This is a genomic window from Acidobacteriota bacterium (genome assembly GCA_028875575.1).
Taxonomy (GTDB): domain Bacteria; phylum Acidobacteriota; class Terriglobia; order Versatilivoradales; family Versatilivoraceae; genus Versatilivorator.
The window spans coordinates 57,672-99,442 of the sequence record JAPPDF010000037.1 but is presented as its reverse complement, the minus strand read 5'-3'; the positions used below and the strand labels follow the sequence as shown (position 1 = coordinate 99,442).

Below are 41,771 nucleotides of genomic sequence, written 5' to 3'. Positions count from 1 at the left end.
GCGCCCGCCGCATCAGCGGCTCCGCCTCCCCCATCCGGTTGGTGGCCTGCAGCAGCTCCGCCAGGTTGTTCAAACGAATCGCCACGGTCGGGTGGTGCTCGCCGTAGGAGGCCTTGCTGATCTCCAGCGCTCGCCGCATCAGCGGTTCCGCCTCACCCATCCGGTTGGTGGCCTGCAGCAGTTGCGCCAGGTTGTTCAAACCTATCGCCACCGTCGGGTGGTGCTCACCGAAGGAGGCCTTGCTGATCTCCAGCGCCCGCCGCATCAGCGGCTCCGCCTCCCCCATCCGGTTGGTGGCCTGCAGCAGTTGTGCCAGGTTGTTCGAAGCCATTGCGACAAGATTCGGATTGGCCTGTACCTCTGCCTCACCGAGCGCTTTGCGTTGTTGGGTTTCACAATCATCCCATCGTGCGAGAGCGATCAGTTCGGTCGCAATTTTCAGGCGCTGCAAGATCCGTTTTTCCGGATCGTCAATGCTCTCCAGCGTATCCCGCAGAAAGTCCAGCCTGGTCTCGGAAAACATGCGCAGCGTCAATCCTTCTCCCATCTCCATGAGCCGATTGGCGAAATTCTCAAACTGGCCGCTTCGGTGCATTTCCCAACATGCAATCATTTCCTCGACCTCGGCAAGGTAGTCAGGGGCGGATCGATTACTCGAAATGATGCGGGCAATCGATTGACTCACTCCATCGCCAGCCAGCGGCGCAGCTTCGCGCACGTAGCTCGCCATTTGCTCGGCATCTCCACGACGGGCAAAGATCCTCGCCATGTCGAACTTCGCGGTCGCTTTCTCGTTTTCGTCGCCGACCTCACTGAGGTAATCGAGGGTCTTCTCCGCATCGACACTGCCTTTTTCGATAAGTTTCTCGCGCAATAGGCGGCGCTTCTCTTCGCGGGCATCGATGCTTGGGTAAAATAGGTTGAAGAATTCAAGCAAGAACGGCAGGCGTCTGCGGGCGCCGCGGGAAAGATTCATCGCGAGCCAGATATCAAAGAACCCTTCACGAATCGTGTAAAGGCGCGAGCGTTTGTCCAGCGGGTGCCGGCTGGCGCGCAGGTAGTGGGCATCGGAGAGACGCTTGAGCAGCGACGAAGTCTCCTGCTGGCTCATGCGCATTCGCGCGGCAATGGCGGCCGGTGTTTTTTCCTGGTCGCGCATGCTCGCCAGGCATTCCAGCAGCGCGCGTTGGCCGGGAGGCAGATCGTTCAGCCGATCCTGATAGAACGGCGAGATCCGGTCGAGCAGCAGGTGGAACTGATCCTGAACCTTGGTGACCGACTCGTGAGCGATCAACTCGTAGAGCATCATTATCAACCGAGGGTTTCCGCCCGTCATCCGGTAAAGCGCCTGCAAGCGGGAACGCATGTCCGCAAAGGTTGCGAGGATATCGTCGCGGCTTTCCCATTCGAGGTTGCGCCGGATCAATTCAACGGTTTCCTCAAATCTCAGGTTTTCGAGAATCTGTATGTCGAAGAAATCGTAAAACGGCTGTCCAACATCGGTGATGGCGTCGAAGTGTAGCGGCGAGGTAGCCAACAACAGGCAGCCGTTGCCGGCCATGAAGAACTTTCGCAACGAGGCGAGTTCGTTATTATCGCGAATTTGCCATGTAAATATCTCGCCTAGGTTCTCGAGCATAATGAGCAACGTGCGATTGCGCCGGCGATTCTGCTCGCGGATGGCGGGCACCAGCGTGTCGACCACCCGGGCGTCGTCTTCCTCGGTCTGTACCTTGGAGAACAACTCCGCCCATAGCGGCTCGTCATCGATTGCATCTTTCAGGATCTCGCAAAGACCGATAAGAAAGTCGGCGAAGGACAGTGTCCGGTTCGATTCCTCTGGAAATCGGACAACTACGTAACTCGCCCTGAGCGTGTCATCCGATTGAACTGTGTCTTCGATGCAGTCAAGCAGATGGGTCTTTCCGATTCCGCGCGGCCCGATAAACAGAAGATGGTGTTTCGATTTCCTTCCAACGGAACCACGCAAGGATTCAACGGAATTGTCGAGGACGTGTTCCCGCGCAACGCTGGTGTGGCGCAGGCGCTCAGGACTGGTTACTCCTGAGCGATACAGGCCGATCTTTGCGTTGAGGGTTGGCTCAGGCATAGTATTTCCCCCACCACGATTTCAGCACACCGCTGGCGAAGTCATAGATTCCCTCTTCGACTTCGACGATGTAGAAATCGTTCTCCAGGTCGAGCATTATTTGGTTGAAGAGTTGCCTGCGCTCATGCCACGGAAGTTCGATGCCGCTGCCCACCAACAAGCGGTCCGTTTCCTGCAACAGAGCTGCACGGCCCAGCCCGGATTCGCACACGCTGATTTGCCCCAACAAGGCATAGGCAATCGAGCGTTTGGGGTCCGCATAGTATTGCCTGATTCGCGAATAGTAGTGTTGCAACCGGGTGCGCGCACCGGGACTAACAATCAACGCTTCGAAGATGGCATCGACATCCGACGCGACGATTCTACGTTGCTCCTTTTTCCATAATCTGTAGAGATCCTGGGTCGCCATCTGCATGAAAAGCGGAATAGGACGACCCAGGCAAGAGACCAGCCGCTGTGGAACATCCTCTTGGTACTGGACGCCTCGCCCGCCCAACATTTCCGTCACAAAAGCCCTGATGTCACCGTCGGTGAGTGGAGGCAGGGGGATGTCTTCAAGGTCGTTGATGAGATCCACCTGTCCGAGCACGTCAAGCGTGCCTGCCAGATTGACCGAGCCGCCAACCAGCCAACGGATCGAATCTCTTGCGGGTGCCGGATTTAATCGCTGGGTTCGAAACCAGGCGAGAAACTCCCGCAGCAACGCTGCATCCTTCTGGGACAAGTTGAGCAGCATGTCAGGCAGCTCGTCGATGATGAATAGAATCGGTGCGCCGGTTTTGCGGGCCTGTTTGAGAAACCTGTCGCCATGCTGCCTCCAGTTCTCGCGCCAACCGGGATCACTTTGGCGCAGTGCGAGCTTGAAGGCACCGACACCGATCTCCCCGACCCTTTCCAATGCGCCACTCACAAGTTTCCAGCCTGCGGCAAGTTGGTCCCGTACGAAAACCGGATGCGCATCATGGAATGCGTCGAGTAGCCCCTGAAAGAAATCGGCTGGATGGGTCAAGTCCTGGACATTGATCAAAACCGTCGAGAAACCGTTCCTGGGATTGTCCCGCAAGTGATCCATGACGCTGGTTTTCCCCGTTCGTCGGGCCGCCGTAAGCACCAGATGCCTTGTGCGCAGTGTTTCCCAAAGCTCCGCAACAAACTCCTCGCGAAATCGCAAGTCCATCGGGTCGACGGGAGCCCCGGTGTAGAATTCAGGAGTTTCGCTCATTTATATGTCGAATCTGTTGTATAACATAATTGTCGCCCACTTGAAGTATACAACAATATTGCTTTAATTCAATATTTTTGGGGTTCACGCTACCGGTTTCGCGATGAAGGGTAGCGCTAAATTGCTGCAAAAATACCCTTTACGCTCCGACTCAGCAGGAACACCGCAAGCGGTTGTTTTTGCCTCTCTCTCAAGGGGTTGAAAGAAACGCCAGACAAAATGATTCCACGAACTCGAAAGCGTCCCCTATTGAAACACTAGGGACTTGGCTCGAATGGGAGCAGAATTAGGGCCGAGGAGAGGATATGGGAACTGGGCTACTGCCGCTGGAGTGTTGTAGAAGCCCTTGGCGTATGAACAGAAAACATGACTTGATCCTACTGGATCTGGACGGAACGATCAGCGATCCGATCCGTGGCATTGCCAAGTCGATTAACTATGCCTTGGCGGCGCTGAGCTTTGAGGAAGTCTCCCAGAGTAGGGTAGCGAAATTCATCGGCCAACCAATCGACGTGACGCTGGCAGCATTGTCTGAAAGTGAATCAAGCAATCTCGTCAATCAGCTTGTTGCGAAGTACAGAGAGCGGTTCGGCGCCATCGGATATTCAGAGAACTCTCTTTATCCCGGAGTACTCGAAGCTTTGATGGACCTGCACGACAAGAAAGTTCCCTTGGCCATATGTACGTCCAAGCGTTCTGAATATGCCTGGAAAATACTGCGGATGTTTGGACTCGACGGTCTGTTTCGATTTGTCAACGGAGGAGACGTTGGAACCACAAAACAGGAACAGATTGCACAGATGCTGGTCAATCAACAGATCACCGAGAACACAATGATGATCGGTGATAGATCTATTGATCTCGCAGCCGCCCACGCCGGCGGGCTCACATCTGCAGGAGTGCTCTGGGGCTACGGCTCTCGCGAGGAGCTGGAAAGGGAAAACCCATCCCGACTTTTTGAATCTCCTGAAGAATGGCACATCCTCGCGGAGCTAACAAGACAAGGAACCGGAATTAGGGGACGTTGTTGAATTACCGGGACTGGCGATTCTGTAAACGCTTGGCGATGACGGAACTGGAGACACATACCTGGTGGAGGACCTACGCCTGAGCCCGGTTCGAACTCCTGAAAGCAAAGGCATTCCGGTATTTCAACAACGTCCCCTACTTTTCACTTTTCACTGTCAGGCAATGATGTCGTGCACGACGTTGCCGTAGACATCGGTCAGGCGGAAGTCACGGCTATTGTGGCGGTAGGTGAGCTGCTTGTGATCCAGGCCCAACAGGTGGAGGATGGTGGCGTGAAGATCGTGATGCGAGACGCGACCCTTGACAGCGTGCATGCCGAGCTCGTCGGTCGCGCCGTGCGTGATCCCCGGCTTGACGCCGCCGCCCGCCATCCACATGGAGAAGCCGTAGTGGTGATGGCCGCGGCCGAGGGATTCCTCCTTATTAGCCTCCTCCATCGGCGTGCGACCGAACTCAGTGGCCCAGACGACCAGAGTCTCGTCCAGCAGACCGCGCGACTTCAGGTCCATGATGAGGGCGGTGATCCCGCGATCGGTGCGCGCCGCGTTGGTTCGGTGGTTGTTGATGAGCCCGCCTCGGTTGCCGTGCGCGTCCCATCGCCGCCCCTGGGCGCCGTCGAGAATCTCCACGAAACGGACGCCGCTCTCCACCATCCGTCTCGCCGTCAGGCACTTCCTCCCGAAGTCGGTGTCGCCATATAGCGCCTTCACCGAGTCCGGCTCGCTCCCGATATCGAAGATCTCCGGCGCTTCCATCTGCATGCGAAAGGCCGTCTCGAATGCGGCGATGCGCGCGTCCAGCTCGGGCTGGGTGCGATAAATACCGCGATGGAGGCGATTCAACTTCCGCACTAGGTCCAACTGCGCGCGCTGCCGGCCTCGGCTGAGAAACGCCGGCGCCTCCATGTGCGGCACCGGTGGATGTCCGGGCTTGAAGTCCGCCAGCGTGGCCTGGTGGATACCAGGGAGGTATCCGGCATCGTGAAGCGCGCGCCCGCCGGACGGCCGGCCGTCTGTCATCACCACGAACCCCGGCATGTTCCGGTTCTCCGTCCCCAGACCGTAGGTCACCCACGAGCCAAGACTGGGGTGGCCCTGTCTGGCATAACCCGTGTGCATGAGAATCTGGCCGGAGAAGTGAAGTGCTGAATCGGTGTGCATCGAATTGATGAATGCGATGTCGTCGACCACCTTGGTCAGGTTCGGGAAGATCTCGCTGACCCATGCGCCGCTCTGCCCATAGCGCTTGAAGGAGAACACCGGTGGAACGATGCGCGTGTGGGTGTAGTCCTTCTCCGGGCTAAGGCCTTCCAGGTCTTTTTTGGAGAATATGTCTCGCGCCAGTCTTCCGGCGTACTTTTTCAGAAGCGGCTTGTGATCGAACGTCTCCAGTTGACTTGCGCCGCCGACCATGAACAGGAAGATGACGCTCTTCGCCCTGGGAGCGAAGTGGGGCTGCCTGGGAGCCAGTGGCTCGCTGAGGTCAGCCGCCGCACCGCTCGCCGCCTGGTCCGCGAGCAGGCTGGCCAGAGCGATGCCACCCAGGCCCAGTTCCTTGAGGAACCCACGGCGGTCCCTGCCAATCGGTCGAGTTCCATAAGCTGCGTCAGTGAACATAGATGAACTCGTTCAGGCTCATGACGGCATGGCAATATTCGACCAGCGGACTCTGCGCATCCAAAGACCCCGGCTCCTTGCCTGCCTCCAAGGAGTCGGCGCGCCGTCGACCGAGAAACGACAGGCCGATCTCGCGTTCTTCCACGGTCGGCGGCCGGGAAAGAGCCATCCGGTATGCCGACTCGATCTGTCGGCCGGGGTCGCCTCCGACTCTGTCCCGCACCCGTTGTGCGAAGCGCTTGGCTTGCTCCCACACGAATGGCGCATTCAGCATGAAAGCCGTGCTGATCGGTGTCGTGCCGACATCACGAAGGCCGACGCTTTGCGTGTTATCCGGAAGGTCGAAGATCTTGAGGACCGGATGGAGGATGAAGCGCGGCGACATGAGGTAGACCGACCGGCGCCAGGTGTCCGGCGTGTCCTTGAAGGGTTCCTCGCGGCTGCCAATGGAAGTGCTGGGCCCGTACATGTTCGTGCGCAGGGCGCCGGAGACGCTCAACAGGTGATCGCGGATGACTTCAGCCTCCATGCGCAAGGGCCTGCGGTGCCACAGGTACTCGTTGTAAGCATCGTGCCGGGCCTGAGCCAACTCCGTGCCGGCCGCCTGTCTGTATACGGCGCTGTTCATCATCAGCCGGTGGATCGGTTTGAATCGCCAGCCCTCCTGGATCAGCTTGGAAGCGAGCCAATCCAGCAGAGCGGGGTGCGTGGGTTCGGTACCGAGTCTGCCGAAGTCATTGGGAGTGCTGACGATGCCGCGCCCGAAATGATGTTGCCAGAGACGATTGACGATCACCCGAGCCAGCAACGCACCGGCGCCTTGCTCGACGTCGGTCAGCCAGTTCGCAAGCATCCGAAGCTTCGACCCCTCAAGCTGCGGCTCGGGGCCATCGGCAGCCTCGGGACGGGGCCGCCAATCCTTCGCGCTGCGACCGTCCCGCATCAAGACGCGCAGGAACCCCGGCTTGACCGGCTTGATGGGGCTCGCCCAGCTACCGCCGGCCAGAAGATGGGGTGTGGGTAACTCCAGGGCAACATGCTTGCCGCCTGCATTTGGCTTGACCTCGACTTCGTCGAAGAATACAGCCGTCAACTGATAATACTCTTCGGCCGTGATCGGGTCGACCTTGTGGTCGTGGCAACGCGCACACCCGACCGTCAGGGCAAGGAACGCTTGACCGGTCGTCGACACCATGTCGTCGAGGCGGTGAAACTTCCGATCGTTCGGGTTGTCGTTCCTGCTCAGATTCGTTCCAATCTGGACGAACCTGCCCAGGTCCCGCCGGCCGGCAGGGGAACCGCTCGGAGCGCCGGCAACCTGGTAGCGGACGAAGTCGTTGTAAGGCAGGTCGTCATTGAAAGCGCGAATCACGGCGTCGCGGTATCGATAGGCGTCCTCTCGAACTGCGTTGTCCCCCTCGTGTGCTCCAAGGCTCTCGCCGAACCGAGCCACATCCAACCAGTGCCGTCCCCACCGTTCGCCATAGTGCGGGCTGGCGAGCAGCCGGTCGACGAGCTGGCGAAAGGGTTCTGCGGAGGAATCCCGAACGAACGCCTCGACTTCGTCGGGTGCCGGCGGCAAACCGATCAGGTCGAAGTAGGCGCGGCGAATCAGCCTCGCCCGATCGGCCTCCCGTGCAGGGCGAAACTGCTTCTCGTGCAGCTTGGCGAGGACGAACCGATCGATCGGCGAGTCCGTCCAGGCGGACTCCTCCGGGGTTGCCGCCGACACCTGAGGTGGATCGACAGGACGCAGGGGACGGAAGGCCCAGTGGAGATGTCCTGATTCGAGATCCATCTTGGCCCTATCAACCGCCTGCCCGTCTCTCGGATCGGGCGCACCGAGGGCCACCCATTGCACGAAATCAGCGATGACCTCGTCGGGCAACTTGCCGGCGGGCGGCATCTGCAGGTCGGGGTTGGTGTACTCGAGGGCCTCGATCAGCATCGACTGATCGGGTCGCCCCGCCACCACGACGGAGCCCCGCGACCCGCCCCGCTGGACACCCTCCCGGGTGTCGAGCTGCAGCTTCCCCATCAGCGTTCCCCTGCGGGCGGCCTCCGCCGAGTGACACTGATAGCAGCGCTCCGCCAACACGGGACGAATCTTCTTCTCGAAGAAGTCGATATGGTGTTGACCGGCTTCCTCGGGGGATCCGAGCAGGCTGAGGGCGATTACGAATATGATCACGCGACTACCTTGCCTTGTGTACTTGAGATCCTATTCGGATTGTAGAAAGAAATCCACCAGGCGAGTCGCCTCAAAAAAAATGCCCGAAAGAAAATTGTAGCGTCACGAAAAAAGGTGCCCCAAAGGAAAGAGTGCACCGCCCCCGATTCCCCGGACAGATAACACGCACCTATTGATCCTTGGATTGACGTTCTACGTAGCTAAGCGCGGCGCGGGCGAGCAGGGCTGACCGTGTTTCCCCTTCTCGGGCCGCCGCCTTGTCCACGATCGCCAGAACGCGGGCGGGCACCGTGATGTTGATGCGCTTGGTCTTGCTCAACAGCTTGGAGAGATCAACGTTGACGAGTGCCCAAATCCCAGACTTGTAATCGTCACTCGCCTGGTGTGTTTCCAGCGATTCCTTGGCAGGTATGGGTTCCCCATCCATGAGGAGCCCCTCCAGATGGCAGGCAATAGCCTCCTGGGCCGCCTCGACGGCTTCCTCAAGCGTATCTCCCGCCGAAAAGCAGCCAGGCAGATCTGGTACGCTAACCCCGTAAGCACTCTCTACATCCTTGTGGATCACAACTGGGTATCGCATCTCAGCGGTCCTCCCATTTCCAATTGGCTTGTCGGTAGATGTTGCGCAGAGTGCCGATGGGTATCTCCTTACTGGGGTGCTTCACAGTGACCCGACCGGACTCTTCAGGGTGGACGAACTGGTGATGGCTTCCGCGCACGTTCCGGGACACCCACCCATCCCGCTTCAGTCTCCGAATAACCTCTGCGCTTCTCATTGTATGTATTATACACACTATCTCACCCTTAGAACCTCACAGAGTATGCTGACGCCCGCTTGGCGCCCTCAGGGACAGGTTCAAGAGCTAAGTCGCAGTGTTCCAGGCGTTTGCAAGTTGCTTGTTTTCAGGACATTCCCCAAAAAGACCTTGTGAAACAACCCGGGAAATTGAAAGCAGAGGAGTAAGAAGAATGCACAAGTGGAACGGGTGGAATTCTGGGGAAAATGGGGAGTGTCCTGAAAACGTCCCCTATTGATAGGCGGCTTTGGGTTGGATGTTTGGTGGAGGCGGCGGGAATCGAACCCGCGTCCGAAATTACTTGGCGAGAAGAATCTACGTGCGTATCCGGTTCCTGTTTGGTTTCGCCACCCGACATCGAGAACCGGCAAGAGTGCCTGGCGACTAGACCGGTGAGTTTCGCCGGCGGCTCCCGGACGGCTGCCATCGGCTAGCCTGTTAGTCGACGCTCCACATCCGCCGCACAGGCATCAGCGGAGGGAACGGCTACTTAAGTTTGTTTAAGCAGCAAGTGCCAATTGATCATCAGCAGTTACGTTTAGGTCCATCTTTTTAACGAGGGGATGGTCCTCGGCACGCATCTTCAGCCTCGATAATCCCGTCGAAACCATTTCGCCCCCAAGGGGAGTCTGCCCCGCTGAAGACTCGACAGCGGATGAGGTGAATTCATTATAGGCAGGCTTCCAAGAGGCTGTCAAGCTGACCGGAGCAACCGCAGTTCTTTTAGAATGAGTGGGATAGGCGGTCTTAGCGAACGGGCTAGCGGACGGTGCTACCCGCGATCGGCCGGCGCGCTTCCCTTCCCTGCTTCGATCCCAGCGAACAGGTCGGTCTCGGGCCTCGACACCAGCGTCGGCCCCCAGGCCTGGCGGAAGGGTTCGCTCGAGAGCGCGGCTTCCGGATCGGGACGATCGAACCAGATGCGATTGATGGAGAGGTGCTGGGTGCTGTGGGTTCTCAAGGCCTCGGCCTTGCGCGCCGACCAGGCGCGGATGTCTACCAGGAAATCGACGCCAGGCCGATCGCCCAGGGGTGGACCGGCCCCGATCTCCTCCGGCCGCAGCGGCGGCGTCCAAAGCAGGCGGGTCACTCGATGTGGTTTGCCGTCCTGCGGCAGCCAGCGGGGGTCGGCGGCGGCCGCGATGGCATCGGAGGTGAACCGGCTGATGGCGACATGGTCCGGGTGTTGGTTGAACCCGTTGGGGTCGAAGGTGATAACCACGGCCGGCCGGTACCGGCGGAGCAGCCGGACGAGCTGCTCCCGGATCTGTGCCGGGTCGGCGTTGCACAGCTCCTTGTCCCGGTATCCCAGCAGGTGGAGCGCATCGATGCCCAGTATATCCACCGCCCGGCGCAGCTCGTTTTCCCTCACTCGGGGCAGTTCTTCTCTCGAACAGACAGGGGGGTCTCCTACCTTTCCGGCATCGCCCAGGGTGGCGGTGGCCAGCACGAGCCGGACTCCCCTGGCGCCATACTTGCAGGACACGCCTGCCACCATGAAGCTCTCGTCGTCGGGATGGGCCAGGCTGAAGAGGATGGTAGGGCGATTTCCCATGGGACGCCTCGTAGTCTAGCAAAGACGGAGGACAACCCGGCATGCAGGGCTCTCCCTAGATACTTCGCTATTGCTGGAGCCGGTACCCTCGGATAGAGTAGCCCTTCTTGACGGTGCGGCTCCGATCGGGCGATCGGGATCTTGCCGCAAGCCACGGCACGCTTGGCCTGGTATCCCGCTGCCGGTGCGCCCTCTCATTTCGTTGCCAGGCACAGGAGGCAAAATTCTCATGCTTAGACCGGTTTCTCTCATTTTGAACACCCTGATAGTGGCGCTCTGGGCCGCGAGCCTGTCGGGCGTGGCGACACGGGCCGAAGCCGCCCCGTCGAAGGATGCCAAAGCTCAAGAGGTCGCGGCCAAGCTGTTGGAAGCCCTGGGAGGACAGGAAGCCTGGGACCGGGCCCGCTATCTCCGTTTCGACTTTGTGGTGAAGCGCGAGGGTAAGATCGTCTCAACCGTCAAACACCTCTGGGATCGTTACAGCGGGCGGTATCGCGTGGAAGGCAAGACCGGGGACAAGGGAGATTACGTGGTCTTGTTCGAGGACATCAATGCGAAAAAGGGCCGGGCCTTTCGCAATGGCAAGGCCGTCCAGGGGGAGGACCACCAGAAGCTGATCGATCTGGGCTATGGCCGCTTCATCAACGACACTTACTGGCTGCTGATGCCCTACAAGTGGAACGATCCGGGAGTTCACCTGAAGTACGAAGGAACTGCCAAGGGGGATGGGGGCACTGTGTGGGATAAGGTCCTTCTGACCTTTGACGACAACGTGGGTCTCACGCCCAAGGACCGCTACTGGGCTTACATCAACCAGGCGACGGGGCTGATGGATCGCTGGGAATACATTCTGAAAGGCGGAGAGGGTCCGGCGACCGGGTCCGACTGGGTCCGGTGGGAGAGCTTCGGAGGCATCCTGCTGTCTCAGGAAAAAATCCTCCGGGGACGCCCCGTGAGCATTCTTTTTCACAACCTGCAGGTATCGGCGACCACCGATGAGAAGCCCTTCACGTCGCCGGAAGCAAATCTGTAGAGGCCACCGGGAGCAGCACCATGTCCGACAAACCCCACCGGCGGGAAACCGACCTGATCCATGCGGGGGAACCCAGGCCCCGCATCGAGGGGGCGGTGACCCTGCCGATCTTCCAGTCATCCACCTTCGAGTTCGGGGGAGAATCCGACTACGACCGCATCCGCTATCTCCGGCTCAGCAACACCCCCAACCACCAGGCCTTGCACCAGAAGCTGGCTGCGCTGGAAGGGGGCCAGGCGGCCCTGGTGTCGGCCAGCGGCATGGCCGCCATCGCCAGCACGCTGCTGGCCTGCCTGGACGCCGGCGATCACCTGCTGGCCCAGGACTGCCTCTACGGCGGTACCCACGGGCTGATCACGGGGGAAATGGTGCGCCTGGGGCTGAGCTACGACTTCATCCGGGGCGACGACCCCGACTCCTGGCAGCGGTGCCTGAAGCCCAACACCCGGGTCCTCTACGTGGAGTCCATCACCAATCCCCTGATGCAGGTGGCCGACCTGGAGGCCCTGGCGCGCTTCGCCCGGGAGCACGGCCTGATCTCGGTCATCGACAACACCTTCCCCACCCCGGTCAACTTCCGCCCCCTGGAATGGGGGTTCGACCTGTCCGTTCACAGCGGCACCAAGTATCTGAACGGCCACTCCGACATCGTGGCCGGCGCCGTGATCGGCTCCCACGGGCACATCCGGAAGATCCACCACACCGCCAACCACCTGGGTGGCTCGCTGGACCCACACGCGGCCTTTCTGCTCCATCGAGGCATCAAGACCCTGGCGCTGAGGGTCGAGGCCCAGAACCGCAGCGCCCTCCAGTTGGCCCGGTTCCTGCAGACCCACCCGAGCGTGGCCGGTGTCAACTATCCGGGCTTGAAGGATCACCCCGACCACCAGCGAGCTTCCCGCCTCTTCAGCGGCTTCGGGGGCATGCTGAGCTTCGAGCTGCACGGCGGAACCGAGGCGGCCGAGCGGTTCCTGAAGGCGCTGCGACTGCCCGTCAACGCCCCCAGCCTGGGGGGCGTGGAGTCGCTGGTCACCCGGCCGGCCTCCACCTCGCACGCCGGCCTATCCCGGGAAGAGAGACGCCGCGCCGGGATCTCGGAAAGCCTGATCCGCCTTTCAGTGGGCCTGGAGGCTCCCGAAGACCTGATCCGGGACCTGGAATCGGCTCTGGGAGCCGCCTGAGGCAGGGGCGGCTGTGGTAATATCGGCGGGTTGTCCGACCGCCCGCGGACCGACCCGCCGCGATCTCTCCCGGCAGCGGCCTGGCAGCGCATGGACCAGTCGGTGGAGGATCGTCCGGCCACCGTCGATGGGCCGCTCCCAAAGGAACATGGCAGCCATGAAGTCCAAGCGTCTGGATCTCTCCAGCCGGCGCGCGATCAACCAGGACAGCTTCATCCAGGAATGGCCTGAGACCGGGCTGATCCTGTTCAACAGCCCCTTCGACCCCAAGCCCGGGATTCGGATTTCCCAGGGGCGTCTCTGCGAGCTGGACGGCAAGCCTGAAGCCGAATTCGATCTCATCGACCGGTTTATCGCCCGCTACGCCATCGACCTGACCCGGGCCGAAGAGGCCATGGCGTTGGACTCCACCGAGGTGGCCCGCCGGCTGATCGACATCGACGTGCCCCGCCAGGAACTGGTGGAGCTCTTCGGCGCCCTGACTCCCTCCAAGATCGTGGAGGTGGTCAACCGGCTCAACACGGTGGAAATGATGATGGCCCTGCAGAAGATGCGGGCCCGCCGGACACCTTCCAACCAGGCCCACGTGACCAACCGCAAGGAGAACCCGGCCTTGCTGGCCGCCGACGCGGCCGAGGCGGTGGAACGGGGATTCTCGGAGCTCGAGACCACGGTGGGCGTCTCGCGCTACGCCCCATTCAACGCCCTGGCCCTGCTCATCGGTTCCCAGACGGGACGGGGCACCGCCCTGACCCAGTGCGCCGTGGAGGAGGCCCTCAGCCTGAAGCTGGCCCTGCTGGGGCTGACCACCTACGCCGAGACCCTCTCCGTCTACGGCACCGAGAAGGCCTTCCACGACGGCGACGACACGCCCTGGTCGAAGGCCTTTCTGGCTTCCGCCTACGCCTCCCGCGGCATCAAGGTGCGGTTCACCTCCGGGACCGGCTCGGAGGCGCTCATGGGCCACGCCGAAGCCAAGTCCATGCTCTACCTGGAAGCCCGCTGCCTGGTAGCCATCAAGGGGGCCGGTTCCCAGGGCGTGCAGAACGGCTCCATCAGTTGCATCGCCCTGCCCGAGTCCCTGCCGGGCGGAGTCCGGGGAGTACTGGCCGAAAACCTGATCGCGACCCTGCTCGACCTGGAGCTGGCCTCGGGCAACGATGCCCTGGCCTCCCATTCCCCCATCCGGAAATCGGCCAAGCTGATGCTGCAGTTCCTGCCCGGAACCGACTACATCTTCTCCGGCTACAGCTCCATGCCCAAGGAGGACAACCTCTTCGGCGGCGGCAACTTCGATGCCCACGACCTGGACGACTACAACGTCCTGCAGCGCGACATGCAGGTGGACGGCGGGCTGCGGCCCGTCAGCGACGAAGCCGTGCTGACGGTGCGCCGCAGAGCGGCCCAAGCCGTGCAGGCCGTCTTCCGGCAGCTCGGACTGCCGCCGGTGAGCGAGGCCGAAGTAGAGGCCGCCACCCGGGTCGAAAGCAGCGCCGACATGCCGGAACGGGACGTGGTGGGCGACCTGGAGGCCGCAGGGCGCTTTCTGGAGGAAGGAAGGAGCGGACTGGACGTGATTCGCGCCCTGGCCCGCGAAGGATTCGACGATATCGCGCAAAAGGTTCTGGCGCTCCAGAAGCTGAGACTCTCGGGAGACCACCTGCAGACCTCAGCCATGGTGCTCCCCGGACCCAGAGTGGTCAGCGCCGTCAACGATCCCAACGACTATCGGGGCCCCGGGACCGGCTACAGCCTCAGTCCCGAGCGCCGGCAGGAGATCGCCTCGCTCAACCAGGCCCTGAATCCCCGGGAGATCGGGCGGGAACCCTCCACCCAATCCGACGGCTTTCTCAAGGAAACCGGAGAGGCCCGGCCCGGAAAGGATCCACGGGAGATCGTGATTGCCCTCGGCCCCGCCTTCGGCACCGCCCTTCGAGCCACCCTGTTGGGAATTCCCCACCAGGAGGTGCTGCAGGCATTGATCGACGGCATCCGCACCGAGGGTCTGCAGCCCAGAGTGGTGAAGATCTACGCCACCTCCGACTGCGGCTTTATCGGCCACCGGGGAGCTCAACTGAGCGGCTCGGGGATCGCCATCGGCATCCAGTCCAAGGGGACCACCATCATCCACCAGCGCGACCTGGAGCCCTTGAACAACCTGGAGCTGTTTCCCCAGGCCCCCAACCTCGACCTGAGCTCCTATCGAACCATTGGGCAAAACGCCGCCAAGTATGCCAAGGGAGAGCCGGTGGCGCCCGTCCCGACCCGGATCGACAACACGGCCCGGCTCAAGTACATCGTCAGGACCACGGTCCTCCACCTTCATGAAACCCGGCAGGTGGTGAAGGACCGCAAACCCCGGGAATTGGAGTGGAGCCCGATGCAAGCTGCCGCGGGATCGGGCGCGGTTGAGAAGGTGGTACGGGCCTGACCGGCCTGTCGAGACACCCGACCGGTGGAGTCCGGGCGCCAGCCGGCAAGACGACCATGAGCAAGCTCACCGACAACTACCCGCTGTCCGAAAAGAGTCCCGACCGGTTGACCACTCCCACGGGCGCCTCCTGGAAGGACATCGACCTGCAGTCGGTCCTGGACGGCACCCTCAGCATGAGCGATCTGCGAATCGCCCCCGAGACCCTGGAGCTTCAGGCCCAGATCGCCGAGAGCGCCGGCAGGAGCCAACTGGCGGAAAACCTGAGACGGGCGGCCGAGCTGGTAGGGGTTCCGGAGGCCAGGATCCTGGAGGTCTACCAGGCCCTGAGGCCCGGCCGCAGCACCCCCGCCGAGCTGGAGAGCCTGGCTGACGAGCTGGAATCGCAGTACCGGGCCGGCCGTTGCGCCCGCTTCCTGCGGGAGGCGGCCCAGGCCTACGCTTCCTGAGTCCGGCGCCGGTCGGCCTGTACCGTTGTCCCCACTGAACCTATCGAGAGAGGATCATGACCTATCAGACCCTGCGACGTTCCCCCCTGGCGCCGGCCGGAGGCGCTACCGCCGGCCTCCTGAGCCGCCTGGACTCCGGCGATCCGGTCCATCTGGACGAGCTTCCCACCCCGTCCCTGCTTCTGGACTTGGATCTGTTCGAGGCCAACCTCGACAAGATGAGCCGGAACGCCAGTCGCCACTCCATCGGGCTGCGGCCTCACGCCAAGACCCACAAGTGCCCCGAAATCGCCAGGCGGCAGGTGGAGGCCGGCGCGCTGGGGGCCTGCACCGCCACCATCCACGAAGCCGAGGTGCTGGCGGCCGGAGGCATACCCGGCCTGCTGATCACCTCCGAGATGGTGGGGCGCAACAAGATGGAACGGCTTGTGGCGCTGACCCGCAGCCAGCCCGACACCATGTCGGTGGTGGATGACATTGCGCACGCCCGGCAGCTCAATGACGCGGCCGAGGCGGGTGACGTCCGGCTCAACGTGCTGGTCGACATCGACCCCATGGGGCGCCGCACCGGAACCACGGCCGGAGATGCGGCCATGGCTCTGGCGGAGGGGATCCTGAAGCTGTCGAGGCTGAACCTACTCGGGGTGCACTCCTACTCGGGGGCCAGCTCCCACGTGGTCGGATTCACCGATCGCAAGGCCCACTCCGCGGAGGTGATGGCGCCTCCCATTGAAACCTATCAGAGGATGAAGAAGGCGGGGATGCCGGTCGAGATTCTCACCGGAGCCAGCACCGGAACCTACAACATCGACCCCTTTCTGGAAGAGATCACCGAGATGCAGGTCGGCTCCTACGTCTTCATGGACGTCGACTACCAGATCATTGGGGGGGAGAGCGGAGAGGTCTATGACGATTTCGCCCCTGCCCTGACCGTGCTGACCACCGTCATGAGCAAGCGCCACCGGGACCTGGCCACCCTGGACGCCGGCATGAAGGCCTTCGCCACCGATCGAGAGTCGGTACCCGAAGTCAAGGGCATCAGCGGCACCCGGTACCAGTTCGGCGGCGACGAGCACGGGATGCTGCAACTGCCCAACCCCAGCCGCGAGATTAAGTTGGGCGACCGGCTGGAGTTCGTGGTGCCCCACTGCGATCCCACTGTCAATCTCTACAACTACCTCGTCCTGCGCCGGGGAGAGCAGGTGGAAGGCTACTGGCCGGTGGCCGGCCGCGGGCACTCGTAGGCGGCACAACTCCGGCAGTCTCACGCCTACGTCCACGTGTCGGTGGTGTCGGGGCGGATCAACCTGGTGGACCACAACGACACGCTGACCATCACAGTGCCCGTCGGCATAGATGAATTTGCCAGCGCCGCAAGCCGGACGCGTTGATTTTTACGTCAGGTAATTGGGCAGCTCTTTCATGTGGCGACCTCGTTGTCGGCGAGGAATGCGTCGAACAGAGCGAAGCACTGCTCCGGCTCCTCGAGTTGCAAGAGGTGGCTGGTATCGGGCACAAAGGCGTATTCGATGCCGAATGTCTCGCAGAATAACTTGCAACATGGCGCAGTCTTCGGCGCGTCCTCCGGCACTGGGTCGGAACCGACGATCAAGAGCGGGCGCCCCGCCGGGTTGGGCTGCCGCCATATTTCCAGTTCGGCGACGTCGGTATAGAGATCCGCCTCGACTGCGCCGGGGCAACGGAGCAGCCATTCTCCGCTGGCGCGATCGAAGTGCAGCACCGAGCGTGCATTGAGTTCCGCCACGCCCGGCCGCAGGCGGCGGAACCGGTGCATCCAACGGAAAACGTCGGCAAGTTCCTCGGGGTCCCGGAACCGGTTCTGGCGGCCCAGAGCGGCGGCGCGCAGCGTCTCGCCCTCGGACACCAGCGGGCCGCGCCGCGGGTTCCCATCGGGCGGGACCACCGGCGGGTCGAACAATACCAGCGCGTCCCAGTGCCAGACGCCGTCGATGATGGCCAGCAGGGCTGCAATCGCCGTCATCGAATGGAAGACTCCGATGGTGGTCTTCTCGCCCCATTCTTCCGCAATCGCGCCGTGCACCTGCGCAATGTCGCGCACGAAGCGGGGATAGTCGTGAGCCTCGCCCGCGTGAAAGGGGTTGCGCCCACAGTTGCGGACGTCGTACAGCGCAAGGTCGAACCGCTCAAGCATATGTCGCCAGAACGGGAAGTAGGAATCGCTCGCGAAGCCATTGCCGTGGCTCAGCACGACACGTGGCCCTGACGGGTTGCCGTGGCGCACGACGCGAATTGGCGCGCCATCGTCCATCACGACGTTGAGGGTTGCGGCATGTTCGGGAAGGACGAATTCAGCCGCGTTCCGCCGAGTCGTTATCGGGGGAAATGGTGGGCCTGTCATGTGTACGCGTCTTCCAGCAGCGGCACTGGCGGCGATACGATCACGAATCACCGCGAATATACCATTTCAAAGCCGAGCCGGACGGCAACGGCTGATGCGGTGCGGGGGTGCCCCCGAGGCGCGCCCACGGCGGCAACCACCCTCACTGCCCTTCCCTTCAGAGCGACTTCAGCAGCCCCGCCACGTGGCCCTTCACCTTGACCTTGCCGTGAGCCTCGGCGATGTTGCCTTCCTCGTCGATCACGAAGGTGGAGCGGACGATGCCCATGTATTTTCTCCCGTACATGGACTTCTCTTGCCAGGCTCCGTAGGCCTCGGCGATGGCGTGATCTCCGTCGCTGAGCAACCCAAAAGGCAGAGAGAACTTGGCCTTGAACTTCTGGTGGGACGAGACCGAATCCGGGCTGACCCCCAGCACCACCGTGCCCTTTTGGCTGAGATCGGCCATCGAATCCCGAAAGTCGCAGGCCTCCTGGGTGCACCCCGGCGTGTTGTCCTTGGGATAGAAGTAGAGCACGACCTTCTTGCCTCGAAAATCCTTGAGGGCAACGGTCTGCCCCTTATCGTCGGTTCCCGTGAAATCGGGGGCCTTGTCCCCAGCCTTAAGCATGCCATCCTCCTTGCCTTGCATTGGTTGATACGTTTGAAATTAAGGAAATCCGGGGTGGGAAACGCTCCTTTGCCCGGTGGCGGCGGTCTGCGCCGACGACTCCAGGCCGCCCGGACCCCCTATCCTAATCGGAGGCGGGGCTGTCGCCAAGCCTCAAGGATCTTGCCTTATTCGATTCTTGCGCTTGGTTTTGGGGATGTGCCCGTGTTTGGGGGAATTGGGGAGGGGGCGTTTGGCAATTCTTGGAGGGGTGTCAATGGGCATCGAAGATTGCAGGAAAGTGGGCATTGAAAATTGCAGGGTTTTGGGCACCGAAAGCGTCAGGGGCCGAGCGCTGCCCCGCGGAGGGAGCGGAGCGACCGGAGTGGGGTAGCGGGTAGCCGTGACGTGGGGCGTCGTCGTTCAGGAAATGCTGTGGGTTCGGGGACCCGGCTCTTGATTCGCCGCACTCGCGGCTGAGTCAGCGCAGAACCCATACGACCCCGGGCTGCCGCACGGGGCTACCCTGGGCCGCAGCTACGCAGCTCTATAAGGATGGCTTGTAGCAGGCGTTTGCTTGGCCTACCCACGTCAACCGCAGCTTCGCAGCTCTCCCTTAATCCACAACGCTGCCGGGAGAAAGGGTTTCTTCAATTGAGCCATTTACAAGATTCGGCAGCGGGACGTTTGCCCGGATTGGCCATAATAAGCACAAAAACACAATTTGTGACTTTTGTGCTTTTTGTGGTTAGACAGCATTTTTTACCAAGTCACACCTGATATCGAAAAAGGCAGAACCTCAGGCTTGCCGGCAAGATGACCTGCACCGTTGCGAATTTTGCAAAAAGCTCCGATGTGAATCACAGGTCGGCGTGTTCGCCCCCAGATCTCCGAATCCCGTCAAGGCCCGGCCTCTTGACTACGCCGCGGCGCTTCACTAGTCTAGACCCATCGAGGACGACCCCCACGAGGCCAATCCCATGGCTGCGCCGCTGTCCCGAGCGTCTCTTTATCGCCTAGCGTCGTTCACTGCCTGCCTGGCGGTGGTACTCGGCGCCATCCCCGCGGCCGCTGAAACCGACCCTTCGCCCGGCTTCGAGACCCGGATTCTGCCCCTCCTGCAGGCCAGGTGCGTGGCTTGCCACAGTCCGCAAACCCGGCAGGGTGAGCTCGATCTGGGCTCGCTGGAGAGCATTCTCGAGGGCGGGGCCTCGGGACCTTCGGTCGTTCCGGGATCGGCCGAGCAGAGCCTGCTTTTTCAAAAGGTAGAGACGGGGGAGATGCCGCTGGGTCAGGATCCGCTGAAACCCGCCGAGCTGGAGAGCATTCGGCGCTGGATCGAGCAAGGCGCTCTGGCCGACGGCCAGGACCCCGCGGTGTTCCAGGCCCAAGAGGATCTGAAACCTTCCGTCACCAGCCACGACGTGCTGGTGCCCATCCTGCACGTGCGCTGCCTGATTTGCCACGGCCGCAGAACGCAGGAAGCCGGCCTGGACCTGCGGACCCGCGCGAGCATCCTGAAGGGCGGGAAGTCGGGACCGGCCATGGTTCCCGGGAAGCCCGACGAGAGCCTGCTGCTTCAGCGCATCCAGGCCGAGGAGATGCCGCCTCCCAAGGACTATTCCCAGTTCTGCGTCCGCCCCGTCACCTCGACCGAGCTGGAAAAACTGCGCCGCTGGATTGCCGACGGAGCACCGGAAGCCCCGCCAAACGGGGCCTCGAGAGCCTCCAGGGGGTCCGCCGACAAGCAAGACACCCCGGACCTCTGGTCCTTGCAGCCGCCCCGCAGGCCTGCCGCCCCCCGGGTCGCCCAAAGCGATCGAGTCCGGAACCCGATCGATGCCTTTCTGTTGGAAAAGCTGGAGGCTCGCGGGCTCGGCTTCGCTGCCCCGGCCGACCGCCTGGCCCTGATGCGCCGGGCCTACTTGGACCTGGTCGGCTTGCCCCCCACCCCCGACGAAGTCAGGGCCTACCACCGGGACTCCGACCCTCAAGCCTACGAACGGCTGGTCGACCGGCTTTTGGACTCCGGGCACTACGGGGAACGCTGGGGCCGATACTGGCTGGATGCCGCCGGCTACGCCGACTCCGAGGGGAAGGTCCACGCCGACAATCTGCGGCCCCATGCCTACCGCTACCGGGACTACGTCATCCGATCCTTCAACGACGACAAGCCCTACGACCGCTTCCTGTTGGAGCAGATCGCGGGGGACGAGCTGGTGGACTACCGACAGCTCGATTCCCTGACTCCCGATGAGGTGGAACCTCTGATCGCCACCGGCTTCCTGCGCATGGCGCCCGACGGCACCTGGTCCGGGGCCCAGAACTTCGTCCCCGAGCGGCTGGACGTGGTGGCCGACCAGGTCGAGGTGCTGAGCTCGACGGTGATGGGCCTGACCATGGCCTGCGCCCGCTGCCACGATCACAAGTACGACCCGCTCCCCCAGCGAGACTTCTATCGCTTCAGCGCCATCCTGCGCTCGGCCTACGATCCCTACGACTGGCTGATCCCCCAGGAGCCTCTGATTGCGCCGGCCGGTGGCCCCTTCCCCAAACGGCTGCTGCGTTACGGGTCGGAGGAAGAACTTCGGGAGGTGAAGCGCAACAACGGTCCGGTGGAGCAGGAGATCAAGCGTCTGAAGCGTTCCCTGGAAGAAAAAGCGGCCCCCTTCAAGGAGCGACTGCTGAGCGAAAAGAGGGAAAAGATTCCGGAAGCATTGCGGGCGGACGTGGAGGCTGCCACAAGGGCCTCCGAAGACAATCGCAGCGAGCTGCAGAAATACCTGGTGGAGGCCTTCCGGGAGTTTCTCACGCTGGAAGCCGGCGAGTTGGAGAAGCGCTTCGAGGAGTACCGGGAAGAGGCGGGCAAGGTCAATGAAGCGGTGAAGAAGGCCGAAAAGAAGCTGCGGCGCCATCCATCCATCCGAGCCCTGTTCGACATGCCGGGGAAACCCACGCCGAACTACCTGCTGGTTCGGGGGGAGCACACCCGCCCCGGCGATTTCGTCGATCCCGGGATCCCATCTGCGCTTCAGGCACAAACCCAACCTTACCGCATCGCCAAGCCCGAATGGAGCAGCGGGCGGCGCCTGGCCCTGGCCAGGTGGCTGGGACAACCCGATCACCCCTTGACGGCCCGGGTGATGGTGAACCGCATCTGGCAACACCATTTCGGCAGGGGCCTGGTGGCCACGCCCGGCAACTTCGGCAAGCTGGGGGCCGCCCCATCCCATCCCGAACTGCTGGACTGGCTGGCCACCGAGTTCGTCAAAAAAGGCTGGAGCGTGAAGGCCATGCACCGGCTGATCATGACCTCCAGCGCCTACCGACAGGCCTCGGCCAGCCCGGGCGAGGAGGCGGCCAACGGCCATTCGGATAACGCCCTGCTCTCGCGCTTTCCCCTGCAACGGCTGGATGCCGAGGCCTTGCGCGACTCGATCCTGAAGATCTCAGGCCGGCTGGATTCCACTCCCTTCGGACCGGCGGATGAGGTCGAGGTCCAGGAGGACGGCGAGGTCACCAGCCAGTGCACCTCGGCCGGTTGCCGGCGCAGCGTCTACATGCTTCAGCGGCGCACTACCCCCCTGACCATGCTGGACACCTTCGACGCCCCCCAGCTCAACCCCAACTGCGTCAAGCGCTCCCAGTCGATGGTCACCTCCCAGGCGCTGCAACTCTGGAACAGCCAGTTGGCCCGCAAGAGCGCCCGCCACTTCGCCGGCCGGGTCATCGACGCCGTGGGCAGCGACCTGGAGAGCCAGGTGGAGCAGGTCTACCTGGCCGCCCTGTCCCGCTGGCCCACCGCCTCCGAGAAAGCGGCGGCCCTTGAGGAGATCGGGCACGTGGACCGGCACTGGGCCGAGCACCTGGAGAGCCACACGCCGGCCGAGCCCAAGCGGTCGCGGGCCCGCTGGCTGGCCCTGTCCACTTTTTGCCACGCCATGCTGAACTCGGCGGAGTTTATGTTTTATTGAGCGAGGAAACCATGAGACCTGGGGACCGAACCCGTTTGGAGTCCAACCTTCCGAGCCGGGAGTTCGCGGAAGCGGCGCCTCTGCCTTCCCGCAGGGAGCTGTTTTCCAGCCTGGGCAACGGGTTCATGGGAGGAGCCCTGGCCTACCTGCTGGGAAGGGACCTCTTGTCCGCCCCTCCCCTGCTGGCCGACAGTCGGCAGGTTCCCGACCTGAAGCCCCGGCGACCTCACTTCGAGCCGCGGGCGAAGTCGGTGATCCACCTCTTCATGAACGGCGGCCCCAGCCAGATCGATCTGTTCGACCCCAAACCCCTGCTGAAGAAGTACGAGGGGCAGCCGCCGGGCCGCGACCTGACCAATGACGTGGAACAGATCGCCTCCATCGGCACCCTGATGCCCTCCCCCTTCGAGTTCAAGAAACGGGGCCAGTGCGGCATGGAGTTATCGGAACTCCTTCCCTTCCTGTCCCGCAAGGTGGACGACATCGCCCTGGTTCGTTCCATGTTCACCAAGCACTTCAACCATGAGCCCGCCATTTTTCTCATGCAGTCGGGACGGACCATCGTGGGACGCCCCAGCCTGGGGTCCTGGGTGGTCTACGGTCTGGGCAGCGAGAACCAGAATCTCCCCGCCTACGTGGTGCTGGACGACCCCAAGATGCTCCCGGTGAACGGCACTCAGAACTGGCAGGCGGGATGGCTGCCGCCCATCTACCAGGGAACCCGCTTGAAATCGCAGGGCTCGCCCCTGCTCAATCTTCAGCCCAAGGAGGAATTTCCCAGTCCGGTGTTGAACATGGCCCGGTCGATCCTGACCCGGCTGGACCGGGGTCATCTGCACCGCCATCCGGGCCAGCCGGAACTTCAGGCACGCATCACCAACTACGAGCTGGCCGCCCGCATGCAGATCGCCGCCAGCGACGCCCTGGATCTCTCCCAGGAAAGCCCGGCCACGCACGAGATGTACGGCCTGAACGACGAGGCCACGGCTTCCTACGGGCGGCGCTGCCTGATGGCCCGCCGGCTGGTGGAGCGAGGAGTGCGCATGGTCCAGCTCTACATCGAGGAGCAGATCTGGGACCAGCACCAGAACCTGACGGGGGGCCTGCGCTACGCCTGCGGCAAGACCGACAAGCCCGTTCACGCCCTGCTGACCGACCTGAAGCAGCGAGGCCTTTGGGACAGCACCCTGGTGGTATGGGGCGGTGAGTTCGGCCGGCTGCCGCTCTCCCAGCATCCCGACAAGGCGGCGGGCCGGGATCACGGCCCGCCCGGATTCAGCGTCTGGCTGGCGGGAGCCGGGATCAAGGGGGGAACGGTCTACGGGGGAACCGACGAACTGGGCCACCGCGCCGTCGACAACCCGGTCAGCGTGCACGACCTGCACGCCACCATCCTGCACCTGCTGGGAATGAACCACCGCGACCTGGTCTACCGGCGCGAAGGCCGCAACGAGCGCCTCACCGACGAATTCCCCGCCCGAGTGGTGGAAGGGATACTGACCTGAAACAACCGCAACAAGAGTAATCCACGAAGAAGTGACACGAAGGACACCGAGGGACCACCAAGCGTGACGGCTCTGCCGCATCGGCAGGGCTGCGGCCCGGCAAGCCGGCGCCTGCCCCCTCGAGGAGCAGGAGTGATGGGAGGAGGCGCCCCCCGGGAGCGCGGGCGTCCCGCCCGCATGCTATGCCGTTCGGTGCCGCTCAGTTTCCCTTCGATTCGGCAACCGGCCGGGGCCTCTGAGGACTTGTGCCCAAACCGCCTGAACGCTTTTCCAGTCCGAAACCACGCTCAGAAACCGCTCCGAAAAATGATCTCTGCAGGGCCTCCGCCGTCCTCCACGCGTGCCCAAAGCAGCGAAACTCCCAGACGAAACACGTCCTTGCACTGTGGTCCTTGTATCGTTGTGCGACGACCTGTCCAGATGAACCGACGGGTCCATGGGATCTTGTATCCGGTGCAAACCTGAATCGATCGATCGGGGGATTCCACACGGAGATTGAATTGTCTGGGAGCAGCGACGCTCAAATGAATCAGCTGCCACGAACTGTCTATGATAATCATCCTTAGTGATGCGGGTGCCTCTCAGTCACACGCCGCGACGGCAAGGGCCTTCGAGAGTGGGTTGCCCAGTCCGCGCCGGCAGCCCGTGTGGGCGTCCGGTTCGCATTCGCCAAGGTTCAGATTGATCGACCTGGCGGTGTTGCCATCCGGCCTGGAAAGCGTTTCTTGACACTCCCGAAGAAATCACGGGGCCGTCACCAGGAATACTCCGGGTATGGCGATCCCCTGAAAGAGGACCAGCCTGACGGAGCGTGAACAACTGCTTCGAGGGAACCCCGTTAATTGGTCCATCCAGTCAGTGAATTTCTGACATCCCACTGTTGTCTGTTTCGGACTCGGCGCGCAGTCTAGACAACACAGGTGATTTCGGAGTGATTGTGAAGGCGATTTGGGTGACAAAGTGGTGATTTCTTGCAAGAACTGGCAAGGATTTGCCTGTCACCACTCGCCGGCACTGTGGTTCTGGAGAGGGTCAGGATCAAGGCCCTCGGCTGAAGGGCAGGAAGCAGCGATGGGTGGATCCAGCCAATGAGGTGGAGAAACTGCCCCTGCCGGCCAGCCCCGGGCCGTGAGGATCGATCTGGGCGTCGGGAAACGAGTGGCCATGCTCCGGCGGGTGTGCGGACCAAGGCCAGCCCACGACCGCAACCGGTTTCATCGGCTCATGTCACGGCTGCTTGGTTCGACTGGATGATGGTTGAAACACTCCGGATTCGACCGATGATACGATCGGCACGAAGGACGATGGAGCACCCGGGGAAGACGGTCGAGGCGAAGCAGGGTCTCAAGCGACGCATCGGTGAGCAAGGCTAGGAAAGGATGTTCGTACAGGGTGCCGACTAGGTCACAGACCTGCTCGAACGCACGGCGTGATTAGTGGGTCCACTCAAAGATGGGTGCGCTTTTCTCCGCAACTCGGAAGTCGGGCCCGTAAATGCTGAACTCCTTGCATATTGCCTAGAGCCGGCAACATGCATGGGCGCGGAAGGACAGCCCGTGTAACCGTCTGGCCGCTGCCCGCGCCTTCAGAGTCCTCAGCGCCAGTCGATTCACGATGCATTGCGCCTGGAGCGTCCCGGACGCCTCTCCGGCTCCCGCCGGCATTCCCCTCTCCTCAACCCTGGCGATACGGACCCGGCGGCAACCGGTCTACGCTGCAGAGCCCCCGTTCTGCATCGACCGGGTGGTCGCCGACCGCGTCGCTGTCCCCTGGGTGAAGGGGCTCACTCTCGCCATCCCTTTCGGCACGGTATGCGGTTTGCAGGGAGTCTTGGACTCGCTTGACTTGCAAGACCGAAGACGCCGGCTCCCTGGAGGAGACGAAGTCAGAGTGCGCTGCACTGTCCGAGCGTTAAAAATAACGCCCTCTTGCAGGTCGTCACCAAATTGTCACCACAATCGTGTTCACGATCACCGGGAAATCACTTGTGTTGTCTATCCTATCCTGCGATCCATCGATTACCGGTTCCCTCCTCGGCTGAGCAGTAGAAGGCCACCGTGTGAGGACCCCGATCGGGCGACATCGGAACCGGGCAGGGCTCGGAAATCCGACTGTTGACATTGCAATCCCCCTAAGGCAGATGCGGCTCCATGTCTCGGTCTTCCGACGTCAACAGCAAAGCAGGCACGCCAGTGGCGAGCCGCCCTGGAATGGTTCGGGCAGTGTCCCGGGCTCGATTGGACCGGTAGGGCCGCGCGCCGGCATGCGAGCGGGGAGACCGTATGGGTGCTTCTGACTCCGACATGGGCGTGAGACAACGCCTGCTGGATCTGATCGACGGGTCCGGCGTTCCTGACCGGCGCCTCTCAATGTTGGCCACGGGTACCGCCGATACCGTCCGAAACATGCGCAGGGGGGCCACTCCGCAAGTGAACTCGATTCAAGCGCTCCTGCAGTGCCTCGGCTTCAAACTCCAAATAGTGCCTCTCGAGGAGCCAGAGCAAGTCGATGCCCGGGTCGCTGGCGTTCGCAAAAGACATCTGCGAAGGCGTCGACGACGTCCTCCACCAAGACGACAGGGGAGCCGCATAGCCGACTAGCGCCGGCTGGGACCGTGGGTGAGAGAGACAATCTCCTCCGAATCCGAGGGCACTCGGGAGCCAACGCACAACGCAGCAGAGGTGGAATGCGAAGCCGGCCAGCCCCCGTGGGCATTCGGTTCAGTGATCGTCGCAGAGCTTTCGGACTGATATCTTGGGGGGTCCCCCCTATCTCCAGCTCGTCTGGCCCTGGAGAGCGTTGGATTCCTGCGGGCCGGCGCTGCTCCACCAACGAACGCCTGTTCTCGGTAGTGGCCTGGTCAATGCCGGGCGCGGTAAATGGAAGCGGTGCAAGCAGCCCCGGGGCGAGAAAGCGGTCGGACACCTGGGTGTTCACCTGCAATCTCAGCAGAGGGTTCTCGATCAGTTTCGTTGAATTTCTCCCGCTGGCGGGAGCTGGCGCTGTCTGTGTCCGCCTCCGGGGGATCCACGTCGAAATCCAGGAGATCCGCGATGCGTCGATCGGGAGTGGACACGACAACAGCGAGCTTCCCCCGAGGGCCTGGAGCCGCTATCTCCAGGAAGCTGTGACTACTCGCCCATTGGCAGTCACACCCTCGGTGGACTCTGAAGGAGGTCAACAGTGAACAAAGCAGTAACCATTCAATCCGCGGAATATGAGGAGATTGTGAAGCGGCTGGACAAGATTGCGAATCTCCAGAAACAGCTTCTCTTTGCTCTCAAGTTGCATGATCCGCGAATCTTTCCACTGACGACCAAACCTGAAGACGAGAAAAAATAGGCAAGCTGCGGGGGGCTGCCAACCTTTCCTGCTCTGGTCCCGGAGTCGAATATCGTGTCCCTGCCGGTCCCGGGTTCCCCCAAATGCCATAAGCCCGGGAACCGGTCAATCGTCGGCAGCGCAAGAGTTCAGGCGTAAGGGACACAGGGCAAAACTTACCTGTTTGATCACGTGGGCGGCATGCCTCGGCCTTCAAGCCGGGGAAGGATAGCGCTGTCGGCCTTGGGTTGAGCTGTTCAAGTTAGAAAACCCTCACCCTTGAAATAGACCTATTTCAGGAGGGAAGGCCACCGGAGAGCCATCTGTTTCCCTCCACAGAAAACCAGAACAGGGGTGGCTGAAACAAGGCCGCAGCTGGCCGGGGGCTAACCCTTGTCCGGTTTAGCCATGCGGTAGCCGACCTGGCGCTCGTTAAATATACAGGTGGGCTTGGACGCATCGTCGCCGAGCTTGCGCCGGAACTGCTTGACGATGCCGCGTAGCGCCCGCCGGTCCCCGGCTTCCAACTGATTCCACACCTGGCGCAGCAGGGACGGCCTTCCTGCAATCGCTACCCGGTTGAACTATCCCGGCGGCATAGCGGTGGACCGCACCGACAACCTCCTCATCGCCGATAGCTGGAACAGCCGCACTCTCCGGGTTGCTCGCTTGGGAACCATCACCACGGTCGCCGGTACGGGAGAGCGAGGCTTCAGCGGCGACAACGGCCCGGCGGTGGACGCGCAATTGAACGGTCCCGACGGCCTTGCTTTGGATGCCTCCGGCAACCTCTTCATCGGCGATGCACGCAACCATCGCATTCGCATCTTGACTCAAACGAGGCCTGCCGACACCCTCCCGGCACCCACCGATCTGACGGCAACAACGGTTTCCAGCTCCAGGATCGATCTGACCTGGCGGGACAACAGCCATGACGGCGACACCGGCCAGCTCGTCAGGACGGTCAACCAGCTCACGGTCCCGGCCCGTGGCTGGCGCCAGGTGAACAGGATCCTGGCCCAATACGCCCCGGGGACCCGCCAGGGCTAAGTCCAGGTCAGGCAAACGTCGGGCAACAACCCCTTTATCGCCTACGGTGTGATCAATGACGGCGCCGCTCCCGGCCGGCGCAGCGGCGATGGCGCCTTGCTGCCCAACCAGAAATAAGGCGGACCTGAAACAAGGAATCAGAAGGGAATAGGGGACGTTGTTGAATCCAGCCGCGGGTTCCGGTAGGCTGGACGAAGAGGTAGAGCCCGTTGCCGTCGGCGTGTCTTTCGGGCGGAGCGTAGGAAAGAGGCCGTGAGCGCCTTTTCGGGATGGCGGCCCTTGCGCTTCGTGTTGGTTGGCAGGCGGGTGGAACAAGACCCCGGGCTTGGAGCCGAGGCGCAATGCGGCGGCAGCAATCATCTCCGGTGATCGATCTCAAACACATCAGGGTGCGAACAGTGCAGGCTCTCCTTCACCCGCTTCCGGCTCTGTTCCTGCTCCTTTCAATAGGCTGGCCAGCCGGCACCGCGGCTCAGGATGCAAGCGGGGCTGACTCTCCCGTCGACATTTCCAAGGTCAGCTTCCTGATCCACCCCGTCTGCTGGGACCTGGCCCTGGCGGAAGGGGGTCGCATGCGGCCCGATTTCCTCTACCAGTCCTTCACCTATCGGGGCGGCGCCTGGTACGACAAGCAGGAGTTCTACGAGATCCTGGAGTGGGAGCGGCGGGTCAACCGAAAACAGAAGGAATACATCCGGGCCATGGGGCCCGACGAGGCGCTGATCATCTACCCCATCGGAAACCGGCCAGCCATGCAGGCCCTGGAGATCGAGGGGCGGGAACGGCTGGGGCGCCGCTGCGTGATCATCCGCTCGGAGAGCCCGTCGGCCAACCACAAGGTGGATTACCGCCAACTGCTCCCCGACGCGGTGAAGATCGAGCTGCTGGACGATCTGCTGGAGGCAGTCCGTCACAACAGCGACACCTGGAACGCCCAGGCGCTGGAAGTCATCTTCTACAACCGCATGATCGCCCTGGAAATCGAGCGGGAATTCAATAAGCGGCGGCTACAGGTCGATCCCGAACGGGTCGAGGCGCTGGCTTTCGGCGAGGGATTCGAGCAGTGCGCCACCACCTGGAAGGCCATGGTGGGAACCTACCTCGGCTGGTCCCGGCCCATTGAGATCGACTACAACCTGTCGGTGAGCGGCATGCCGCTGCTGCGCGGGGCGCGGTTCAAGGAAAGAGTGGCGGTGGGGGAAGAGGTCCGCATGTTCCTGTGGGAACTGGAGGACGGACGTCCCATGGCCTGGTTCGTGCGGACCCGGGGCAGCCTGGCCCAGGCTCAACTCTTCGTCAGCCTGCCCTTCGACCTGAAAACCTTCAAGCTATTCGACGAGTTCGGCACCCAACTCTGGCCCGATCCCGTCCGCGAGACCCAGCACCTGGGGGGCGTCCACTGGTGGTGGATGGGGTCGGCCAACGATTCCCCGCTCAGAATGGACTTGAAGGGACCGATGAAGGTGCCGGTCTCGGTGGGCCTTCGCCAGTTGCCCACCGACCGCAACATCTTCATCGTCTCCGGCGGCATCCCCTACGACGAATTTCGCCAGGCCCTGCTGCAAAGCCCCATCGGCCCGGCCCCCTCAAGGTGACCCCTCCGAGGTCAATCTCGCGGACTGGTCGACGAATCGGCTGAGATTCCGAGAATATCCGTTTTTCTGCGTGTCCCTTCGCCCTTTTTGGTGGCCCTTCGTGGATATCTTTTTTTGCTACGTATTGGTCTGAGGCGCGGCTTCGCTAAAACTCATAGCGCAGGCCGAACTGGATCACCCGCGGCGGAACCATCACCCGGGAGTAGTTCCCGAAGCTTCCGGGGAAGACGAACGAGAGGGTTTCCCAGACGTCGGCATTGAAGCGAACGCTGTTGGTCAAATTGAAGGCTTCGGCACGAAACTGCAGGCTGTGATTCTCAAAGGGCAACGGAAAGCGTTTTCCGATGGCCATGTCGATCGAGAAGATCCCGTCGCCCCGCAGGTTGTTGCGCTGTCCGACTTCCCCGGGCAGGACTTGCCTGAACGAGGCCAGGGCTGTCTCCGGATCGCTGAAGACATTTGGCCCGCTCCCCCCTCCGATCAACCTGGCGTTCTTGGCGTTGGATTGCGCCGGCACCGGTCCGTCGGTTTCGGCGAAGTGCTGGTAGCAATAGCAGGTGGGCCAGGCCAGACCGTTCAGCACGCTGAGGGGAAGGCCCGAGGTCAGGCGCATCAGGCCGCTAAGCTGCCAGCCGCCGAGCACCGCCTGGCCCGCCGGCCCCATGTCGGGGAGAATCGGCTTCCCGGTTCCGATCGGCAACTCCGCCACCCAGTTGGCGTTCCACTGGTGGCGCATGTCGAAATCGGAAACGGACCGCTGGGCTTCCCGGTCCCAGGAGTTGATGACGCTGAAGGCGGACCAGTAGGTATCTCCAGGAATCTGGCCGAACCGTTCTCCCTGGCTGCGGCGGGCGGCGACCGACACCAGGTCGGTGGACTTGGACAAGGTGTAGTTCAGGTCGAACTGGTAGCCTTGGGAGAAGGCCTTGCGCAGTGACACCTGCATGGAGTGGTAGGTCGAGGTTCCGAAGGACCGGAGCGCGTCGAAGGCCCAGAACTGGGGATTCATGGAAATACCCGGCCCCATGTCGCTGCAGAAGGGGATGCAGGCGTAGTCGAGATAATAGAGAGCCGTGCCCGTATCGGGACTGGCGGACCGGATGACCTCATAGACACGCTGAGTCGCGGTTGCCTCCGGCGTGGCGACCCCGGAATAGAGGCTCTCCCAAAACCTGATCGGCTGCACGTCCTCGGTCGGGACGCCGCGGTGCACCATGCGTTCTATTTCCTGGAGCGCGTCCAACATGTATTGGCCGGACACCGGATCCTTGAAGTTCGTGTACTGGGCCGAGGCGGTGTCGTTGACCAGCAGCCTGCGACCGAGTCGGCCCACATAGCCGATGTCCACCAGGAATCCCCCGCCGAACTCGCGAGCCAGAGAAAAGGTGGGGTTGATGCTGTAGGGCGGCTTCAGGCTGGAATCGACTCCCTGGCTCCATCCCAGTCCGGTCGGGTTGGGTGTGCCGGGCCCCCCGGGCGGAGGAGGCAAAATCCCTGCCGCGGGCGGGGTCGAGAGCCCGGTGAAGCGAGGGGAATCCGCAACTCTGGGGATCTGGTTGGTCACCTTGCTAGTGAGCCCGAAGGCGTTCCGGTCGAGCATCTGCATCATGCCCATCCCGAAGCTGTTGTAGAAGAGGCCCGCCCCCGCCCGGATCGAGGTTTTTCCCGGGCCGCCGAACAGCTTGCCCAGAAATCCCTCGGTGCTTCCCGGCGAGTAGGCAACGGCAAGCCGGGGCGAGAAATTCTTGGCATGGGTCGACCACAGCGGACCGCCCTCGGGGTCGTCCACTCCAACGAATCCAATCGATCCTGCTTCGCGCGTGGGGCGACCGTTCGCCGCCAGGTCCAGACGGTGTGCGATGTACTGGTCGAGACCCGGCGTGATGCTGACCTGGATTCCATTCACCTCCCTGACCGGCGGCATGAGGGACCAGCGCAGGCCCCCCGTGATAGCCAGTCCCGGCTTGACACGCCAGGTATCCTGAAGGTAAAGCTCCAGTTGTTCCACCCCGAAAGTCCGGCTTACGGGATCTCCCAGGCCCAACGCATTACCGTCCAGGTCGTAGTTGTAGTTGGCGTCGAAAAAGTTGAGGACCCCAAGCGCTGTCGCCATCGTCTCCCGGTAAACCCCGGGGTTGGCGGGCGCCGCTGAAAGGGGCCCCTCAAATATTGCCGGGCCGTCTGCAAGCGCCCAGGCGGCCTGCTTGGCAAAGTGATAGCTGTTGTCGTAGCTCAATCGGCGATTCCGATTCGAGAAGAATGCCCCTCCGAACTGCAGGGAGTGGGTTCCACGCATCACGGAGAAGTCGGCCGACAGGGTATGGGTCGGCAGTTCGATGTCCCGGGGCGTCGTCGCACCCTAGATATCGTCGATGATGCTATCCCCAAGACTGGCCCTGGATGCCGTCTGCACACCCGAAAAGTTCAACCTCTGGCTGGTCAATCCGTAGCGAAACGTGCCTACGAGGCTGCTCCCGAAAAGGCCGTTGTATCCCAATGCCAGCCCGCGGCTGGCGTCCTTGGTCTCCGTGTTTGGAGGCTGCCCGGGAAACTGGGGGACGCTTCCGATGCTGTCGTTCTGGTAGTTGAGGCGCATGAACATGCTGTGCGAGCCCAACTGATCCAAATTCCAGTCCGTCTTCGAGATGAAGGTGTTCCAGGTCAGGGGTGTTGGAGCCGTGAATCGGTATCCGGCCGTGTTGAGACCGTCTCCGACAGTGGAATCGTTGGGTTCGGGAAAGGATCTGAAGTATTCGAGCGTCGCGGGACTGGGACCGGTCCCGAGCGGATCGATCCTGGTGCGGATGAACGCCGGATCGAGCGTCTGTACCTGGCCGTCGACGCTCCTGTACCGAACGAACCCGTCGCGCATGGAAGCCGTCGGAACCCGGCGCACCGCGCTGCCGTCGCTGGCATCCCGGCGGCCTTCGTAGTTGAGGAAGTAAAAGACGCGGTCCTTCTTGACGGGACCGCCCACCGAACCTCCGAACACGTTCCGGATGAGCTTGGGGCGATCGACGCCGGCCCTGTTGTTGAAGAAGTCATTGGCGGCGGTGATGGTGTTGCGGTGGTATTCGTAGAGCGATCCGTGGACTTCGTTGGTCCCGCTCTTGGTCACCAGCGACACCTGCGCACCCGATGAACGGCCCTGGTTGGCATTGGCCGTGGTCGTCACCACCCGAAATTCCTGAATCGAATCCAGCGTGTTGCGAAGGACGCTGGTAAAGGGCAAGCGTCCGTTCTGGTCATTGACGTCGACCCCGTCGAGCGTTACGTTCGACTGGTCGCTCTGAGCTCCGTTCACGGTACCGTTCCGGATGTCTCCCGACAACTTGGAGTCCAGCGGATCGGCGGTCAGGAAGGTGACGCCCGCCTGCAGTGAGAGCAACCCGGCCGGGTTTCGCGCATTCAGCGGCAGTTGTCGGATCGGTTTGGTTCCAAAGGCGTTCCCGACCGAGGCGTCGGTAGTGTTCAGTTGTGGAGCCGTAGCCGACACCGTGATGGACCTGGTGAGGGTGGCCACGGTGTCGAACACGACAGGGAGCTCAAGGTTGGTGTTGACAAGCAGGGTGATGCCTTCAATGGTCACCGAATTGAAGCCGGGCTGTGTGGCTGACAGGTTGTAGGAGCCGGGTGGGAGCTGGGCGAAGACGTACAGTCCCTCTTCGTTGGACACCACGGTTCGCTGGACGTTGTTGTCCTGGTTGACAACCGTAATCTCGGCATCGGGCAGGATGCCGCCGGTTTCATCGGTGACTACTCCGCTCAAACTGCTCGATTGAGCCTGTGCGTTGGGAGCAACCACGGCGATGGCCGCCAGCAGGATCAGCCATGGAAGGCAAGCAGGAGCTGTTTTCATTGTTGGAGTCCTTTCCAGCAAAATCTTGGGCTGGATCCCTTACCTTGGGCAGGTGGCATCGGTGCTCGCAGCGTGATGCAACACCTGTGTGAGAAAGTACACCGAATTTTACGAGAAGAACTAAATACCCAAACGCCGAAATTCTCAGGGAAACTTGGCCTCAGGTATTTTACCTGGAAATTTATGCCTTAACACTACGGTTATCTTACCTCTTTTCAAGCCCTTTCCCAAGACGAAAACTCTATTTCGTTGTTTCGAGAACGGCTGCTATGGGTTGGCCTCCAACCCGCCGGAAATTCACTTTTTGTGTGAATAAGGCCGGTGCTGGAATGTGGCGAATGTCCCAGGATCCATCCGATGTACTCAGGAACCGGGCCCGGTCCGGCACGGGTCTTGACCTGCACTCTACGAGATCGACTAGTGTTCTGTAACAGAAATAGGGTTGCCATTTTTCGGAGCGCAACGGCGCCGGATTCCAGGAGCGATGACGAGCCAATGCTCATTCATTGCGAGGAGGAGCGACGACGAAGACGGTGCCGTTCCGCCCGAACCCGGAGGGCCGATGGAGGTTCCCGGGATGAGGAAGCACAACGGTGCCTGTTGGCTGAACCGCAAGGGAACTCTCCTAACGATCGTTTCCCGGTGGAACCTCCATCGGAGATGGTAACCTTGTTTCTGTTACAGGACACTGGAGTCCACAGCGAAAGGAGGTCGATTCATGAATCCGCTCAGGCAAGCCATCGGTGCCGTACTCATCCTCGTCGGGGCTTTGGTAGCCATCCACACCGTCGTCGAGCCACTTTACCACGCTTCCAGCGAGGCCAGCCCCTATAGCCCCAACTGGAATTACATCAACCCGCTGATGGCGCTGGCCATCGTGCTGGGCCTGATCTTCAGCTGCATGCGCAAGCAAGAGGTTGACCGGGAAGGCGGCGACGCACCCGTGACCCGCGCCTTTCTGGCGGCCAACACGATCTTCTACGGGCTGCTGTTCATCGGCATCCTCTTTTTCTTCAACTGGTTCAACCTGTTGAACCCCGACTACACCGCAGTAGGGCCGGATGCCGTATCGGTAATCTGGGCAGTGATCGACGCCGCCCTGCCGCTCCTTCTGGGAGCGCAGGGAGTGACCCTGCTGCGAGGCGGCAAATAAGTACTCCGGAAAACTGGATCGTCCTGTGATTGAGTGGACTTGTTATATATACGAAATGTATATATAATAGGTTTTTTGGTGCAGTACACACGGGACGAATGCCGCTTCAGTTCGAATGGTATGACGAGAAGAACCGGGTCAATCATCGCAAGCACGGAATCGGTTTCGAGGAAGCCAGCCTGATCTTCACCAGCCCCGTGCTCACCGCCCCGGACAACCGCCAGGACTACAGCGAAAAGCGTTTTATCAGCTACGGTCAACTGGACCCGATGGTCGTCGTTGCCGTGGTTCACGCGTGGCGGCGCGGGCGAATCCGACTGATTTCCGCCCGTACGGCCAACCGCAAGGAAAGGCAGGCTTTCCATGAACATCTCGAAAAAACGGCTCCGAGAAATTGAGTCGATCCAAGACCAGGACATCGACTATTCCGACATCCCGGAAGCCGATGAGAGCTTCTGGCGTCGCGCCGAGCTGCGGATGCCGCAGCCAAAAAAAGGCATCTATGTCCGCCTGGACGCCGACATTCTGGATTGGTTGAAATCGAAGGGCAAGGGTTACCAAACCCGCATGAATGCCATGCTGCGGACTCTGATGGAAAGCGACCGACGCCCGAACTGACCATAATTCTCAACTATCCATGAAGCAAGGGTCGACAATCACCGTGGACGCCGAGATCCTTCCCATAGCCGGGCGCTACGTTCGCTCCTGAGGGTCTCGCTGTCTTTGCTGGGCGAGCAGACTCTCAGAGAAATTGCAGGAGACCCGTCATTCTCAGGGCGGTAGCGGGGCCGTTCAGGGCGGTCGAGCGTGTCCATCCACGCCACCACGCGCTCGCCGGAAAATACGCTTGAACTTCTCTGACGGCTTTCGCCCTCCAGCTTCCGAGTATTCCGAATCCATTGTGCCCACCCTGTGTTTCTGCGCCGCAGGCAAGACCGTTTCAATCTACGGCGTAATCCTGCTAAAATTCCGGGAACTGCCTCACGCACCTCTTTGCGCCGGGAACTATCGACCTCCGGACATGGGGCGTAAGCCATGAAGCTACCTCCACTGCTGCTGCCGCTGCTCATCGTTGCGCTGGCGGTCCTGGGCCAGCCCGAGGACAAGGAAAGCAAAAAGCCGCATCCCCCCAAACCGGGCACGGGCAGCCGGGCAGAGCTGGATGAAATCACCAGCCGGGTGACAGCCGGCCTGGCCGGTCCGGAAAACTCGCCGCCGGTCCGCAGAATCAACTACATCGACGACTTCATTTTCGACAAGCTGGAGCGGAACGGGATCCCCCACGCCCCCCTGGCCTCGGACGCCGAGTTCCTGCGCAGAGCCCACCTGGACCTGACCGGACGCCTGCCCGAGGTCGACAGGGTACGGAGCTTTCTGAAGGACACAGACCCCGACAAGCGGTCCCGGCTCATCGACGAGCTGACCGGCGCCAGGGTGGACGCCGCCGCCGCGGACCACCCCTCCCACCCCTACCTGGATCGCTGGACCTATTTTCTGTGCGATCTCTTTCGCACCACCCAGGGCGAGGTAGGGCCCAAGGGTCGGAACCTCTTCTGGGACTACCTCAATACGGCCCTGCTGCTGGACGTGCCCTACGACCAGTTGGTCACCGAGATGCTGACGGCCACGGCCCGCTCCAACTGGGAGTCGGCGCCCGCCAACTATCTGGCCAGGAACCACGCCGACGATGCCGACGGGTTGGCCGTCAACCACGAGGACAGCATCGAGGACATCGCCATCAGCAGCACCAGGAACTTCCTGGGGATCAACCTGGAGTGCATCGCCTGCCATGACGGCGCCTACCACCTGGAAAAGATCAACCTCTGGCTCAGCCGGAAAAAGCGGGCGGAGTTCTGGCGCCAGGCCTCCTTTTTCGGGGGTATACGGATGTTCCGGGGCTTCGGGATCGGCCAGGAATTTCCCGTGCAGGAAGGCACTCACCGCTACGACCTGAAGTACCCCAGCGTCAAGCGCATGAAGCGCTATTCGGCGGACACGACTCCCACCTTCCTGCTCGACGGCGAGCGGGCCAGGCCGGGAGAGGACCTTCGCCGGGCCTATGCCCGCATGCTCACCTCCCATCCCCAGTTTGCACGGGCCACCGCCAACCTGATCTGGACCGAGCTGATGGGGGTGGGCATTGTCGATCCTCCCTTCGAGTTCGACCTGGCCCGGCAGGACCCCGACAATCCTCCGCCGGCTCCCTGGACCATCCAGCCCACCCATCCCGAGCTGCTGGACGCCCTGGGGAAAGACTTTGCCGAGAGCGGCTTCAGCTTGCGGGCCATCATCCGGCGGATCGCCAAATCGAGCGCCTATCAGCTCTCCAGTCGGTTTCCCGGCCAATGGCGCCCCGACTACGCCCGCTATTTCGCCCGGCGCAACGCCCGGCGTCTCTCGGCGGCCCAGCTCCATGACAGCCTCTGCCAGGCCACCGGCGTTTTCCCCGAGATCCCCATCATGGGCACCGATCTCAAGGTCAAATACGTGATGCAGACCCGGGGGCCCTACGACCTGCAGGGCGAGCTGAAGGTCTTCCTGGCCGCCTTTGGACGGAGCAACCGCGACGTGGCCGACAAGAGCCTGGCCGGCTCGACCGTACAAGCCTCGCTGTTGCTGAATAGCGACCTGATCAAGGAGAAGGTTCAGGCAGACAAGGGGCGGCTTCAAGCGCTGCTCAAGCAGGAGCCCTTCAAGAGCAACCAGGCTATCGTGGAGGAGCTTTTCCTGGCGACTCTGGGTCGGCTCCCGCGGGAAGAGGAACAGCGTCTTGGGGTGACCCAGATCGAACGCTACCGCGAGTCCGGAGCCGAGGACCTGCTGTGGAGCCTGCTCAACACCAAGGAGTTTCTGTTCAACCTTTAGGAGAGGAACCGGTCCCATGGAAGAAGCCATGACCCGCATCCCCCACTTGACCCGGCGGGGATTCATTCGCGCCGGGGCCGCCACGGCCACCAGTTTCTGCCTGTCGCCCATGATGGAACCGCTCAACCTGCAGGCGGCCCGCAAGGTGAACCCACGGGGCAGCGCCGATTACTGCATTTTTCTCTTTCTGGACGGCGGACCCAGCCAGATCGACACCTTCGACTTCAAAGAGGGGCGTTACACGCCGGCGGACTTCGACCTGCGGACCGTCGGGGGCGGGATGTTGAAGCTGCCCTATGCCTTGTTCCCCCGGCTGTCGGAGAAGCTGGACGACCTGGCCATCGTGCGTTCGGTGGAGGCCTGGGAAGCCGGCCACTCCCGAGCCCAGTACGTCCTGCAGGTGGCTCACCCGGTCAGCCCGGCCCGGCGGGCCGAAATGCCTTCCCTGGGAGCCGTCATCGCCTACGAAATGGAGGCTCGCCGCAAGCCCGGCGACTTTCTGCCTCCCTTCGTGGCCATGAACTACAACATCACCAGTGGCGCCGGCATCGTGGGCGCCGGCTGTCTGGACCCCAAGTACGGTCCCCTGGCCTTCAATACCCAGGAGGGCCGGCACTTCCTGCTGGAGGACGCCGAACGGGAACGCTTTCTGCGACGGTGGGACCTTCTGAGCCGGCTGGAACGGGGACACCCGGTTTCGTCGACGGGGAGCTCGCGCCCGATTGAAGAGTTTCGATCCTACTACGGGGAGGCCCACTCCATCATGATGGCTCCAGAGGTCCGGGACGTCTTCAAGCTGGAGACGGAGGAGCGCAAGCGCTACGGGTCCTCGGCCCTGGGGGATGCCTGCATCCTGGGGCGCAACCTGATTGCGTCCGAGGCCGGAACCCGCTACGTGTTCATCACCCATGACGGCTGGGACCTTCACGCCAAGGCCTACGACAAGACCAGCACTCCCAACCAGTACACTCTGGGCCGGGAGCTGGACGCGGCTTTCGCCAGCCTGCTGACCGACCTGAGCCGGCTCAGAACCAAGGACGGACAGGTGCTCCTGGACCGCACCCTGATTGTGTGCATGGGCGAGTTCGGGCGCACCGTGGGAGACCTGACAGTCAACAAAGGCCGCGACCACCACCGGTTCGCTTCCACCAGCCTGTTTGCGGGCGGCGGCGTCCAGGGCGGCCGCATCATCGGCGCCACCGACCCCACCGGCGGCAAGGTGGTCGATTCCGGCTGGAGCCAGAAGCGGTCCATCTACATCGAAGACATCGCCGCCACCATGTACTCCGCCCTGGGCATCGACTGGTCCAAGAAGATCACCAACACCCCCTCGGGTCGGGCTTTCGAGTACCTGGAACCGGTCTCGGGAACCACCTTCCTGAATGTGGACGAGATTTCGCCGCTGTTTGTCTGATTTCCGCCCTGGAGCACGCGGACACCCCGGCGACCACCCCCCACCGCATGCCGCTGTAGGGGCAACCCTTGTGGTTGCCCAGCTATCCAGGCCGCAGCCCGCTGTCGAGCCGGTGGGGGGCGCTTTGCCCCGCCTCGTGAGTTTCAGGAATCACTGACATCGATGCACAGGATGCACAGGATTTTTCAGGAAACGGCTGTTCCGCGTTTCTAATCTTCACCACCGTTACCGACATGCCCGAACTGGCCCCGGCAATGTTTCAAATGCTCCGGGACGCGCTCACCCGTCGGCCGGCATTCTAGGATTTGTCCGCCACGCTACGGCACCGCTGCCAACCCTTTGGACAGGTGCGCCTGTGTGGCCACGTCGGCGAGCGGATCGGCGGTCTCGCGGGCGAGGACATCCTCGAAAGCGGTCAGTTACCGGCGCATCGGCAATAGTGTCAGCGGCCTCGGCGCCCCCGAGCATCGACGATAGAGACTATTTGCTGGTGTCACCGTACCCGGTAACGGCATGTTTACATATGGAGGAATCACTATAATGGGCAGGGTCGCCGGCCTACCCAAACCTGTCGAGTCGAATGGATCGGCTCCAGCAAGACGGATCTAAAGAGCTTCCCGGAGGCGGTGCAGGACGTGGTCGGCTACGCGCTCTATCAGGCTCAGGTCGGACTGAAACACCGAGGCGTCAAGCCGCTCAGGGGCTGGGGAAGCAACGTCCTGGAGGTGGTCGCGCGCCACGACGGTGATGCGTTTCGGGCGGTGTACACGGTCCGGTTCAGGGCCGCGGTCTACGTGCTGCATGCTTTCCCAAAGAAGGCCAGGCGGGGAATCGCAACGCCACAGCCGGAAATCGACCTGGTCAGGCGGAGACTCCGGGTGGCCGAGCAACACTACCGAGAGAACTATGGCGGAGGGTAGATCGATGAAGGCCGACAACGTGAAGATCGAACGGGGCAGCGCCAACGTATTCGCTGACCTGGGTCTCCCGGATCCCGACACACACTTGCTCAAAGCCGAACTCGTCACTCGGATCGATAAGATTATTCGCCAACGCGGCCTCAAGCAGGTCGAGGCGGCGAAACTGCTCGGGCTGTCTCAGCCCGATGTGTCGCGCCTGCTGCGAGGGAACTTCCGGGAGTACTCCATGGAGCGGCTTCTACGCCTCTTGACGGTCCTGGGACGCGACGTGGACATCATCATCCGCGAGCCCCATTCGGAGCGCCGGGGACGGCTCCGCGTCGAAGCGTAGGCCTCTTTAAAGTGTCCAACGCAACCTGGAACCAATGAACTTGACATCCGCACTGGCGTCATCGGCGAGCTGGGTCTGGGTGTCCCCCTCAGCAGCGGAGCGGCAGGCGGCACGCTCGTGGTCGATTTCTCTAACCTCTCCTCCTCTTCAAACGCTGCCGTCACTGTGAGAGTCGCGACGCCGGTCGAAGAGGGGCGGGCCGGGCTGGCCTACCCGGGATTGAATCCCGATGGCCTGATCACCGACCCTGCCTTCATTACCGGTCTGCGTCAGATCAGACCGGACCGCTCCAACCTGGCTGTCCAGAACGCCGGGGACGCGAACATTACTCTGAAGGTGACGGTCTTTTCCGGAGGCCCGGCGTCAGCCGGGAGAAGCGTGGCCTTGCCGGATCGAACTCTGCCCCGGGAGGCTTCTATCAGTACAACCGCATCCTGGACATGGCCGGTTTCGAGAATGGCAATGTCAAGGTCGAACGAGTGAGTGGGCCAGCGCCTTACTATGCCTACGGGGTCATCAATGACAACTTCAACTCGGACGGGTCGTTCGTGCTTCCGGTCCGGGCGGACTTTCTGGTGGGCAAGAGGGGACAGACCCTGCCCGTCATCATAGAAAGCGGAAACTTCAACAGTGAGTTGAGCGTGACGAACTTCTCCCCGGTTCCCAAGACGATGGATTTCCGCGTCGTGGCCGAGGCGATTGAGACCAATCACGACACGGCCAGCTTCAGTCTAAGGCTTGAGGCCGGTGAGCAGCGGATCATTCCCGGGATCATCGACCGGCTGCGAAAGCAGGACGTAGCTGGGATTGGTGCAACCCGTCGCCCCCTTGTGGGAGCCCTGTTCGCCACAGTCGCCCAAGGGGACATGAGCGGGATCGTGATCGGGGCGCGGACGGGAGCTCCGGACAAGAGAGGGGGACTACACAGCCTCTTATATAACGCGGTGCCATACGGCTCGACTTCGATTGAAAACGCCTGGATCTACGGTCTGCAGCAAAACGCGGAGAACCGGAGTAACCTGGCCCTGGTCAATACCGGTAAGATCGACGACAGCCCCATCACTTTCGAGATCACCATTTACGACGGCAGCGGGGAGTCTCAACCGAGAACAAAGAGCGTGACCCTCGGGCCCCGCCGTTGGATGCAGGAAAATGGGATTCTCGGCGATATCGGTCAAGGTTATGTTCAGGTGAGGAAAAC

31 protein-coding genes, 1 other RNA gene and 1 pseudogene (1 of these 33 only partly in view) are annotated in these 41,771 nt (G+C 62.0%); 20 read left to right on the top strand and 13 right to left on the bottom strand.

The genetic code is table 11. The features are described 5' to 3' along the window. A partial coding sequence (locus OXI69_05395) for a tetratricopeptide repeat protein (GenBank protein MDE2665563.1) occupies positions 1–2,110 on the bottom strand: 2,110 nt, incomplete at its 3' end. Further along, the gene (locus tag OXI69_05390) at positions 2,103–3,332 is read right to left on the bottom strand and encodes an AAA family ATPase (GenBank protein MDE2665562.1); all 1,230 of its coding nucleotides are present in this window, start codon (positions 3,330–3,332) and stop codon (positions 2,103–2,105) included. The genes OXI69_05390 and OXI69_05395, both read right to left, overlap by 8 nt. Positions 3,333–3,685: 353 nt before the next feature. Here OXI69_05390 and OXI69_05385 point away from each other — a divergent pair, with 353 nt between their 5' ends. After that, entirely contained in the window at positions 3,686–4,363 is a 678-nt protein-coding gene (locus OXI69_05385; protein ID MDE2665561.1) for an HAD hydrolase-like protein, read from the top strand. Between the two features lie 153 nt (positions 4,364–4,516). Here OXI69_05385 and OXI69_05380 read toward each other — a convergent pair whose 3' ends face one another. The 6 genes from OXI69_05380 to OXI69_05355 form a co-directional block, all read right to left on the bottom strand. Beyond that, positions 4,517–5,977 carry a DUF1501 domain-containing protein gene (locus OXI69_05380; GenBank protein MDE2665560.1) on the bottom strand — a complete coding sequence of 487 codons (1,461 nt, stop codon included), beginning with the start codon at positions 5,975–5,977 and terminating at the stop codon, positions 4,517–4,519. Next, a complete protein-coding gene (locus tag OXI69_05375; protein MDE2665559.1) occupies positions 5,967–8,168 on the bottom strand; it encodes a PSD1 and planctomycete cytochrome C domain-containing protein in 2,202 nt (733 codons plus the stop codon). The genes OXI69_05380 and OXI69_05375 overlap by 11 nt, the downstream gene beginning before the upstream one ends. A 169-nt stretch (positions 8,169–8,337) precedes the next feature. Continuing rightward, positions 8,338–8,748 (bottom strand): type II toxin-antitoxin system HicB family antitoxin, encoded by a 411-nt coding sequence (locus OXI69_05370; GenBank protein ID MDE2665558.1) that lies wholly within the window; start codon positions 8,746–8,748, stop codon positions 8,338–8,340. A 1-nt stretch (position 8,749) separates the two neighbouring features. Beyond that, entirely contained in the window at positions 8,750–8,944 is a 195-nt protein-coding gene (locus tag OXI69_05365) for a type II toxin-antitoxin system HicA family toxin (GenBank protein ID MDE2665557.1), read from the bottom strand. 282 nt (positions 8,945–9,226) lie between these two features. Beyond that, positions 9,227–9,585: a transfer-messenger RNA gene (ssrA, locus tag OXI69_05360) on the bottom strand. Positions 9,586–9,737: 152 nt separating this feature from the next. Next, on the bottom strand, positions 9,738–10,520 hold the full coding sequence (locus OXI69_05355; GenBank protein MDE2665556.1) for a PIG-L family deacetylase: 783 nt from the start codon (positions 10,518–10,520) through the stop codon (positions 9,738–9,740). A 229-nt stretch (positions 10,521–10,749) separates the two neighbouring features. On the opposite strand from OXI69_05355, the gene OXI69_05350 reads away from it, so the two are divergent. The 6 genes and pseudogenes from OXI69_05350 (at position 10,750) to OXI69_05325 (ending at position 16,858) form a co-directional block, all read left to right on the top strand. Continuing rightward, on the top strand, positions 10,750–11,553 hold the full coding sequence (locus tag OXI69_05350; GenBank protein ID MDE2665555.1) for a hypothetical protein: 804 nt from the start codon (positions 10,750–10,752) through the stop codon (positions 11,551–11,553). A gap of 20 nt (positions 11,554–11,573) precedes the next feature. Then, complete coding sequence (locus OXI69_05345) at positions 11,574–12,734, top strand: aminotransferase class I/II-fold pyridoxal phosphate-dependent enzyme (GenBank protein ID MDE2665554.1); 1,161 nt, start codon at positions 11,574–11,576, stop codon at positions 12,732–12,734. Between the two features lie 157 nt (positions 12,735–12,891). Further along, a pseudogene (locus tag OXI69_05340) lies at positions 12,892–14,550 on the top strand (propanediol/glycerol family dehydratase large subunit). Next, complete coding sequence (locus OXI69_05335) at positions 14,533–15,165, top strand: propanediol/glycerol family dehydratase medium subunit (GenBank protein ID MDE2665553.1); 633 nt, start codon at positions 14,533–14,535, stop codon at positions 15,163–15,165. Before OXI69_05340 ends, OXI69_05335 begins: the two are co-directional and overlap by 18 nt. Positions 15,166–15,221: 56 nt before the next feature. Further along, a complete protein-coding gene (locus tag OXI69_05330) occupies positions 15,222–15,614 on the top strand; it encodes a diol dehydratase small subunit (GenBank protein ID MDE2665552.1) in 393 nt (130 codons plus the stop codon). A 56-nt stretch (positions 15,615–15,670) separates the two neighbouring features. Continuing rightward, positions 15,671–16,858, top strand: a complete 1,188-nt coding sequence (locus tag OXI69_05325) for a DSD1 family PLP-dependent enzyme (protein ID MDE2665551.1) — start codon at positions 15,671–15,673, stop codon at positions 16,856–16,858. A gap of 176 nt (positions 16,859–17,034) precedes the next feature. Here OXI69_05325 and OXI69_05320 read toward each other — a convergent pair whose 3' ends face one another. Continuing rightward, positions 17,035–17,904, bottom strand: coding sequence for an alpha/beta hydrolase (locus OXI69_05320; GenBank protein MDE2665550.1), 870 nt, complete (start codon positions 17,902–17,904; stop codon positions 17,035–17,037). 247 nt (positions 17,905–18,151) lie between these two features. Then, positions 18,152–18,604, bottom strand: a complete 453-nt coding sequence (gene bcp / locus OXI69_05315) for a thioredoxin-dependent thiol peroxidase (GenBank protein MDE2665549.1) — start codon at positions 18,602–18,604, stop codon at positions 18,152–18,154. Positions 18,605–19,563: 959 nt separating this feature from the next. Between bcp and OXI69_05310 the strand changes: the two genes are divergently transcribed. From OXI69_05310 to OXI69_05300, 3 genes are all read left to right on the top strand, one after another. Then, positions 19,564–22,557 (top strand): DUF1553 domain-containing protein, encoded by a 2,994-nt coding sequence (locus OXI69_05310; protein ID MDE2665548.1) that lies wholly within the window; start codon positions 19,564–19,566, stop codon positions 22,555–22,557. Positions 22,558–22,568: 11 nt separating this feature from the next. Beyond that, complete coding sequence (locus OXI69_05305) at positions 22,569–24,062, top strand: DUF1501 domain-containing protein (protein MDE2665547.1); 1,494 nt, start codon at positions 22,569–22,571, stop codon at positions 24,060–24,062. A 3,183-nt stretch (positions 24,063–27,245) separates the two neighbouring features. Then, positions 27,246–27,404, top strand: coding sequence for a hypothetical protein (locus tag OXI69_05300; protein MDE2665546.1), 159 nt, complete (start codon positions 27,246–27,248; stop codon positions 27,402–27,404). Between the two features lie 365 nt (positions 27,405–27,769). Here the strand turns inward: OXI69_05300 and OXI69_05295 are convergent, their stop codons facing one another. Further along, positions 27,770–27,952 carry a helix-turn-helix domain-containing protein gene (locus OXI69_05295; GenBank protein ID MDE2665545.1) on the bottom strand — a complete coding sequence of 61 codons (183 nt, stop codon included), beginning with the start codon at positions 27,950–27,952 and terminating at the stop codon, positions 27,770–27,772. Between the two features lie 10 nt (positions 27,953–27,962). Between OXI69_05295 and OXI69_05290 the strand changes: the two genes are divergently transcribed. Both OXI69_05290 and OXI69_05285 read left to right on the top strand, forming a co-directional pair. After that, positions 27,963–28,433, top strand: coding sequence for a hypothetical protein (locus OXI69_05290; GenBank protein MDE2665544.1), 471 nt, complete (start codon positions 27,963–27,965; stop codon positions 28,431–28,433). A 341-nt stretch (positions 28,434–28,774) separates the two neighbouring features. Next, on the top strand, positions 28,775–30,028 hold the full coding sequence (locus OXI69_05285; protein ID MDE2665543.1) for a hypothetical protein: 1,254 nt from the start codon (positions 28,775–28,777) through the stop codon (positions 30,026–30,028). A gap of 145 nt (positions 30,029–30,173) precedes the next feature. Here the strand turns inward: OXI69_05285 and OXI69_05280 are convergent, their stop codons facing one another. Together OXI69_05280 and OXI69_05275 are read right to left on the bottom strand one after the other, a co-directional pair. Continuing rightward, the gene (locus OXI69_05280; GenBank protein MDE2665542.1) at positions 30,174–32,324 is read right to left on the bottom strand and encodes a TonB-dependent receptor; all 2,151 of its coding nucleotides are present in this window, start codon (positions 32,322–32,324) and stop codon (positions 30,174–30,176) included. A gap of 63 nt (positions 32,325–32,387) precedes the next feature. Next, positions 32,388–33,887 (bottom strand): carboxypeptidase-like regulatory domain-containing protein, encoded by a 1,500-nt coding sequence (locus OXI69_05275; GenBank protein ID MDE2665541.1) that lies wholly within the window; start codon positions 33,885–33,887, stop codon positions 32,388–32,390. A gap of 718 nt (positions 33,888–34,605) precedes the next feature. Between OXI69_05275 and OXI69_05270 the strand changes: the two genes are divergently transcribed. The 8 genes from OXI69_05270 to OXI69_05235 form a co-directional block, all read left to right on the top strand. Beyond that, complete coding sequence (locus tag OXI69_05270; protein MDE2665540.1) at positions 34,606–35,040, top strand: hypothetical protein; 435 nt, start codon at positions 34,606–34,608, stop codon at positions 35,038–35,040. A gap of 98 nt (positions 35,041–35,138) precedes the next feature. Further along, positions 35,139–35,438, top strand: a complete 300-nt coding sequence (locus tag OXI69_05265; protein MDE2665539.1) for a BrnT family toxin — start codon at positions 35,139–35,141, stop codon at positions 35,436–35,438. Continuing rightward, on the top strand, positions 35,404–35,658 hold the full coding sequence (locus tag OXI69_05260) for a BrnA antitoxin family protein (GenBank protein ID MDE2665538.1): 255 nt from the start codon (positions 35,404–35,406) through the stop codon (positions 35,656–35,658). The genes OXI69_05265 and OXI69_05260 overlap by 35 nt, the downstream gene beginning before the upstream one ends. 417 nt (positions 35,659–36,075) lie before the next feature. Then, the gene (locus OXI69_05255) at positions 36,076–37,905 is read left to right on the top strand and encodes a DUF1553 domain-containing protein (protein MDE2665537.1); all 1,830 of its coding nucleotides are present in this window, start codon (positions 36,076–36,078) and stop codon (positions 37,903–37,905) included. Positions 37,906–37,921: 16 nt separating this feature from the next. Continuing rightward, on the top strand, positions 37,922–39,319 hold the full coding sequence (locus OXI69_05250; protein ID MDE2665536.1) for a DUF1501 domain-containing protein: 1,398 nt from the start codon (positions 37,922–37,924) through the stop codon (positions 39,317–39,319). A gap of 521 nt (positions 39,320–39,840) precedes the next feature. Further along, positions 39,841–40,239, top strand: coding sequence for a type II toxin-antitoxin system RelE/ParE family toxin (locus tag OXI69_05245; GenBank protein MDE2665535.1), 399 nt, complete (start codon positions 39,841–39,843; stop codon positions 40,237–40,239). Between the two features lie 4 nt (positions 40,240–40,243). Beyond that, positions 40,244–40,570, top strand: coding sequence for a helix-turn-helix transcriptional regulator (locus OXI69_05240; GenBank protein MDE2665534.1), 327 nt, complete (start codon positions 40,244–40,246; stop codon positions 40,568–40,570). Positions 40,571–41,010: 440 nt separating this feature from the next. Continuing rightward, positions 41,011–41,771: the 5' portion of a hypothetical protein gene (locus OXI69_05235; GenBank protein ID MDE2665533.1), read on the top strand. 100 nt of this gene lie beyond the right edge of the window; only the first 761 of its 861 coding nucleotides appear in the window; it begins with the start codon at positions 41,011–41,013; its stop codon lies beyond the right edge, outside the window.

What these genes read in the sequence shown, in the direction of transcription:
- OXI69_05390 (MDE2665562.1), bottom strand. Translation starts at nt 3,332, where the DNA reads ATGAGCGAAACTCCTGAATTCTACACCGGGGCTCCCGTCGACCCGATG.
- OXI69_05385 (MDE2665561.1), top strand. Translation starts at nt 3,686, where the DNA reads ATGAACAGAAAACATGACTTGATCCTACTGGATCTGGACGGAACGATC.
- OXI69_05380 (MDE2665560.1), bottom strand. Translation starts at nt 5,977, where the DNA reads ATGTTCACTGACGCAGCTTATGGAACTCGACCGATTGGCAGGGACCGC.
- OXI69_05370 (MDE2665558.1), bottom strand. Translation starts at nt 8,748, where the DNA reads ATGCGATACCCAGTTGTGATCCACAAGGATGTAGAGAGTGCTTACGGG.
- OXI69_05365 (MDE2665557.1), bottom strand. Translation starts at nt 8,944, where the DNA reads ATGAGAAGCGCAGAGGTTATTCGGAGACTGAAGCGGGATGGGTGGGTG.
- OXI69_05355 (MDE2665556.1), bottom strand. Translation starts at nt 10,520, where the DNA reads ATGGGAAATCGCCCTACCATCCTCTTCAGCCTGGCCCATCCCGACGAC.
- OXI69_05350 (MDE2665555.1), top strand. Translation starts at nt 10,750, where the DNA reads ATGCTTAGACCGGTTTCTCTCATTTTGAACACCCTGATAGTGGCGCTC.
- OXI69_05345 (MDE2665554.1), top strand. Translation starts at nt 11,574, where the DNA reads ATGTCCGACAAACCCCACCGGCGGGAAACCGACCTGATCCATGCGGGG.
- OXI69_05330 (MDE2665552.1), top strand. Translation starts at nt 15,222, where the DNA reads ATGAGCAAGCTCACCGACAACTACCCGCTGTCCGAAAAGAGTCCCGAC.
- OXI69_05325 (MDE2665551.1), top strand. Translation starts at nt 15,671, where the DNA reads ATGACCTATCAGACCCTGCGACGTTCCCCCCTGGCGCCGGCCGGAGGC.
- OXI69_05320 (MDE2665550.1), bottom strand. Translation starts at nt 17,904, where the DNA reads ATGGACGATGGCGCGCCAATTCGCGTCGTGCGCCACGGCAACCCGTCA.
- bcp (MDE2665549.1), bottom strand. Translation starts at nt 18,604, where the DNA reads ATGCTTAAGGCTGGGGACAAGGCCCCCGATTTCACGGGAACCGACGAT.
- OXI69_05310 (MDE2665548.1), top strand. Translation starts at nt 19,564, where the DNA reads ATGGCTGCGCCGCTGTCCCGAGCGTCTCTTTATCGCCTAGCGTCGTTC.
- OXI69_05305 (MDE2665547.1), top strand. Translation starts at nt 22,569, where the DNA reads ATGAGACCTGGGGACCGAACCCGTTTGGAGTCCAACCTTCCGAGCCGG.
- OXI69_05285 (MDE2665543.1), top strand. Translation starts at nt 28,775, where the DNA reads ATGCGGCGGCAGCAATCATCTCCGGTGATCGATCTCAAACACATCAGG.
- OXI69_05280 (MDE2665542.1), bottom strand. Translation starts at nt 32,324, where the DNA reads ATGCGTGGAACCCACTCCCTGCAGTTCGGAGGGGCATTCTTCTCGAAT.
- OXI69_05275 (MDE2665541.1), bottom strand. Translation starts at nt 33,887, where the DNA reads ATGAAAACAGCTCCTGCTTGCCTTCCATGGCTGATCCTGCTGGCGGCC.
- OXI69_05270 (MDE2665540.1), top strand. Translation starts at nt 34,606, where the DNA reads ATGAATCCGCTCAGGCAAGCCATCGGTGCCGTACTCATCCTCGTCGGG.
- OXI69_05265 (MDE2665539.1), top strand. Translation starts at nt 35,139, where the DNA reads ATGCCGCTTCAGTTCGAATGGTATGACGAGAAGAACCGGGTCAATCAT.
- OXI69_05260 (MDE2665538.1), top strand. Translation starts at nt 35,404, where the DNA reads ATGAACATCTCGAAAAAACGGCTCCGAGAAATTGAGTCGATCCAAGAC.
- OXI69_05255 (MDE2665537.1), top strand. Translation starts at nt 36,076, where the DNA reads ATGAAGCTACCTCCACTGCTGCTGCCGCTGCTCATCGTTGCGCTGGCG.
- OXI69_05250 (MDE2665536.1), top strand. Translation starts at nt 37,922, where the DNA reads ATGGAAGAAGCCATGACCCGCATCCCCCACTTGACCCGGCGGGGATTC.
- OXI69_05240 (MDE2665534.1), top strand. Translation starts at nt 40,244, where the DNA reads ATGAAGGCCGACAACGTGAAGATCGAACGGGGCAGCGCCAACGTATTC.